The organism is Pseudoduganella umbonata, assembly GCF_014192225.1.
GTDB lineage: Bacteria > Pseudomonadota > Gammaproteobacteria > Burkholderiales > Burkholderiaceae_D > Rugamonas > Rugamonas umbonata.
This window is the reverse complement of the sequence record NZ_JACHXS010000007.1, coordinates 55292-112962: the sequence shown is the minus strand read 5'-3', so window position 1 is coordinate 112962 and position 57671 is coordinate 55292. Positions and strand designations below refer to the sequence as shown.

The window sequence follows — 57671 nt, the reverse complement described above, 5'->3', positions numbered from 1 at the left end:
ATGCTCATGCGTCAGCCATGCGTTCGCGGATCGTGGCATGCAGCTCGGCCAGCAACGCCGTGCGCACGGCAACGGCGGCAGCGGAGGGATCGCGCTGGCGCGCGCCCCACGTGGGGTTCGGGAAGTGCGCATCGTCCGCATACCGGGGAATCACATGCCAGTGCACGTGGGGGGTCATGTTGCCGAAACTGGCCACGTTGACCTTGTGCGGCGCGAGCACGTCGCGCTGCGCCGCTTCCACCGCCCACACGGCGCGCATCACGCGATCGCGGTCCGCGGGAGACAAATCCGTCATCTCCTTCACGTGCGCATTCCACACCACGCGCGTGAAGCCGGGATAGCCCGGCTCGTCGACGGCGACGACGGACAGCGCATCGTCACTCCAGATGACGACGCCCGCAGGGGGCGCCGCCAGCAGGGTGCACAGGTCGCAGGCCGCCGCGCGGTTTACCGCGCTGTTTACCGCACCGTTCACCGTCACACCAGCACGCGTTCGATGCCGCCGTCGTTGGCACGCTTCACGTAATCCGGCATCCAGTTCTCGCCCAGCAGGTGGCGGGCGATTTCCACGACGATGTAGTCGGCGGTGGTGCCCGAATCCTCGTTGAAGCGCGACAGGCCCTGGAAGCATGCCGGGCAGCTCGTGAGGATCTTCACGTCGCCATCGAAGCCGTCGGCACGCAGCTTGTCCGCGCCCTTGACCATTTCCTCTTCCTTGCGGAAGCGCACCTGGGTGGAGATGTCCGGTCGCGCCACGGCCAGCGTGCCCGATTCGCCGCAGCAGCGGTCGTTCTTCTCGATCTTCACCGAGTCGTGGGTCTGCACCAGGGCGTTCACGGTCTTCATCGGGTCCTGCAGCTTCATCGGCGTGTGGCAGGGATCGTGGTACATGTAGCGGGTACCGGTCACGCCTTCCAGCTTGACGCCCTTCTCCAGCAGGTATTCATGGATATCCATGATGCGGCAGCCGGGGAAGATCTTCTCGAATTCATACGTGGCCAGCTGGTCATAGCAGGTACCGCACGACACGAGCACGGTCTTGATGTCCAGGTAGTTCAGCGTATTGGCCATGCGGTGGAAGAGGACGCGGTTATCCGTCATCATCTTCTCGGCCTTGTCGTAGTCGCCCGCGCCGCGCTGCGGATAACCGCAGCACAGGTAGCCCGGCGGCAGCACCGTCTGCACGCCCACTTCCCACAGCATGGCCTGGGTGGCCAGGCCCACCTGCGAGAACAGCCGCTCCGAACCGCAGCCCGGGAAGTAGAACACCGCTTCCGTGTTGGCATTGGTCTTCTTCGGATCGCGGATGATCGGGATCATCTTGTTGTCTTCGATGTCCAGCAGCGCGCGCGCAGTCTTCTTCGGCAGGTTGCCCGGCATCTTCTTGTTGACGAAGTGGATGATCTGCTCGCGGATCGGCGGCTTGCCCGTGGTCGGCGGCGGTGCCTTGGTCTGCTGGCGCGCCACTTTCTTGAACACTTCGTTACCCAGGCGCTGCGCCTTGGCGCCGACGCCGACGATCGCCTGCCGCGCCGCGTTGACGGTACCCGGGTCGGTCGCGTTCAGGAAGAACATCGTCGCCGCCTTGGTCGGGTTGAACGAACGCTTGTCCATCTTGCGCAGCAGGTTGCGCATGTTCATCGACACGTCGCCGAAGTCGATGTTCACCGGGCATGGCGATTCGCACTTGTGGCACACGGTGCAATGGTCGGCCACGTCCTCGAACTCTTCCCAGTGGCGGATCGAGATGCCGCGGCGGGTCTGTTCCTCGTACAGGAACGCCTCGATCAGCGCCGACGTCGCCAGGATCTTGTCGCGTGGCGAGTACAGCAGGTTCGCGCGCGGGATGTGCGTGTTGCACACCGGCTTGCACTTGCCGCAGCGCAGGCAGTCCTTGATGCTGTTGGCGATCTCGCCGATATCGCTTTGCTGCATGATCAGCGATTCGTGGCCCATCAGGCCGAACGACGGCGTGTACGCATTGCGCAGGTCCGCATCCATGCCGGGCAGGTTCAGCAGCTTGCCCTTGTTGAAGCGGCCTTCCGGATCGACACGCAGCTTGTAGTCGCGGAATTCGCCGATTTCATCTTCGGTGAGGAACTCCAGCTTCGTGATGCCGATGCCGTGTTCGCCCGAGATCACGCCGTTCAGCGAACGCGCCAGCGTCATGATGCGGGCCACGGCCTTGTGCGCGTCCTGCAGCATCTCGTAATGATCCGAGTTCACCGGCAGGTTGGTGTGCACGTTGCCGTCGCCGGCATGCATGTGCAGCGCCACGAATACGCGGCCGCGCAGGATCTTCTTGTGAATCGCCTGCGCCTCGTCGAGGATCGGCTTGTACGCGGCGCCATTGAAGATCTGGCGCAGCACGGCGCGGATTTCCTGTTTCCAGCTGATGCGCACGGTGCGGTCCTGCACCACGTCGAACAGCGTGGCCGCCGGCTGGCGCTGGAGCCGCTCTTCAAATGCCGCGGACAGGTCCTGCAGGCCGAGCTGGTACAGCTCGAGCCGCGCTGTGTCGAGCGGCTTGTCCAGGTTCGCCAGGATGAACGTCCAGCGTTCCTGCACCTGGTCGAGCAGCGCCAGGGCCTGCTGCGGGCGGTCGCCCAGCATTTCGGCATCGCCGACGCCGTCCTCGGATGCGTCGTCGCTCTTGCCGATCGCAAGGTTGCCCGCTTCGAAGTACTCGCGCAGCGCGGCGGCCAGCTGCAGCTTGTTCTTGATCGACAGCTCGACGTTGATGCGCTCGATACCGTCCGTGTATTCGCCCATCCGGTTCAGCGGGATGACGACGTCCTCGTTGATCTTGAACGCGTTGGTGTGCTTGGCGATCGCCGCGGTACGGGCGCGGTCGAGCCAGAATTTCTTGCGCGCTTCCGGGCTGACGGCAACGAAGCCTTCGCCGACGCGGGTATTGGCCAGGCGCACCACTTCCGAAGCGGCCAGCGCCACGGCATCTTCATTGTCGCCGACGATGTCGCCGAACAGGGCCATCTTCGGCAGTACGCCGCGCTTGGACTTGGTGGCGTAGCCGACGGCGCGCAGGTAGCGCTCGTCGAGGTGTTCCAGGCCGGCGAGGCGCAGCGTGGCGAACTGTTCGCCCTTGGCGGGCAGGCCGTCCAGGTAATCCTTGATCTCGACGATCGAAGGAATCGCATCGCGCGCCTGGCCGAAGAACTCCAGGCAGACGGTGCGCGTGAACTTCGGCATCTTGTGCAGGATCCAGCGCCCCGACGTGATCAGGCCGTCGCAGCCTTCCTTCTGGATACCCGGCAGGCCGGCCAGGAACTTGTCCGTCACGTCCTTGCCCAGGCCTTCCTTGCGGAACTTGCGGCCGGCGATTTCCAGGATCTCGGTCTTGAACGGCGCGCCTTTCGCTTCGCCCTTCGCGTTCGGATGGGTCCATTCGAGCTTGAAGCGGGCCAGCGGCGTGTCGTGGATCTTCGACAGGTTGTGGTCCAGGCGCGTGACGTCGAGCCAGTCGCCGTTCGGGTCGACCATGCGCCACGATGCCAGGTTGTCCAGCGCGGTACCCCACAGCACGGCCTTCTTGCCGCCCGCGTTCATCGCGATATTGCCGCCGATGCAGGAAGCGTGCGCCGACGTGGGGTCGACCGCGAACACGAAGCCGGCTTTTTCAGCCGCGACCGACACCTGGTTCGTGATCACGCCTGCCTCGGTGTAGATGGTAGCGTAATCGCGATCGAGGCCAGGAAGCACCTTCATCTCCACCGGATCGATGCGCAGCAGTTTTTCCGTGTTGATCACGGCCGACAACGGCGTCAGCGGGATTGCGCCGCCGGTATAACCGGTGCCGCCGCCGCGCGGGATGATCGTCAGGCCAAGTTCGATACAGCCCTTGACGAGGCCGGCCATTTCCTCTTCCGCATCCGGCGTGAGCACGACGAACGGGTATTCGACGCGCCAGTCGGTGGCGTCGGTCACGTGCGAGACGCGCTTCATGCCGTCGAAGCGGATGTTGTGCTTGGCCGTGTAGCGGCCCAGCACCTTGACCGCGCGCTTGCGCAGGTCATACATCAGGCGGAATTCGTCGCCGAAATCGGCCACGGCCTTGTTGGCGGCGGCCAGCAGCTTTTCGACGCTGCCGGCACGTTTCGCGGCGGCTTCGCCCGTTTCGTCGGCATCGATGGCCATGCGGCGCTTGTCCACTTCGGACAGACGGTGATGCAGCGCGTCGATCAGCGCCTGGCGCCGCTTCGGGTTATCCAGCAGGTCGTCCTGCAGGTACGGATTGCGGCGCACGACCCAGATATCGCCCAGCACCTCGTATAGCATGCGCGCGGAACGGCCGGTCTGGCGGGCACTGCGCAGTTCGTCCAGCAGTTGCCACGATTCCTCGCCCAGCAGCCGGATGACGATTTCGCGGTCGGAGAACGATGTGTAGTTGTACGGGATTTCACGGACGCGGGTCGGCGCGTGGCCGTCCGGCGATTCTGCGAGCAGGGCCTGGATGTGTGCTGGTGCGTTCATGTGTGGGGGATACAGAAGACGCTGGAGATGGTCACTAAGGGGTCCATTTTAACTTATTGCGGCGCACCACGCCCCAACACCCCTATTTTTTACCGGGTTCCGCTAACGTCAACTGACAAAATATTATTTGGCCACCACCGAGGATCGACGATTTCCATGCAGAAATGGCAGGTCAAAATGTCAAAAGTGTGCGCCGATCACACTGGCGCAAAATAAAGTGTAGCGTTTCAACCACCCAGCATATTCACCAGCGAGCGCCAGAATCCATCGGGGATGTACAGCAGCGCGACCGTCATGGTCAGGTAGCGGGCGAATTTGCCGATGGCCATGTAGCCGACGGCGGGCCAGAACGGCAGTTTCAGCCAGCCCCCCAGCGTGCACAGCGGGTCGCCGATGCCGGGCAGCCAGGACAGCAGCATCGTCTTCGCACCATAGTGCGACAGCCACGCGAACCAGCGGCTTTCGCGCTCTTTCGCGAAAGCCGCCTTGGCGTAATAGCCCATCCAGTAGTCGACGACGCCGCCCAGGGTGTTGCCGCAGGTAGCCACGAGGATCGCGGGCCAGAACAATTCCGGGTTGGCCTTGCAGACAGCGAAGACGGCAGGTTCGGAGCCGAGGGGAACGAGGGTCGCGGAAACGAATGCGATGATGAAGACCGACGTCAACCCGACTTCCGGCGCCGCCAGGAAGGCCAGCAGCCAGGCGATGGCACTCTCGATCATGCAGTTTCAACCATGGAGATGCGATAACGGGGTTTCGACGACGTTGCTTCGATCATGCAAAGGCGATCATGAAGATTTGGCGGGTAGCGGGAGCTTCCCATTATAATGATCCGACCCATGTCAAGCCCGCACAAATGAACAGGCCCGCACCACCCCGCGCACCCTGTACTCGTTCGGGTACATCCCGGTTATCCACCGCCGCTTCATCGCCCCCGCCATCCGCCTGGATTTACTCCGCTTGAGACCATGACTACCGACTACCTGAAGAAGATCCTTACCGCGCGCGTCTATGACGTTGCCCACGAAACGCCGCTGGAACTGGCGCCGACGCTGTCGCAGCGCTGCCAGAACCGCATTTACTTCAAGCGCGAGGATATTCAGGACGTATTCAGCTTCAAGATTCGCGGTGCCTACAACAAGATGGCGCACCTGTCGGAAACGCAGCTGAAGCGCGGCGTGATCTGCGCTTCAGCGGGCAACCACGCGCAGGGCGTGGCGCTGTCGGCCGCGCGCATGGGCTGCCGCGCCGTGATCGTGATGCCCACCACCACGCCGCTGCTGAAGATCGAAGCGGTCAAGGCGCGTGGCGGCGACAACGTGGAAGTGCTGCTGCACGGCGAGTCCTATACCGATGCCTACCACCATGCGCTGACGCTGGAAAAGGAACAGAAGCTGACGTTCGTGCACCCGTTCGACGATCCGGACGTGATCGCCGGCCAGGGCACGATCGGCATGGAGATCCTGCGCCAGCATTCCGGCCCCATCCATGCGGTCTTCATCGCGATCGGCGGCGGCGGCCTGATCTCGGGCGTGGCCGCGTACATCAAGCAGATCCGGCCGGATATCCGCATCATCGGCGTGGAAACGATGGATGCCGATGCGATGGCGCGCAGCCTGAAGGCGGGCGAACGCGTGACCCTGCCGGACGTGGGCCTGTTCGCGGACGGTACGGCGGTACGCCTGGTCGGCGAGGAAACATTCCGGCTCGCGCAGCAGTACGTGGACGATGTGATCATCGTCGACACGGATGCGATCTGCGCGGCGATCAAGGACGTGTTCACGGACACCCGCTCGATCCTGGAACCTTCCGGCGCATTGGCCGTGGCCGGCGCCAAGGCCTATATCGAACGCGCCGCGCTGACCAGGAACCCGATCGTCAACGAGACGCTGATCACCGTCACCTCCGGTGCCAACATGAACTTCGACCGGTTGCGCTTCGTGGCCGAGCGCGCGGAGCTGGGCGAATTCCGCGAAGCCGTGTTTGCCGTGACGATGGCCGAACAGCGCGGCAGCTTCAAGCGCTTCTGCGGCCTGATCGGGCCGCGCAACGTGACCGAGTTCAACTACCGGATCAGCGACCAGGAACAGGCCCACGTCTTCGTCGGCGTCCAGATCGCCGACCGGGGCGAATCGAGCGCGCTGGCGCGCCGTTTCGAGGAGCACGATTTCCGCACGCTGGACCTGACGCACGACGAACTGGCCAAGTCCCACCTGCGCCACCTGGTGGGCGGCAAGAGCGCGCTGGCGCGGGACGAACTGCTGTACCGCTTCGAATTCCCCGAGCGCCCAGGCGCGCTGATGCGCTTCCTGGACAGCATGGCACCGAACTGGAACATCTCGCTGTGCCATTACCGCTCGCAGGGCGGCGACGTGGGCCGCATCCTGATCGGCCTGCAGGTTCCGCCGGAAGAAATGGACGAATTCGCCAAGTTCCTCGCCACGCTCGGCTACCGGTACTGGGACGAAACGCAGAACCCGGTCTACAAGATGTTCCTGTAACCGCCCACCGGCAGCAAAATAGGGACGGCCCCCAAAATAGGGACGGACCCTGTTTTCTGGGCAACTTTCTGGAATTGGGTGGATCGACGGCCTGTTTCTGGAGTTTCCTGAAAAACAGGGTCCGTCCCTGATTTTTTTCGTGCCTGCCCAGGCGTCTCCCGCTTCGGGATTTTGCGCTACCATGGCAGGCTGTCCCGTTTTGAAGGCCCGCGATGTCGAACTCCCCCGAACATTCTCCACTCGGCAAGAACTCCGCTTACCGCACCGATTACGCGCCGGAGCTGCTGTTCCCGATCCCGCGTATCGGCAAGCGGGACGAGCTCGGCCTGACAGGCACGCTGCCGTTCTTCGGTGTCGACATCTGGAATGCCTATGAGCTGTCGTGGCTGAACATGCGCGGCAAGCCGCAGGTCGCCGTGGCACGGATCACGGTGCCGGCCGATTCGCCGAACATCGTCGAGTCGAAGTCGTTCAAGCTGTACCTGAATTCGTTCAACCAGACGCGGCTGGGCGGCCCGGAAGCCCTGCGCGACCTGCTGCAGCAGGACCTGTCCGCTGCCACCGGCGCGAACGTGCACGTGGTGCTGACGATGCAGGAAGACTTTGCCACGTTGAAGATGGGCGAGCTGGATGGCCTGTTGCTGGACCGCCTGGACATCGAGGTCGATCATTACTCGCCGCAGCCATCGATCCTGAAAGCCAACTTCGATGAGCTGCCGGTCGAGGAAACACTCGTATCGCACCTGCTGAAATCGAATTGCCTGGTCACCGGCCAACCGGACTGGGGCAGCGTTCAGATCAGCTACTCGGGCCCGCAGATCGACCAGGAAAGCCTGTTGAAATACCTGATCGGCTTTCGCGAGCATAACGAGTTCCATGAACAATGCGTCGAGCGGATCTTCGTGGACATCCTGCGCGCTTGCAAACCGGCGCACCTGACGGTATATGCACGCTATACCCGTCGTGGCGGTCTGGACATCAATCCCTGGCGCAGCAATTTCACGAAGGCCGGCCGGCCGTCGAATTTACGCAACGCAAGACAATAATTGAGCCAGCGCAAAGCAAGCATAATGAGAGTATGCTCAGCTTCAGGATCCCCGCGGCACGATCGCTGGAAACGCGCAATAATCGGTCAATGCGGGTCCACGCGATTGAAATGTCGGCACCCGGCATTGTTTTGACGTGGAAATAGCGCACGCACACCTGTTGCCGGTCCGGTCACTTTTCAATGCGTGCATGGCAAGCTGGCCCGGCAACGAGGCGCCGTTGTCGGCGCGAGCAATTTCGGATTACACGGCGGAGAAACAGGCCTATAATTCTGCTCGCCAGCCACCTTTGTGCGCCGCACCAATTACGTCGCGTTATGAACAACCTGAGTAAAATCCTTTCGCCCGAGAACGTTCAACTGGACCTGGAAGTCTCCAGCAAGAAGCGCGCTTTCGAGCAAGCGGGCCTGATTTTCGAAAACAATTGCGGTATCGCCCGCTCAACCGTTTCGGACAACCTGTTTGCCCGCGAACGGCTGGGTTCGACCGGCCTGGGACACGGCGTGGCCGTGCCCCACGGCCGGGTCAAGGGCGCGAAAAGCCTGAAGTCGCCACTGGCGGCCTTCGTGCGGCTGGCCGAACCGATTCCGTTCGAATCGCCCGATGGCAAACCTGTCAATTTGCTGTTCTTTCTGCTGATTCCCGATCACGTGACGCAGCAGCACCTGGAAATTCTTTCCGAGATCGCTGAAATGTTCTCGGACGATAGTTTCCGCCAGGCGCTGTCCACCGATCCCGACGCTACGTCCGTGTATCGCCGCATCGTGGACTGGCAGCCCAGCCTGCAGGCGGCGGGCTGAACCGGGCATCGCCCTATTCCACAATAAAAAAAGTCCATGCTGCAAAACCCCCTGACGATTCAACGCCTCTACGACGACAATCGGGAATCTTTGCAGCTGGGCTGGTTCGCCGGCTTTCCCGGTGGCGAACGCACGATCTCTGGCGACGCCGCCTCGGCCGCCGACCAGGTGGGCCACCTGAACACGATTCACCCGGGCCGCATCCAGGTGTTCGGACACCAGGAAATCAACTATTACCACCGGCTCAAGGCGCTCACGCGCGCCCACGTCATCGGCGAGCTGATCGCAGGCGGGCCGCCGGCGCTGATCGTTGCGCAAGGGCTGGAAACACCGCCCGACATTCTCGCGATCTGCGACGAAAAGAATATTCCGCTGTTTTCCACGCCGCTTCCGGCCGCGCAGGTGATCGACTTCCTGCGCGTGTACCTGTCGAAGAAACTGGCGCAACGCATCATCATGCACGGTGTTTTCATGGACGTGCTCGGTGTTGGCGTGCTGATCACCGGCGATTCCGGCCTGGGCAAGAGCGAACTGGGCCTGGAACTGATTTCCCGCAGCCACGGCCTGGTGGCCGACGATGCCGTCGAGTTTTCGCGCATTGCGCCGAACATGATCGAGGGCCGCTGCCCGCCCCTGCTGCAGAACCTGCTCGAAGTGCGCGGGCTGGGCCTGCTGGACATCAAGGCGATCTTCGGCGAGACCGCGGTACGCCGCAAGATGCGCCTGAAGCTGATCGTCCATCTCGTGCGCCGCTCCGCCCTCGAGGAAGAAGTGGAGCGCCTGCCATTCCAGTTTCCTACCGAGGATGTGCTGGGCCTGCCGATCCGCAAGGTCGTGATCCCCGTTGCTGCCGGCCGCAACATCGCCGTGCTGCTCGAGGCCGCGGTACGGAACACCATTCTGCAACTGCGCGGGATCGACACGCTGCAGGAGTTCATGGAACGGCAACGGCAGGCAATGAGCGGGGACTGAAGTCCCCTTCATTGCAACGTTGCCAAGGAGTGCGCGCTTGCAAGCGCGCACCGTTCCGCAGCACCGAGCATGCTCGGTGAAACACTGCTCCACCAACGGCAGGCAATGAGCGGGGACTGAAGTCCCCTTCATTGCAACGTTGCCAAGGAGTGCGCGCTTGCAAGCGCGCACCGTTCCGCAGCACCGAGCATGCTCGGTGAAATCCTGCTCCACCAACGGCAGGCAATGAGCGGGGACTGAAGTCCCCTTCATTGCAACGTTGCCAAGGAGTGCGCGCTTGCAAGCGCGCACCGTTCCGCAGCACCGAGCATGCTCGGTGAAACACTGCTCCACCAACGGCAGGCAATGAGCGGGGACTGAAGTCCCGTTCTTTCCAACGTAGTCCAGGCGGGCTGTCGCTGGCGCCACGCTGTGCTGCAAACCGGTAAGATCGGGCCTTGCGGTCTTCGGCAACTTCTCCATGGCGACTTTCCAGTGGTTCCTCCTGATCGGCTGCCTGATGCTGGCCCGTGGGCTGTGGGGAACGCCGATCGCCCATCTCCCTTTCACGTCCGCGATGATCTACCTCGCCGTCGGCCTGGTCGTGGGGCCGCACGGCCTGGGTATTTTCTCCTTCGATCCACTCGTGGAAGCGCCGCTGCTCGAAGTGCTGACGGAAGTGGCCGTGCTGATTTCGCTGTTTTCGGCGGGCATCAAGATGCCGGTTCCCGTGACGCTCCCGCGCTGGTCGCAGCCGATCCGCCTGGCATGGCTGGCGATGGCGATATCGGTCGGGCTGATGACGCTGTTTGCATACTACGTGCTGGACTTGCCGATCGGCGCCGGCGTGCTGCTTGGCGCCACGCTCGCGCCGACCGATCCCGTGCTGGCGAGCGACGTGCAGCTGCGCCATGCCGGCGACAAGGATCCGTTGCGCTTTGCGCTGAGCTCCGAAGCCGGCATGAACGATGGCAGCGCCTTCCCGTTCGTGATGCTGGGGCTCGGACTGCTTGGCCTGCACGACCTGGGCCCGAATGGCCTGCACTGGCTCGGCATGGAGCTGCTATGGGGCACCATCGGCGGCATTGCGATCGGCAGCGCCTGCGGTGCCGCCCTGGCACGGGTGAGCCATGCGCTGCGCCGCTACCGGCCGCAGCACGAAGTACTGGACGACCTGATGGGATTGGGCCTGATTGCCGTGGCCTATGGACTGACCGTAGCGGTGGACGCGTGGGGATTCCTCGCCGTATTCGCGGCCGGCGTGGCACTGCGCCAGACCGAACTGACGCTCGCGGCGCGCTGCGGCAAGGCCATCGTTACCGAGAAGGGTGTCGAGCCGGTGCAGGACACCATTTCCGCCAACTCGCTGCTGTTCAAGGAACACCTGGAACGGCTGTCGGAACTGACCCTGGTGTTGCTCCTGGGCGGCGCCGCGGTGTACTGGATCGATGACTGGCGGGGCTGGGCCACGGCGCTGTTCCTGTTCTGCGTGGCGCGTCCCGTTAGCGTATTCATTGCGCTCGGCCGCGGCAGCATGCAGGCACGCGTGATCATTGCGTGGTTCGGAGTGCGCGGGATCGGTTCGCTGTACTACCTGATGTATGCGATCAACCACGGCTTGCCGGAGCCGCTGGCGCGCAGCCTGACCGGCATCACCGTTGCCGTCATCATGCTGTCGATCGTCATCCACGGTACCAGCGTGACGCCTCTGCTCGACCGTTTCTGGCGACGCTGAGCGCTCATCTTCTTGCTGCCGTTTTAAGGTATCATCCGCGCATGCGCATCGTCCTTATTACCGGCATTTCCGGCTCGGGCAAATCGGTGGCCCTGAACGTACTCGAAGACACCGGCTATTACTGTGTAGATAACTTGCCGCCAGCCTTGCTGGCCAATCTCGTTGCCACGCTGGCCGAGGAAGGCACGCCGGCACTGGCCGTGGCGGTCGACGCCCGCAGCGCGGCTTCGCTGGCCAGCTTGCCGGCCGACGTACGCCAGCTGCGCGAACTGGGACATGACGTGAAGATCATGTTCCTCACGGCGAGCACCCACTCGCTGGTGGCGCGTTTCTCGGAAACGCGCCGCAGCCATCCACTGTCGCACGAGCTGCATCCTGGGAAGAATCCGGCGGCACGCCGCACGCTGATCGAATGCATCGGCGAAGAACGCGAGCGCCTGTCCGCGATCGAGCAATTGGGCCACGTGATCGACACCTCGGAGATTTCCGCCAACAAGCTGCGCGCCTGGATCAAGGAACTGGTCGAAAGCGAGAATGCGCCGCTGACGCTGTTCTTCGAGTCGTTCGCGTTCAAGGTGGGCGTACCGCAGGATGCGGACTTCGTATTCGACGTGCGCGCGATCCCGAACCCGTATTACGACCTGGCGCTGCGCCCGCTGAACGGCCGCGATGCGCCCGTGATTGCTTTCCTCGACGCGCAGCCGAGCGCCGAAGAAATGTTCAGCGATATCCGTGCCTTCATCGAAAAGTGGCTGCCGGCATTCAAGACGGACAACCGCAGCTACCTGACGGTCGCCATCGGTTGCACCGGCGGCCAGCACCGCTCGGTGTACATGGCCGAGCGGCTCGCGCGGCATTTCAATCCGAGCGAGCGTGTGGTGTTGCGGCATCGCGAACAACACTAAGTCAGGCGATGCAAGGAGTGTGCGCTTGCAAGCGCACACCGCTGCGCAGGCGCGGAGCAGGCTCCGCGAAACCCCTGCTACGCCATCGCGAACAGCACTAACTGCCGGTGCAAGGAGTGTGCGCTTGCAGGCGCACACCGCTGCGCAGGCGCGGAGCAGGCTCCGCGAAACCCCTGCTACGCCACCGCGAACAGCACTAACTGCCAGTGCAAGGAGTGTGCGCTTGCAAGCGCACACCGCTGCGATTACTTCCAGTACGGCGCGACGTTCTTGGCAATCCGCTTGAATTCGGCCTCCGACAGCGGCAGTTGCCGGAACGCGGCCCAGCTCTCGCGCGGGCGCAGGTTCTTGCCCGCGGCGGCATCCGACCCGAACAGGACGCGGTCGGCGCCGATCTGCCGGATGCGCTGCGCCAGCTTTTCCCGCTGCGGCGGCGTGATATCCGGGTTGGCCATCGTGGCGGCGTCGAACCACAGCCGTTTCGTGCGCGGATCGTGCGCCGCCACCGCTTCGGCCAGCACCCCCAGCGCTTCGTCCGACGGTGGATCGCCGTAGCCTGGGCCCGTGCCTGCCAGGTGCGCGACCTGCACCGTTACGTCCGGTGCGGCGGGCAATAACTGCTCGAGGAAAATCCGCGCCTGCGCCGCGCCATAGGGCCGGTGCTTCGATACGGAGGCCCGCATGTGCACGGCAATGGCCATCTTCTTCGCATTGGCCGCGGCGAACACCTGCCGCAGCCGCGCGGCGTGTTCGGGCAGTTCCAGCTGCACGTCCGAATTCCCGAAATGCAGTTTCAGGCCATGCTTCAGGTCCGGCAGCGCGGCACAGCGTTCCAGTTCTTCCAGTGCGTAGTCCTTCAGCGGGTTGACGCTGCAAAAAGCCAGCAACCGGTCCGGGTACAGCGCGGCCTGCGCGCCGTTGAAGTCGTTCTCGGCGCGCACTTTCAAGTACTCGTCCTCGATCTTGCGTGAAGGGCTGCCCCATACATAGGCAGTGGAGAGCAGCACGGCACGCCGGATGCCGGCGGCATCGAGCAGCGCGATCATGTCTTTCGCCGCGATCACGGAGGGCCCGCCGGCTCCGGTGTCGAGCAGCCGCGCAATCGCCGGGCTGAACAGGTGCTGGTGGTGGTCGACCAGGGGGGCATCGGCAGGCGGCGGCGCCGCCTGCGTGGCGCTGGCCGGCGCATCGTGGGCCCAGGCGGGAAGTGCCACCGATGCGGCGGCGAAGGTCAGGAAATCACGGCGGTTCATGGCAGGAAGCTCACAGGTGGCGCAGCGGGTGGGCCCATGCGGGCCAGGCCGGTTCGAAGAATCGCGCCACCATCTCGTCGCTCACTTCGTCCAGCGATGGGGGATTCCAGCGCGGCGCATTGTCCTTGTCGATCGCCAGCGCGCGCACGCCCTCGATCACCTCGCCATGCTCGAATGTGCGGCGCACCAGGTTGCGCTCCATCCGCAGGCAGTCGGCGATGCCCATCGTGGCGCCGCGCCGCAGCATCTCGGCCGTTACGCGCATCATCAGCGGCGAACGGCGCGCCATGGCGGCCAGTGCGTTTTGCGCGAACGGGTGATCGTCGCGGCGCAGCGATGCCACGATGTCGGCCACCGAACGGTGCGCGAAATGGTCGTCGACCAGTGCCCGGTGCGCCTGCAGTTCCGACGCGCCCGCCTCGCCGCGCAAAGGCCGGGAAAACATGGCGACCGCTTCGCGCAGCCCGGCGCCCGCGGTGGAGCCGACCAGGTCGGCCAGCAGCGGCAGCTCGGGGGCGGGAACGTAATGGTCGGCCAGCCCGCAGTACAGTGCATCGGCGGCGCCGATCGTCGATGCCGTCAGGGCCAGGTAAACACCCAGCCTGCCGGGCGCGCGCGACAGGAAGTAACTGCCGCCGACATCCGGAAACAGTCCGATATTCACCTCGGGCATCGCCAGCCGGGTGCGGTCGGTCACCACGCGCACGCCGAATTGCGGTCCGCCCTGGGCAATGCCCATGCCGCCGCCCATGACCACGCCGTCCATCACGGCGACGTATGGTTTCGGGAAACAATGCACGATGTAATTCAGTGCATATTCCTCGGTAAAGAAATCCTCGATCTGCGCGCTGCCACGCTGCGGCGTGGCGCTGCCCGCCGCGTGGAGGAAACGGATGTCGCCGCCCGCGCACAGCGCCTTGTCGGTGCTGCTGCGGATGACGACGGCAGCGATGTCGTCGTCGTCGCGCCAGGCCAGCAACGCGCCGGTGATCGCCCGGATCATGTCGAGCGACAGCGAGTTCAATGCCTTGGGTCGGTCGAGGGTGATGAAGCCGGTGCCGTTACGCACCTTGGCATGGACGTGGTCGGTCATGGTGTCTCGCATCGTTGTCGTTATTTGCCTCATTCTAGCGATGGATGCGAATCACGTGGCGTAAAAGGTGAGAAGCGCCAGGGCCCAGATGTAACAAAGGGCGCATCATGCGCCCTTGTGTTGCTGCAGTTGAAAAACTGCGACCTGCGACCGTCGTTATGCGGTCGACGCGGGGTTCTCGGCCTCGCTCAGGTATTTGATGGTCTCGTGATTATGGTTCTGCACTTTATCCTTGTGCTTCATGACCTGGCGGTCCAGCTTGTCGATCAGCGTGTCGATGGCCGCATAAAGATCCTGTGCGACGCTTTCGACGAACACGGTCTTGCCCGACATGCGCAGGTTGATTTCCGCTTTCTGCCTTTTCTCTTTCTCGGTGAGATTATCTACACTCAGGATCACACTAACATCGATCAACTGATCGAAGTGACGTCTGACGCGTTCCAGCTTGTTCTGCACATACTCGCGAATGGCAGGGGTAACGTCGATATGGTGTCCACTGATGGTCAGATTCATACACACACTCCTAAAGAAAATATTACAGGTTCGTGCGTTCTCCACCAATCAAGTAAGGCGGCGCAGAGGAACCCAGGTACTACCAGGTTTTGCTGCATGGGCTTACTACTGAGATTACTACAGAGATTTACGGAGGCTGACCGGGGGGATTTTCAATGCTTCGCGATATTTGGCAACAGTGCGTCGCGCAATCACCATGCCTTGTTCACCCAGCATGTCCGCAATCTTACTGTCGGATAAAGGGTTTTTAGGGTCTTCGGCTCCTGTGAATTGCACGATCAGCGCCCGGATCGCAGTCGAGGAAGCTTCCCCACCAGCTTCGGTTGCGACGTGGCTGCCAAAAAAGTACTTCAACTCAAACATGCCATGCGGGGTCAGCATATATTTTTGAGTTGTTACCCGAGAGATAGTACTCTCGTGTAGGCCCAGTGTATCAGCTATTTCACGTAACACAAGGGGTCTCATTGCCACGGCGCCATGCGAGAAAAAGTTCTTCTGCCGCTCGACGATGGCCTGGGCCACGCGCAGGATCGTGTCGAAGCGCTGGCGCATATTCTTGATCAGCCACTTGGCTTCCTGCAGCTGGGCATTCATCTGCGTTTCACCCTTGCCCTGCTTGAGCAGGCTGGCGTAGAGCGCATTGACGCGCAGGCGGGGCATCACATCGTTGTTCAGCGTGACGATCCAGCCATTGCGCCCACGCCTCACCACCACATCCGGTACCACGTAGTCTGACACGTCGGCCGCGAACGCGGCGCCCGGATGCGGGTTGCATTGCCGGATCACTGCCTGCGCTTCGCGCAGATCCTCATCGTCGCAATCGAGCGCTTTCTTCAGCTTGTTGAAATCGCGCTGGGCAAACCACTGCAGGTGGTTTTCAACGATGCACAGCGCCATGCGCCGTGTGACAAGCGGCACCTGCGGCATGCGCCGGATCTGCAGCGCCAGGCATTCGGAAGCATTGCGCGCACCGATCCCCGGCGGATCGAAACTCTGCAGCAGCTTCAGCGCGGTGCGCAGCTCGTCGATCTCGATTTCCAGCTCTTCCGGCAGCCGCTCGTGGATTTCTTCCAGGCTCTCCTCGAGGTAGCCGTTGTCGTCGAGCGCATCGATGATGAGCTCCACCAGTGCCCGGTCGCGCGACTCGAGCACGGTAACGCGCATCTGCTCCATCAGGTGCTCGCGCAGGCTGCGGTGACTCGCCTCGAGCTGTGGCCGGGCATCGTCGTCGTCCGGCCCCTTGCCGCTGCCCGTGCTGCTCCAGTCGGTATCGCCGGGACCGGCATCGAGGCCTTCGCCGTCGCCGCCATCGAACGGCTCGGGCTCCGGCGCCGCCGGCGCATCCTGTGGCGGCCCGCCTTCCGGTGGCGCTTCGCCAGGTGCCTGCGCGGTGTTGATCGCGCCGTCACCCAGCAGCCGTACGGAACGGTCGAGCGGATCGTCGAGCCGTTCAAGCAGCGGGTTATCGGTCAGCAGCTGTTCCAGTTCCTGGTGCAGTTCCAGCGTGGACAGTTGCAGTAGCCGGATCGACTGCTGCAGTTGCGGCGTCAGCGCGAGATGCTGGGAAGTACGCAGTTGCAAAGACTGTTTCATAGCTGACTCATAGCTGGTTCATCGCTGGATTTTTCGCCGAAATGATCGTTGCGTTGATCGGTGCATCATTGCTGCATTATCGCTGCGCTTATCGGGCTGGGTATCGGGCTGGATATCGGCTGGAATTCGGCCCGGATATTGGCCCGGATACCCTCGGATATCGCCTCGGTTATCGCGGGTCATGGCCGTCACATGCGGAAATGCTCACCCAGGTACACGCGGCGTACGGACTCGTCGGCGATGATGTCGTCCGGCCGGCCGGAAGCCAGTACGCTGCCCTGATTGATGATATACGCCCGGTCGCAGATACCCAGCGTTTCGCGCACGTTATGATCCGTGATCAACACGCCGATGCTGCGTTCTTTCAGGAAGCGCACGATACGCTGGATTTCGATCACGGCGATCGGATCGACGCCGGCGAACGGTTCGTCCAGCAGCACGAATCGGGGATTGGTCGCCAGCGCGCGGGCGATTTCCACGCGGCGCCGCTCGCCGCCGGACAGCGACAGCGCCGTGTTCTCGCGCAGCTTCTCGATCTGCAGGTCGGCCAGCAGCGCGTTCAGGCGTTCGTCGATCTCGGCCTTGCCGAGCGGCTTGCCGTCCACCTTCTGGATCTCCAGCACGGCGCGGATGTTTTCTTCCACGGTCAGCCTGCGGAACACGGACGCTTCCTGTGGCAGGTAGGACAGGCCGAGCGTGGCGCGCCTGTGGATCGGCAGGCTCGAGATGTCGGTGCCATCGAGGTCGATGGTGCCGGCGTCCGAGGCGACCAGGCCCACGATCATGTAGAACGACGTGGTCTTGCCGGCACCGTTCGGTCCCAGCAGGCCCACCACTTCGCCGCACGCCACCTGCAACGACACGTCATGCACCACCTGGCGTTTGCCGTAGCTCTTTTGCAGGCCACGCACGATCAGCGTGCTGCTGCAATTTTCCTGCGCCTGCGCCATTTAATCCCCTGCTGCCGGCGCGGCCGGCGATTGCGTGTTGGACGGCCCGGCCGGCGTGGCCGGTGCGGTGCGCTTCGGCTGGATCACCATCGTGCCGCGGCCGGCACCGGGCTTGTCGGCGCCGGTACTGGTGTTGCGCACGCTGAAGAACTCGCGGCGGCTGTCGTACGAAATGAACTCGCCCTCGACTTCATCGCTCGGCTTGCTGCCTTCCAGGCGGCGGATCTTGGCCTTCGAATACATCTTCACCAGCTCGGCCTTCTCGTCGTATTCGATGCGATCGGCTTCGCCCTCCATCCACTGGTTGCCTTCGCCGTCGCGCTTCTGCCGGAACGTGACCTTCTTGCCGCCGCCGGTCAGCGTGGCCAGCTGGTAGCCGTCCGGCGTGTAGGTGACCACCGCCTTGTCCGCCTTCATCCGCAGCGTGCCGCGCGTCAGCGTCACGTCGCCGGTGAAGGTATAGACCTGCTTGACGTCATCCGCATCGAGGCGGCCGTAATTGATCTCGGTAGGCTTGTACGAATCGGCCTTCTCGGCGACGGCATGCCCCGCCGCACCCAGCAGCACCAGCGCCGCCAATATGAGTTTCTTCATCTTCGATTCCTGTCTGCGATTGCGATCCGCGCTGTCGATCCGCGCTGTCGATCCGTTGATTCGACCCGCGTCGTTGACCACGCTGTTAGTCACACCATCCGTCACGCCAGCAGCCACGCTTTTGTTCACGTTTTTCGTCACGTCTTTTGCCACGTCATTCATCACGCCGTCGATCCGCTCGTTACCGCGTCCGGGGCGGGTACACGATGGTGCCCCGTCCCAGCTGCAACTGGCGCGTGGCATTGTTGGCCTGCATGCCGATACCGGTGGCGGTAGCGCCGCCGCTCTCCATGCGCACCGGCAGGTCCGTTTCCATGCGGTCCTCGTCCGGATAGATCGTCAGCTTCTCGGTGGCCAGGTGCAGGTCGCGCGCGGCAGGCGACGCGGCCCGGCGGATGTCCACGTTCTTCGTCAGTGTCACGCGCGTGTTGTCCTGGTCGACCCGTGCATGCTCTGCCCGGATATCCATCGGCGGCTTGTCGCCGGAAAGGCTGCGCACCACCGGCTTGTCGATATCCGACGAATCGTCCGACGGGCGATGTGTCAGCCTGTCGCCCGAAATGATGTAGCTGGGCTGCCCCGTTTCGGTCATGCGCACGAACGAAAAGCGCTCCACGATGTAATCCGGTTCATCGACCTTGATGCCCGCTTCCATTTCCTCGCCGGCCCGGTTCATCAGCTCGAGCAGCCAGAACGAGCCCAGCGCGCCGAGCAGCGCGAGTATCATGCCGATCGACAGCCGGTAGCGGTGTGCGGTTCGCTGGTTGCGCATGCCTTCTCCGTTATTTTCCTGTTTGTCCAGACCTGTTTGTCCGGACCCGCTTCCCAAGTCCGATTTCAAGCCAGATTTTCAAGCCCGATTTTCAAGCCAGATTTCAGGCCAAAAACTGGGCCATGACCCGATCGTATGTGCCCTGCGCCCGCATCACGAATTCGCAGATTTCGCGCACGGCGCCGTGGCCGCCACGGTGTTCGGTGACGTGGTGCGCCCGCGCCAGCACTTCCGGCCGGGCGTTCGGCACCGCTACCGCGAATCCGGCGCGCGACAGGATCGGGATATCGACGACATCGTCGCCGATAAAGGCCACCTGCTCCTCCGACAGGTTCTGCTGTTCCAGCAGTGCCTTGAACGGCGTCAGCTTGTCGTGGCCGCCCTGGTGCACGAATTCGATCGCCAGGTCCCTGGCGCGGGCCGTCACCTGCGGCGAGCGCCGCGCGCTGATGATCCCGGTCAGCACGCCCGATTCCTGCAGCAGCTTGATGCCCAGGCCATCCTGCACGTTGAACGTCTTGAATGCCTCGCCTTCGGCACCGTAGTGCAGGCCGCCATCGGTCAGCACGCCATCCACGTCGAAGATAAACAGTTTTACCTTCGCGGCCCGTTCGAGAATGGCCGCGTCGTAAGCAACACTCATCAGATCACCTTTGCACGGGTCAGGTCATGGATGTGCAGCGCGCCGACCAGCTTGCCGTCGTCGTCGACCACCAGCATCTGGTTGATTCGGTGCTCTTCCATGATCGGTACGGCATCGACCGCCAGTTTCCCGGCGCCGATGGTACGCGGATTCGCATGCATCACGTCGCCAATGACGACCTTGCTGAAATCCTGCACCTTGTCGATCAGGCGGCGCAGGTCGCCGTCCGTGAACACGCCCACCGGCCGGTATTGTGCATCGACCACGGCGGTCATGCCCATGCCTTTTTGCGTGATCTGCATCAGTGCCTCCGGCAGCCGCGTATCGACCGTCACGGCGGGGATCGCTTCGCCCTGGCGCATGATGTCGCGCACGTGCGTCAGCAGGCGGCGGCCCAGGGCGCCGCCCGGGTGCGAGCGGGCAAAATCCTCTTCCTTGAAACCGCGCAGGTCGAGCAGGGCGACGGCGATCGCATCGCCCAGCGCCAGCGTCACCGTGGTCGACGCCGTCGGCGCCAGGTTCATCGGACAGGCTTCCTTGGCGACCGAAACGTCCAGGTGCACGTCCGACAGCCTGGCCAGGCTCGACTCCGGCTTGCCCGTCATCGAAATCACCACGCCGCCCATGCGCTTGACCACCGGGAGGATGGCCATCAGCTCGGTGCTTTCCCCGGAATACGAAATGGCGATGAACGCGTCGTCCGGCGTCACCATGCCGAGGTCCCCATGCGCCGCTTCGGCCGGGTGCACGAACAGCGCCGGGGTGCCGGTGGACGCCAGCGTGGCGGCGATCTTGCGGCCGATATGGCCGGATTTGCCAATGCCGGACACGACAACGCGTCCCTTGCAGGCCAGCAGCAGCGACACGGCTTTCCCTACGCTCTCATCTGTTGCCAGGCGATCATGCAGTGCGATCAGCGCATCGGCCTCGATTTGCAGGGCTTCGCGCGCCAGTTCCAGCGCGCGGCTTGCGGTTGTTGCATCAAAAGCTTTCAGCATTGTTTTTTCATGGGTTACACTCATGGCCGAAAGTATAGCCGAATTGGGAAAGCAAAAAACTTGCCAGATGTTACAAACTTCGTACGCGCGCAGGACAACCCCTTCCCACCGCCGGCCATTCCCGGGACACTCCCGTGTTCTCCCCGCTTGAACTGACCCTCCTCCTGCTGGGCAGCGCCGTGCTCGGCGTGGTGGCCTTCCGCATGCTCCACCTGCCGCCGATGCTCGGCTACCTGGCCGTCGGCATCCTGATCGGCCCGAATGCGCTGGGCCTGGCCGAGGAAAGCCATGCCACCCACGCGCTGGCCGAATTCGGCGTGGTCTTCCTGATGTTCTCGATCGGCCTCGAATTCTCGCTGCCGAAACTGAAGTCGATGCGCAGCGACGTGTTCGGCCTGGGCATGGCCCAGGTCGTGCTGACGATCGTGGCGACCATGGCCTTCGGCTGGCTGATCGCCCGCGTGCTGCCTCCGGCCATCCATATCTCCTGGCAGGCCGCGTTCGCGCTGGGCGGTGCCCTGGCCATGTCGTCGACGGCGATCGTCGTCAAGATGCTCACCGAGCGCCTGGAACTGGAATCGGAACACGGCCGCAAGATCATCGGCATCCTGCTGTTCCAGGATATCGCCGTGGTGCCGCTGCTGATCCTGATCCCGGCGCTGGCGAAAGACCCGGACAACCTGCTCGTCACGCTGGGCTGGGCCGCCCTGAAAGCCGTGCTGGTTCTGGTGCTGCTGCTGTTCCTCGGCCAGAAACTGATGCGCGGCTGGTTCACCGTGGTGGTCAAGCGCCGCTCGCAGGAACTGTTCATGCTGAACCTGCTGCTGGTGACGCTGGGCGCGGCCTGGATCACCGAGCGCGCCGGCCTGTCGCTGGCGCTGGGCGCCTTCGTGGCCGGCATGCTGATCTCCGAGACCGAATACCGGCACCAGGTGGAAGAAGACATCAAGCCCTTCCGCGACGTGCTGCTCGGCCTGTTCTTCATCACCATCGGCATGCTGCTCAACGTGCGCGTGGTGCTGGACAACTGGTGGCTCGTACTGGCGCTGCTGGTATTCCCCGTACTGATGAAATTTGCATTGATCGCCGGCCTGGCGAAACTGTTCGGCGCCTCGGACGGCGTGTCGATGCGCAGCGGCCTGGCGCTGGCCCAGGCCGGCGAATTCGGCTTCGTGCTGCTGAACGTGGCCGGCGGGGTGGAACTGGTCGATCCGTTCGTGATCCAGGTGGTGCTGGCGTCGATGGTGCTGTCGATGCTGGCCGCGCCGTTCCTGATCGAGCAGTCGGACCGGCTGGTGCTGAAATTCTCCAGCAACGAATGGATGATGCAATCGCTGAACCTGACGCAGATCGCGGCGCGCACGATGGCCACGCAGCAGCACGTGATCGTGGCCGGCTTCGGCCGCAGCGGCCAGAGCCTGGCCACGCTGCTGCAGGAAGAAGGCATTGCCTACCACGCGCTGGACCTGGATCCCACCCGCGTGCAGGAAGCGCGGTCGGCCGGTGCCAGCGTGTCGTATGGCGATGCGGCGCGGCGCGAAAGCCTGGTGGCGGCCGGCATCTACCGCGCCAGCGCGCTGGTGATCACGTATGCCAGCACGCCATCGGCACTGAAGGTGCTGCACCTGGTGCACGAACTGGCGCCCACGCTGCCGGTGATCGTGCGCAGCCACGACGATTCCGACCTGGACCGCCTGAAGGCGGCCGGCGCCGCCGAGGTGGTGCCGGAACTGATGGAGGGCAGCCTGATGCTGGCCTCGCACGCGCTGGTGATGCTGGGCGTACCGCTGCGCAAGGTGGTTCATCGCGTGCAGGCCGCGCGCGAGGAGCGCTACGCCTCGCTGCGCGGCTACTTCCACGGCATCAGCGACGTGGGCGACGATGCCGAAGCGGCGCGGCTGCATACGGTGACGCTGACGGAGGCATCGAACTGCGTCGGCCGTACCGTGGGCGAGCTCGATGTCGACGGCGCCGAGGTGATGGCCATCCGGCGCGGCCGGGAGCGGCTCGACGCGGGTACCGACATGGTGCTGGAAGCGGGCGACGTGGTCGTCCTGCGCGGCAATGCGCAAGCGGTCGCGCGCGCCGAACAGATCCTGCTGGGATGAGGAAGCAATAGCGATGGAAATGCTGCGCCTGTCGCTGCTGTTCGCCGTCACGGCACTGGCCGAAATCGTCGGCTGCTACCTGCCATGGCTGGTGCTGAAGAACGGCCGCTCCGCCTGGCTGCTGCTGCCGGCGGCCGCTTCGCTGGCCCTGTTTGCCTAGCTGCTCACGCTGCACCCTGCCGCTGCCGGGCGTACCTACGCCGCGTACGGCGGCATGTACATCGCTGTAGCGCTACTGTGGCTGCGCTTCGTCGACGGCATCGCATTGACCCGCTGGGATGCGCTGGGCGCCGCGCTGGCGCTGGGCGGCATGGCCGTCATCGCACTGCAGCCGCGGGCCTGAGGCCTTCGAGCCCGGTGGCGTCATGGCGCCGCCGCGGCTTTGCGCAACACGCCCTCCTGGCCCACCAGAGGGCCAGCGTGACCGCTCCCTGCTTCGCCTGCTCCCCGAAAGGAACATCAATGTGTGGCGTACCGTATCACCCGGTTGCGCCCGCCCGCCTTGGCCTGGTACAGCGCCTCGTCGGCATGGGAGATCAGTTCCCTGGCCGCGACGTCGGCCGCAACATCGCCGCCTCCCTCGGCGCCGGACAGGCAGGCCACGCCGATCGAGCCGGTGATCGACACCTTCACGCCGCCCTCCAGGTCGATCATCGCCGTGGCGATGCCGGCACGGATGCGCTCGGCCACGAAGGCGGCGCTGTCCAGGTCCGCGTCGATCAGCAGCACCACGAATTCCTCGCCGCCAAAGCGGGCCAGCGCGTCCGACAGCCGCAGCTCGCCCTTGATGCGGCTGGCCACTTCGCGCAGCACCTGGTCGCCACCCTGGTGGCCCAGCGTATCGTTGATGCGCTTGAAGTGGTCGATGTCGATGTACATGAACGACAGGTCGTAGGACTGCCGCCGCGCCCGCGCGATCTCTTCCAGCAGGCGCCGGTCCAGGTAGCGGCGGTTGTACACGCCCGTCAGCGAATCGGTCAGGCCGATATACTTCAGCATCTCGTTGCTGATCACGTTTTCCAGGCAGATCGCGATGATCGACGCCATGTGTTCGACGAAGTCCGTGCCCAGGCTGGGCGTGAAGCGGGTGGGATCGGCACTGCCCAGGTTCAGCGTGCCGATCACGCGCCGGTTGCGCAGCAGCGGCACGATGGCCACGCTTTGCAACGGCGGCTCGGCGCGGGGAAAACGGAGCCCGTCGCGCTGTGCGTCGTACGCGCCGAGCAGTGGCTTCGGCTCGCTGTCCAGGCCGAGCTGGCTGGTGCCGGCAACGAACAGCAGGTCCGGGTACGCGGCGAAGTCGACACCCAGCCTTTCCATCACGGTGCGGATGTCGTCACCTTCGTCGACCAGCGACAGCGTCACGCTGTCCAGTTCCGAGATGACGGGCAGCGTACTGAAGATGCTGCCGATCAGCTCGGGAAAGCTGCCGGCCCCCACGATCTCCAGGTCGAACGCCTGGTGCCGCATCATGATGTCGTGGTTGCGTTCGGCCTGCTCCAGCATCCAGGCCATGCGCTCGCGCAGCGCGCGGTTTTCCGCTGCCAGGTCGTCGACGGAATCGGTCATCGGCGGGCGGCTCAAAAGGCCAGTTCCACGTCCACTTCCTGGCCCACGCGCACGGTTTCCCCATCGCCTTCGAGCAGGATGTTGTTCATGCCGAAGCAGATGGCGCCATCGACCTCCGGCTTGGCGCGGTAGCCTTGCAGGATATCGAGCGGATCGGGGCCGAACTCGCCGGTGGCCTGGTCGATCGACGGCATCGGGCAGCGCGGACACGGCTTGACCGGTTTCAGCACCACGCCGCCGGCACGGAACGTGTCGACGTAGTCTTCTTCATACGCGTCGATGCCGTCGACGACGAGGTTCGGCCGGAAGCGGTTCATCGGCAGCGGCGTGCGCCCTGCCCGCGCCAGGCGGCCGTTCAGGTCGCGCAGCGATCCGGCTCCGATCACGAGGATCGGGTAACCGTCGGAGAACAGCGTGGGTGCTTCGATATCGCCGGTCCATTTCGGATTGGCCAGGCGTAATGCGTTCGGGTGGAAGCGCACCAGCCGGCACGCCACGCCAAGGTAGTTGCTGAACCAGGCGGCCGTCAGCGCATCGCAGTCATACGCTTGCAGCGTGTCGTCCCAGACCTGCACGGTCAGCGTCGGTGCCGTGTCGGGGTCGGGCAGGCCGAGCGGGATTTCCAGGCGCAGCATGCCGGGCGCGCGCAGCTCCAGCGTGTCGAGCTTGAGGCGCGGCGCGATCAACGCCATCTTCGGATGCTCGCGCTGGGTCAGGCAGGCCCCGGCGGCATCCACCACCATCCATTCGCGGTCATAGATCTGCTCGGACATCAGGCCGGCGCGCGTGAGCGTCGCCGCTTGCAGCGCGATGCCGCCGCAGGACTTGATCGGGTACAGGGTGATTTCGGACAGGATCGCCATCGACAGCCGCCATGAGTTCTCGTGACGCGCAGTATGGCAGCAAAGCCGGCGGCAGTAAATTACCGTCGGCCCGGGATGGGGGGCCGGAAAAGCAAACTGCCGGCGGCTGCCGGCAGTTCGGGAGGACGATGAAAGCGCCGGCGGATCTGGCGCTTTCACTCAACGAAATCAGCCTTCGGCATCGCCTTCGGGCTTGCTCTTCGGCTTGCGTGGCAGCCTGCTGCGCGACGGCGTCCGCGGCTTCTTGGCGCGCTGCGGTGCTTCGTCTGGCGCCGGCTCGGCCGGCTCGATCGGTGCAGCGCCTGCCTCGGGTGCCGATACCGGCTCCGGCGCTTCCGGTGCGGCAGGTGCCGCTTCCGGCGCGGGCACCGGCTCCGCCGCAGGTTCCGGTTCCGCCGCAGCTTCCGGTTCGGCGCTGGCGACAGCGGCCTTGGCGGCCTTGCTGGACCGCGCGGGCTTTTTCGTCGCCGCCTGCTTGCGAGCGCTGGTACGGCTGCGCTTGGGCGGTGCGGCTTCGGCAGGCTCTTCGGCCGTCGCTTCGGTTTCGGCTTCGTCTTCGGCGTTGGTTTCGGCTTCCGCTTCAGGTGCAGCGACGCTTTCCGCATGCAGTTCGGCAAACGCCCTGGCTGCCTGTTCGGCCGCCGACAGTTGCCCGGCCGCGCGGGCACGGCGCGTTTCCCTGACTTCGCGGGCCATTTCTTCCAGCGCCTGCTCCGCCGAGGCCAGTTCGTTCGCGTAATCGGCGGCGGCCGATTCAAGCGCTACGGCCAGTTCGTCCTCATCCAGCTCGGCCCCTGCGGAGAGTTCCTCGCCCAGGTCTTCCGCCACCTCGCTGCCCGCCTCGTTGGACACCTCATTGTCCGCCTCATTGGACACATCGTCGGTGATTTCGCCGGCGGCATCGTCCGCCTCCTCGCTGGCCCCATCATCCTGCGCCTCGGCATGCGCGCCCCACGGTCCGGGATGAGCGGCGGCTTCGACGGCCTCCGGCGCACCGCCGCGGCGGTTGCGGCCGCCACGGTTGCCGCGGCCACGCCGGCCTTCGCGCTTGTCCTGCGCCTCGGCCGCTTCCGGCGCCGCCACCACCGCTTCGGTCGCCGATTCGGCATCGGCTGCTTCACCGCCCTGCACCAGTGCCGGCGCCGAGCTGCTGCGATAGACGTAGGCGCCGGATTTCTCGTCGCGGCCGAATTCAAGCAGGCCGCGCGCCTTCATTTCTTCCAGCAGGTTGCCGAAGGTGCGGAAGCCGTAATAGGCCTCGTTGAAATCGGGCTTGCGGCGCTTGATCGCTTCCTTCAGTACCGAAGCCCAGATCTTGCCGCTGTCGCCCCGCTCGGCGATCAGCGCATCGAAGGTCTCGTAGGCGATGTCGAGGGCCTCGACACGGCGCCGTTCCGATTCTTCGCGCTTTTTCTTTTCCTCTTCCGGCGAGCGCTTCGGCTGCTGCTGGTCGCGCACGTCCTTGCGCTGGCGGCGGCTCTCGCGCACCAGGTCGTCGTAGAAGATGAATTCGTCGCAGTTGGCCACCAGCAGGTCGGAGGTGGAGTCCTTGACGCCGACACCGATGACCTTCTTGTTGTTTTCGCGCAGTTTCGACACCAGCGGCGAAAAGTCCGAGTCGCCCGAAATGATGACGAAGGTGTTGACATGGGCTTTCGTGTAGCACAGGTCCAGCGCATCGACGACCATGCGGATGTCGGCCGAGTTCTTGCCGGAGATGCGCACGTGGGGGATTTCGATCAGCTCGAAGTTCGCCTCGTGCATCGGACCCTTGAAGCCCTTGTAGCGGTCCCAGTCGCAGTAAGCCTTCTTGACCACGATGCTACCCTTGAGCAGCAGGCGTTCCAGCACGGGCTTGATGTCGAATTTTTCGTAGTTCGCGTCGCGCACGCCGAGTGCGACGTTCTCGAAGTCGCAAAACAGCGCCATGCTGACATTATCGTTGGATGAAGCCATGAGTCTCTTGGGTAGCGGTGGAGCCGCTGATTATACAGGCAGCCTTGAGGCCGGCCGCACGGCTTTCATGCAACGGAATCCGGGCCGGAGTTCGCCAGCGCCGTGCCGCTGAGGTATCCTCGCCGTTTTGCCCGACAGGAGGATTCGATGAGGTCACTGGCCACCACTTTCGCCGCCGCGGCAGCCACTGCGGTGCTGGCCGCCGCGCCCGCGTATGCGCAGCTTCCTGATGCGGCCGAGTTCACCCGGCAGGTCAATGCCTTCGTCGACGGCTGGCACGACGATGCCGCGCATACCCGGCCGGCGTACTTCGACAAGATCGCGCCGAACGGCGTGTACATCGGTACCGACAAGACCGAGGTATGGACCCGCGACCAGTTCAAGGCCTGGGCCAGGCCCTATTTCGACGCGAAGAAGGCCTGGGCCTTTACCGCGCAGAAGCGCAATGTGTATTTCTCGTCCGACCGGCGCTACGTGTGGTTCGACGAGCAGCTGAACACGCAGATGGGCACATGCCAGGCCAGCGGCGTGCTGCGCAACACCGGCAAAGGCTTCCTGATCGAGCATTACCAGCTGTCGCTGGCGGTGCCGAATGCGCTGGTCGACGGCTTCGCGAAGGCGATCGCCGAGTTCGAAAAAGACCGCACCGGCAAGACCAGCGAGAACGGCAACAGCAGGGGCAACGCCGCGGCCGGCGCCAAGGCCAGGGCCGAGTAAATGGCGCGCATCCTCTTCGTTCACCAGAATTTCCCAGGCCAGTTCCGCCACCTGGCGCCCGCGCTGGCGGCCGAAGGCCACGAGGTGGTGGCGCTGGGCATGGCTGAACAGGCCGACCGCCTGCCCGGCGTGCGCTACGTCGTGCACCAGGCGCGCGTGCCGGCGGACACGCGGCAGCAGGCGCCGCAGCTGAGAGACCTGTACGGCAAGGTGCTGCGCGGCGAATCGGCCGCCGCGGCGCTGCACCGCCTCAAGACGGACGGCTTCACGCCCGATATCGTGTTCGCCCACCCCGGCTGGGGCGAGGCGCTGTATGCGAAGGACGTCTTTCCGCGTGCCCGCCTGCTGATCTACGCCGAATACTATTACGGTGCCGAAGGCGGCGATTCGCATTTCGACCCGGAGTTCTCCGGCCCGCCCGACCTGGCCAGCCTGCAGCGCCTGCGGCTGCGCAACACGCACCTGCTGCACGCCATGTCGGTGGCCGATGCCGGCCTGTCGCCAACGGTGTTCCAGGCCGACCGCCATCCCCGCTGGTTTCGCGACCGCATCAGCGTGATCCACGACGGCATCGACACCGGCCGCTTCCGCCCCGACGCGCAGGCATACGTGACGCTGAGCGGTGCCGGCGTGGTGCTGAAGCCGGGCGACGAGGTCGTCACGTTCGTCTCGCGCCACCTGGAACCGTACCGCGGCTACCACATCTTCATGCGCGCGCTGCCCGAGCTACAGCGGCTGCGGCCCAACGCGCGGGTGATCATCGTCGGCGGCGACGGCGTCAGCTACGGCGCCGCCGCGCCGGACGGCAAGTCGTGGAAAACCATTTTTCGCGACGAAGTGATGCCCCGGCTGGACATGCGCCGCGTGCACTTCGTCGGCCGCCTGCCGCATGCGCTGCTGACGCAGCTGATGCAGGTATCGGCCGTTTACACCTACCTCACCTATCCGTTCGTGCTGTCCTGGTCGCTGATGGAGGCGATGAGCACCGGCTGCCTGGTGGTCGGCTCGCGCACCGCGCCGCTGGAAGAGGTGATCCAGCATGGCCGCAACGGCCTGCTGACGGACTTCTTCGACCACGGGGCACTGGCGGCGACGGTCGCCGACGCGCTGGAGCGGCGCGACAGCCTGGCGCACCTGCGCGCGGCCGCGCGGCAGACGATCGTCGACGGCTACGACCTGCACCGCCATTGCCTGCCGGCGCAGAAGCGTTTCGTGCTGGGTTGAGCGGGCGGTTCGCCACCTACGATGCGCTTCCTGGCGTGGCCGCCCCTTTCGGCCGCCGCACGGCGCGCACCTTGCCGCTCGCCCCACCGCCGCAATAGAACAGGTCCGCCCCATCGGATTCGAGCCCGCTCACGCCCACGCCCGGCGGCATGTCGAGCCGCTCGAGGACGGCGCCGCTATGCGGGTCGATATGGCGGATGTCGCTGGCATCGCCCTCCCAGGTGCCATGCCACAGTTCGCCATCGACCCAGGTCACGCCGGTAACGAAGCGGCTGGATTCGATGGTGCGCAGGATCGCGCCGCTTGCCGGATCGATCCGGTGGATCTTGCGGCCGCTGTACTGGCCTACCCACAGGCTGCCCTCGGCCCAGGCCAGGCCCGAGTCGCCGCCGTTGCCGGGTGCGGGAATCGACGCCACGACCGCGCCGCTGGCGGGGTCGATCTTGTCGATCTTCGCCTCGGCGATCTGGTACAGGTAGGTGCCGTCGAACGCCGTGCCGGCGTCGCCCGGCAGGTCCAGCGTGCGTGTCACCGCACCGCTGCGGGGATCGAAGGCGACCAGCCCGGTGCCGGTGGCGGCCCAAACCTGCGTGCCGTCGTGCGTCACGCCATTGATCGCGGGGGTGCCGGGAAACGGGCCGTATTCACGGACGATCTCGGCGGCCCGGCTGCCGGGTTGCAATCCATCGCTGCTCATGGTTTCGCTCATGGTTTCGGTCATGGTGTCGCTCATTGTCGTTGCCTCCGGTTGAGGGCGCCGCGCAGGGGCGCCGTGGAACCACTCTAGCGAATCGGCAGCGCAGCGGGGAGTAACAAGATCGTCGTGAATCCCGTCAGCGGCGGTGCCAGCCAGCGGCGCGCCCGCCCGCCGCCGACGGCGCGTACCTGTCCGCCCGCTTCGAGCCCGGCAAGGGTGCGCTGGACAGTCCTCTGGCTCGCTCCCAGTGCCAGCGCCAGTGCGGAAGTGGACCACGGCGCGCCGTCGGACAGCAGCGCCACGAGCGACGCCCCGTCGCCGTCGATCGGCGGCTCCAGCAAGGCCACGTCGCATCCATCCCCCGGCTGGAGGGCAAAGCCCTGCGCGGTCGCGGCAATGTCCGCCAGCGGCGCAACCACGGCGCGCAGGCGGCCGATCTCGACCCGCAGGCGGGCCCGGTGCGTCTCGTCCGGCCGCCGGATGCGGAAGGCGCGCGCGATCAGTGCTTCCCGGCTGGCGCCGCCGGGCCAGGCTTCGGCAAGCACCCGCGCCAGTGCGAACAGCACCGGACGGCGCGCCAGCGGCCGCCACGTGCCGCCGGCGCCGAGGCCGCGGCGGCAGGCATCGATCACCAGCGTATCCGATGCCAGCAAGGCAGCCACTTCGCCGAGTCGCAGCACTTGCGCATTGCCGGCAGCGGCACAGCGGGCGGCCGGGCGATCGAGCACCGCGCGGGCCTCCTCGACTTCGGCCAGCAGCACGGGTATGCCGGCTTTGGATGCTGCCACCTGCGCCCCATCGAGGGCGGTACGCGCCGCATCGATGCGCAGCGAACGCAGCGCGAGTTCGGCCGCACTCAGCGCGGCAACGGCCGCCAGTGCCGGCGGCAGGCCATGGGTATCGAGCTGCGCCAGCATCGCTTGCGCTTCGGCGAGACGGCCCAGCAGCAACAGGCGGCGCGCCGCGACCAGCCGCGCCTGCAGCGCGTTGGCGTGATCGGCATGGGCATCGAGGGTAGCTGCGGCCAGCGCCAGCGGCCGCGGCGATCCGCCGATATCGCGCATGGCCAGCACCACTTCCGCTTCCGCCACCATGCACCGGGCGCGCGCCACCGCCTCGTGGGAACCGAAACCACGCGCGGCCGCACGCAGCAGGTCGCGCGCACGCGGATGCTCGCCCAGCTGGGCCATGGCGATGCCGCGCAGCGCCAGCGCGGCCGGGTCGCCACGCAGCGCGATGCGGTTCAAGGCACCGAGCGGGTCGCCGGCGGCGAGTGCGCGCGCCGCGGCCGAAATCAGGGAATCCATGACGAGAGGCTACACCATGCGCGACCGGCGGTGCCGGCCCGGCCGCGCCAGGCGTGGCCGGGCCGGGTGCTCACTACGACGTTGCGAAGGTTCAGCCCGGCGATCCCGTTACACCGAAATCGCCGACGGCTGCCGACGCCACGCCGGTCAGCGTGGCGATCTGGGTCAGCTCCGCCGCGCCGACCAGCGCATCGTTGCCGCTGCTGCTGAACAGGTACAGGGCCGTGGTACTGCCGCTGTGCAGCGCGAACAGCGCCGTGTCGCCGTTCGCGTAGGCTGTGGCGGCGCTGCCGATCGTTTTGGCCGCGGTCGTGACGGTCAGGCTGGTGGCGTTCTGCGTGAAGATCACCAGCTCGGCATCGGCAGAGAAGCCGCCGGGCGCGCCGACCACGATGGCGCCGTCGATCGCGGCGTTGCCGTTGCCGACAGCGCGATCGATCATCAGCTTGTCGATGCCCGTGGCGAAATCGGCGATCGTGTCCTTGCCCGTGCCGATGACGAACGTATCCCTGCCCGCGCCACCGGTCAGCTTGTCGTTGGCCGCGCCACCGGCGATGACGTTGTCCAGCGCATTGCCGATGCCCGTGAAGGCACTCTTGCCGGTATAGCGCAATGCTTCGACATTGGCCGACAGCGCATGTTTCGTGGCCGTCGTTTCCACGATGTCATGGCCGCCGTTCGCCGCTTCCACGACCATGTCGCCAGCCGCGTCGACGCTGTAGTAATCGTTGCCGGCGCCGCCATCGAGCGTGTCGCCACCCTTGCCGCCGACCAGGATATCGTTGCCGTCGCCGCCCGCCAGCACGTTCGCGGCCCCGTTGCCGGTCAGCTTGTTGTTGGCGGCGTTGCCGGTCACGTTCACCGCCGAGGTCGAGGTGATCGTGGCGTCTTCGACGTACGCGCCCAGCGTATAGGTCACCTTGGCCTTGATCGCGATGTCGACGGTATCGAAGCCTTCGCCGGCCAGTTCGACGGTCGTGTCGCCGGCATTGTCGACCCGGTAGGTATCGTTCCCCTTGAGGCCCCGCATCCGGTCCGCGCCGGCCAGGCCGTCCATCGTATCGTTGCCATCGGTGCCGGCCAGCGTGTCGTCGGCAAGCGATGCCTTGTTGAAGAAGATCTCGGACATCGTCCTCAAGCCATCGCTGAACTGTACCTGCTCGATGTTCTTCAACGTGATCCGCTGTTCGCCTTTGACGAGCAGGACATCGTTCGCGTTGGGTCGATCTCGGGTGTAGTCGGCAAAGGCGCCGCTCACCACGAACGTATCGGTGCCGGTGCCGCCATCGATCCTGTTGTTGCCGCTGCCGCCGGCGATCACGTTGTCGAGGCTGTTGCCGGTGGCCGTGAAGGCCGAGGTACCCGCGTAGGCCACGTTCTCGACATGGTCGGCAAGCGTGATGCGCGCCTGCGTCGTGACGATGGAATCGGTGCCCTCGCCCGCCTGCTCCGTCACCGTGTCGCCGGTCGCGTCGACATAATAAAGATCGTTGCCGCTGCCGCCGGCCAGCACATCGCTGCCCTTGCCGCCGTCGAGCGTGTCGTTGCCGGCGCCGCCCGCCAGCACATTGGCGCCGGCGTTCCCGGTCAGCGTGTTGGCCAGTGCATTGCCGTCGATGGAAACGCCGAGCTTGCCCTCCACGGCGCTGCCGTTCTCCACGAAACCGGCCAGCTGCCACGCCTTGCCGGCATAGGCCACCTGCGCGGTGTCGATGCCCCCGCCGTCCAGTTCGACCACCACGGTCCCGGCATTGCGGACCACGTAGGTATCGTTGCCCGCACCGCCTGCAAGCGTATCGGCGCCATCGAAGCCGTCCAGCCAATCGCTGCCGGCGGTGCCCTGGATGGTATCGCTGCCGTCGGGTGGCAGTGCGGCCAGGAACTCGGCCAGCGAATAAAAGCTGCCGGCCATGCCGAAGTACTCGACGTTGTGCACCGTCAGCGTTTGCCCGCTGCCACCGCCGGCGTTCTTGGCGGTGAACACCAGGCCGTCCGTGCCGGCGCGGCGGATCGCGTAGCTGTCCCGTGCCGCCATCGCGTACACCGTATCGATACCCGTGCCGCCGTCGAACATGTCATTGCCGGAAGCGGCGGTGACACCGTCGTTTCCCGCGCCGCCGATCATCGTATCGTGGCCGGCGCCGGCGGACAGGCGATCGTCGCCGGACCCGCCTTCAAGCCGGTCATTGCCATTGCCGCTGACGAGGGAATTTGCCAGCGCATTGCCAATGCCGGTGAACGATCCGGCACCGGCATACTGCAATGCCTCCACGTTGGCCGACAGCGTGAACCGGCTCGCCGTGCAATGTACGGTGTCGATCCCGCCACCGGTCACCTCCTGGACGACATCGCCGGTGGAGTCGGCGTGATACTCGTCGTCGCCCAGCCCGCCCTGCATCGTATCGTTGCCCGCGGCACCATCGAGCGTGTCGCTGCCGTTGGTACCGCCGAGAACGTCGTCGCGGACGGTACCGGCAATACGCAGCACAGCGCCCGGCGCGTCGATGCCGTATAGGACCCCGCCCGTTTCATGCGATGCAGCAGCCGCGGCACCGCCCCATCGAATCGCGTAACTGTCGACATTCTCCAGGCCTGCCGCCATGTCATCCAGTTTCGCCATGTTCAGTTTCGCCACGTTCAGTTTTGCCACGTTCAGTTTTGCCATGTCCACTTTCCTTTCGTTAACGCTGAGTCTGTTTCGGGAAGGGAGAGCGTACTTGCGCGGCTTGCCGGGGACGATGGCCTGGAACAACCAGTCGGACTGAACCAATCTGCACGGCGCGAAAAAAACCGTGCCGGAAGCGGCTGTTGCCACACCCCTTGCTACCGCGCCCTGTGCGGCATGCCAACCTAAGTAGTTTCCGCAGTGCAGCAAAAATTGGAAATTAGACCGATACAATCTCGCCTTTTCCGCAATATCGAAGAGGTTTGAACAATGAAGGCGTTTGCCAACATGAATATCGGGAAGCGCCTGGGCGCCGTCTTCACGCTGGTGCTGGCACTGACCGTGGTGATCGCCGTGGCCGCGATCTGGCGCATGAACACGATCGGCAACGAGACAAGCGAGATGATGGCGATACCGCTGGTCAAGGAGCGCCTGATGAGCGAATGGCATACCCAGACATTCGCCGCGGTGCGCCGCACGGCGGCCATCGTCAAGAGCAACGATCCGAGCCTGGCGGAGTTTTTCAAGGCCGACAATGCCAGGACATCCGGCCGTTCCAGCGAACTGATCAGGCAGATCGAGCCGCTGCTGGAAAGCGACGAAGAGCGCGCCTTGTTCAAGCGTATCGGCGAACTGCGCAAGGCCTACACCCAGGCCAAGGACAAGGCCATCGCGGCGCGTACCGCCGGCGATGCCGACGAATCGGCCCGTATCCTGACCGACGAGTACATGCCGGCCGCCGATACCTATGAGAGCACCCTGGACAAGCTGGTCAGGATGCAGCAGCGCCGCATCGACGCCATCGCCGCGGACATCCAGGCCGACAACCAGGACAGCGCGCGCATGATCGGCATCCTGGCCGCGGCGGCGGTGACGCTGGGTGCACTGTGTTCCTGGGTACTCACCCGGGGCATCGTGCGGCCGATCCGCGAAGCGGTCGAACTGGCCGAGACGGTGGCCAGCGGCGACCTGACGCGCAGGATCGACGTCACCACGAACGACGAAACCGGCGCGCTGCTGCGCGCCCTGCGCCACATGAACGACAGCCTGGTGAACATCGTCACCGAGGTGCGCGGCAGCACGGAAACCATTGCCGGCGCCTCGGGCGAAATCGCCGCCGGCAACATGGACCTGTCGCGCCGCACCGAACAGCAGGCCGCTTCGCTGGAAGAAACGGCTGCATCGATGGAACAGATCACGGGCACCGTGCGCCAGAATGCCGGCAACGCGGGCCAGGCCAACCAGCTGGCGATCGCGGCGTCGAAGGTGGCCACCGAAGGCGGCGCGGTGGTCGGCCAGGTCGTCACGACGATGGGTTCGATCAACGAATCGTCGCGCAAGATCGTCGACATCATCGGCGTCATCGACGGCATCGCGTTCCAGACCAATATCCTGGCGCTGAATGCGGCCGTGGAAGCGGCGCGCGCCGGCGAACAGGGCCGCGGCTTCGCGGTGGTGGCTTCGGAAGTGCGCACGCTGGCCCAGCGCTCGGCCGCGGCGGCCCGCGAGATCAAGGGCCTGATCGGCGATTCGGTCCAGAAGGTCGATGCGGGCACCCGCCTGGTCGATCAGGCCGGCGCCACCATGGAACAGGTGGTCGAGTCGATCCGCCGCGTCACCGAGATCATGGCCGACATCACCCAAGCGACGCAGGAGCAGGCCGCCGGTATCGAGCAGGTGAACGGGTCGATCGGCCTGATGGACGAAGCGACCCAGCAGAATGCGGCACTGGTCGAGCAATCGGCCGCGGCGGCGGGGGCGATGCAGGACCAGGCCGGCAAACTGGCGCAGGTGGTGAGGGTGTTCAAGCTGGAGGGGACTGCAGTGGCTGTTGCAGGCCCGGCAGTTCCGGCACCGTCACGTGGAACGGCGATGCGTCTGGCGCCGGCTGCGCGGATGTAAGGTTGCCCTGTGCGATAACTGCCCTGCCGGCCTGGCAGGTCAGTTACGCTGCCGAAGTGCGTTTTCGATCTTCTGGTCCGTCTTGTACTGGCTGAGCGCATAGACAGCCCAGATCGTTGCGGGGAGCCAGCCGATCAGGGTCACTTGCAGGATCAGGCAGATCACGCCCGCGATCGGACGTCCGATGGTGAAGAAGGTCAGCCAGGGCAGAATGAGAGCAATAATGAGGCGCATGGATCTTCCTTTGGTAAGCCCCCGCGCTGGCGCGGCGCCGGGGCAATTGTGAGTGTTTGGAGCGGCCGGCACATGCGGCCTGCCGAATCCCTGCAACGGCATCGGCGCAGTCGATCGAGCGGCTGCATCGATGGTTGCATCATTCATGCTACCGCAGCCGGCCTCCGGGAAAACTCAACAATTATCACATCGTATTCAATAGCATCGCTTCCGGCAGCCCAGGCAATACCGCTGCGTCAGTCCGGAAGCGCCGCGAGCATCTCGGCCAGCGCCTTCTGCGAATGGTCGTTCAGCCTGCGCGCCATCTTGAGGTGCAGCGTGGCCAGGCGGTCGGCGGCCTGGGCTTCCAGGATCACCGGCTGCACCATCCGCTCGGCGGCCTGGTGGAACTGCTGCGAGGTGGCATCGAGCTGTGCGCCCAATTCCCGGCGCGCTGCCTCCAGCTGCTCGCGAAACGCCTTTTCAAACATCTCGCGCTGGTGGCCCACTTCGTCCAGCTTCCGCTCCGCGGGATTCATCATCCACTTGAACACACCCGCGACGAGCAGCGCGCCGCCGACGATGGGCGCCACCGGCGCGATCACCGGCATCACCGCGGCGGCGCCCAGGAAATAGGCGGCCGCGCCTGTGCCGATGGCGGCCGCGCCGCCAACCTTCAGCGTCATGTTGGTCGCATCCTCGGCGCCGTTCCTGAGGCGCGTTCCCCAGCGCAGCGCCGGCGCGGCGCCGGCCAGTTCGGTGTGATGCAGCCGCTTCAGGATCGTGCTGCGCGACAAGGCCATCTCTTCCTGGAACAGCCGCAGGTCTTCATGGAGCAGTTGAAGCGATCGTTCGCGGCGGGAGATGACCCGGTTCACCCTGCGTTCGAGTTCCTTGCCGAACGTGGATTTGGCGATGCTCTCCCACGTCGCCGCGCGTTTCCACTGATCGGTATTGAGGCGATCCACGACCTCGCGCTCGAACGCATTGCCCGCGTCGTGGATGGACTCCTCCAGGTCTTCGTCGAACGTTTCACGTTCGAGCGCAATGCGTGCATCGGCGACAGCAAGGCGCTGGCCGACCTGCTTTTGCAGCCCGTGGGCCGATGCGAGAAAAGCGGCGGCGGTATCGCTGGAGCTTTCGAAATCCGCGATACGGTCGTTGAATGCCGAAATCTCCTGGCTGACGCGCGCGCACGCCGCGGTCATCCGCCGGGAAAGTTCCGCCTTGTCCAGCGTTCCCTGCTCGCATTCGAGTACCGCACCCGCCAGCGCCACATCGCCGGTGGCGCGAACGCACAGGTCGGCCAGGTCCGCATACTTGCGTCCCTTGAGCATGCGCACCGAGCCCAGGCTCACCTTGCTCCACAGGCTTTGCTCGTTCGCCGGAAATGCTTCGAGCTCGCCGGGGCGGACTTGATAGCGCAGCGCTTCGGCGAAACTGGCCGCCATCTCCCTGCTGCGCGTACCCTGGATCGACAGCAGCGCACGGGCCGCCTCGAACGCCTCGGCGGCGGTCGCCTGGTCGATGCCGGCGGAGGCTGCGTGAAGGTCATCGAAGGCGGTTTTCCAGTTCAGCGGATGTTCGACACATTCCAGCAATACCACCCGCGCCAGCGCCGAATCGTTCATCAGCGCCGCCACATCGTTCAGGGCATTGAAATCGGCAACGTTGAGAATGCCGTCCGAGCTGGCGATGGCCGCCACCGCCCTGAGATACGCCGTGGGAAAGGTCGCGTCATTGGCAACGTAGTGCCCCAGTTCGCGATGCTGGGCAGCGTTTTGCTGGCCGAAGTTGTCGAAACTTGCTGAAGACGGCTTGATGGTCATGGGCTTCCTCGAATGCGTCGCGGGGTGCGCGGAATGAGCTGCATTCTACTTGAGTGCCGGGGGACCAATGCCACGCGCGACAGGGTGCCGAAAAGTGAAAAACCCCGGCTTCACAGGGAATGCCGGGGTTCCTGGAGCGCATCGGAATCCGCAGATTCCAACCGCATCCTTACACGTTGAACAGGAAGTTCAGCACATCGCCATCCTTCACCACGTATTCCTTGCCTTCGGCGCGCATCTTGCCCGCTTCCTTGGCGCCGGCTTCGCCCTTGAATGCGATGAAGTCGTCGAACGCGATGGTCTGCGCGCGGATGAAGCCGCGTTCGAAGTCGGTGTGGATCACGCCGGCGGCCTGCGGGGCGGTGTCGCCCACGTGGATCGTCCAGGCGCGCACTTCCTTCACGCCGGCGGTGAAGTAGGTCTGCAGGCCCAGCAGCTTGAAGCCGGCGCGGATCAGGCGGTCCAGGCCCGGCTCGTCCATGCCCATGTCGGCCAGGAACTCGGTCTTGTCGGCGTCGTCGAGGTCGGCGATTTCCGCTTCGATCGCGGCGCAGATCGCCACGATCGGCGCATTCTGCGATGTCGCGTAGTCGGTCAGCTGGTCGAGCAGCGGGTTGTTCTTGAAGCCCGTGTCGGACACGTTGGCCACGTACATCGCCGGCTTCGCCGTGATCAGGCACAGCGGCTTGATCAGCGCCATTTCCTCATCGGACAGGCCCAGCGCGCGCACCGGCTTGGCGTCGTTCAGCGCCGGCAGCACTTTTTCCAGCAGCGTCACCAGTTTGGCGGCTTCCTTGTCGCCGGAGCGGGCCTTCTTGTTTTCGCGGTGGATGGTTTTCTCGACCGTGCTCATGTCCGCCAGCGCCAGTTCGGTCTGGATCACGGCGATATCGTCCAGCGGGCTGACCTTGCCGGCCACGTGGATCACGTTTTCATCTTCGAAGCAGCGCACCACGTTGACGATGGCGTCGGTCTCGCGGATGTGGGCCAGGAACTGGTTGCCCAGTCCCTCGCCCTGCGACGCGCCGGCCACCAGGCCGGCGATGTCGACGAATTCCACGATCGCATTGACGATGCGTTCGGGCTTGACGATGTCGGCCAGCTGCTTCAGGCGCGGATCCGGCACCTCGACCACGCCCACGTTCGGTTCGATCGTGCAGAACGGGTAGTTTTCGGCGGGGATACCGGCCTTGGTCAGCGCATTGAAGAGGGTGGACTTGCCGACGTTGGGCAAGCCGACGATGCCGCATTTGAGACTCATGGAATTCCTTGTGAAATATGTAATGCCGCCGCCGGCAATGCTGTGCGCGGTGGGGAAGATAGTTGCATTATAGCGCCGCAAGCCAGTGGCGGCGCCCTGTCAGGTGGCCGCCAAGGCCCCGTCGCGGCTGCCGCGTTGGGCCTTGGAGACGCCCCGGGCAGGTCAGGCGCTGTGCAGTTCCATCGTCGCCTGCGCCATCTTGCCGGCGACGGCGAGCGGAATGACGTTCAGGCTTTTCTGGACCGCTTCGTCGATCAGCAGCTGTTCCTCGCGGCGCGGGCGGTGCAGCACGAAATCGGCCACGTTCTGCGCCAGGTTCAGCGTGCGCGGGTGGCCGATCCCAATGCGCAGCCGCCAGTAATCCTGCGTGCCGAGGGCGGCGGTGATGTCCTTCAGGCCGTTGTGGCCGCCGGACGAACCGCCCTTCTTCAGCTTGGCGACGCCGGGCGGCAAGTCGAGCTCGTCGTGGACGACGAGGATCTCGTCAGGATTGATCTTGAAGAAGCGCGCCAGGCCGCCGACCGACTGGCCCGAGCGGTTCATGTACGTTTGCGGCTCCAGCAGCCACACCTCGCTGCCGCCGATCGACGTCTTCGTGGCCAGCGCATTGAAGCGGCTTTCGCGCTGCAGGCGGCCGCCGGCGAGGTTGTCGACCAGCCAGAAGCCGGCATTGTGGCGGGTTTGCTCGTATTCGGGGCCGGGGTTGCCGAGGCCGACGATCAGGCGGATGGTCATGGCGCGCTGGATAGATGGAAAAGGCGGATTATCGCGGAGTTGCGTGGGAAACAGAAGCGCTGCCCAGGAAAGTTGCTCGAAAAATGGGGACGGACCCTGTTTTCTGGGAAACAAATGGCAGCCCATCCCCGGACACGATGGCGGAGAAGCTGTACCCCTGTGCACAACGAGTGGCGGATCCGGGCACCCGCCAGCGCAAAAATTTCCTCAAAAACAGGGTCCGTCCCCATTTTTGGGGAAACATTGGCGAAAAAAAACCCGCCGGAGCGGGTCTTTCCGATGCGGAAGAGGATTACTTCTTCTCTTCGGTCGCAGCAGCGTCGGCGGACACTTGGCCGGCCGGTACCGATGCGGTAGCGATCGTCAGGTCGGAACCGTGGGTGATCAGCGTCACGCCTTCCGGCAGCGTCAGGTTCGATGCGTGCAGCGAGGTGCCGACGTCCATGTTCGTCAGGTCGACGGTGATGAACTCAGGCAGGTTGCCCGGCAGGCAGGAAACTTCGATCTCGTTGGTCACGTGGCTGATGGTCGCGCCGTGCAGTTTGACTGCCGGGGAGACTTCAGCGTTTTCGAAGTGCAGTGCCACTTTGACGTGCACCGGCTGGTTTGCGTCGACGCGCTGGAAGTCAGCGTGCAGGACCAGTTGCTTGTATGCGTGCATCTGGAAGTCGCGCAGCAGCACTTTCTGTACTTTGCCGTCGATTTCCAGGTCCAGCACGGCGCCGTGGAAGGCTTCTTTCTTCAGCGCGTGGTACAGCGCGTTGTGGTCCAGGGCGATCGTCACCGGGGCTTCGGTGCCGCCGTAGATGATGCCAGGGGTCTGGCCGGAAATACGCAGGCGGCGGCTCGCACCCGTGCCCTGCAGTTCGCGTTTGAATGCAACAACTTTCATTTGATACTCCAAGAAGAGCCGGGATGAATATCACCCCGTTGTTATGAAGCCTCCCGCGACCAGGAAGCTCCGAAAACCGGCAGCGATAAATCATCGCTGCCGGATAAAACTTTGGCGGCGCCGCTGACTGTCAGCGACGCCGCCTGGAATTGAATCGCCCGCCGAAATAAATCAGTCGACGAACAGGGAGATCACGGAATCGCCCTTGATGATGCGCTTGAACGTTTCAGCCAGCAGCGGGGCACAGGTCAGCTGGCGGATCTTGCCGCAAGCCTTGCCGGCGTCGGACAGCGGAATCGTGTCCGTCACCACCAGTTCGTCCAGCGACGAATTGGTGATGCGGTCGATCGCCGGGCCGGACAGCACCGGGTGCGTGCAATACGCGATGACTTTCTTGGCGCCGCGTTCCTTCAGCACTTCGGCGGCTTTCACCAGCGTGCCGGCGGTGTCGACCATGTCGTCCATGATCACGCAGTTACGGCCTTCCACGTCGCCGATGATGTTCATCACTTCGGAAACGTTGGCTTTCGGGCGGCGCTTGTCGATGATCGCCAGGTCGCAGCCGAGGCGCTTGGCCAGCGCGCGGGCGCGCACCACGCCGCCGACGTCGGGCGAAACCACCAGCAGGTCCTGGTGATCCTTCTTCTGCAGGTCGCCCAGCAGGATCGGCGATGCGTAGATGTTATCGACGGGAATATCGAAGAAACCCTGGATCTGGTCGGCGTGCAGGTCCATGATCAGGACGCGCTCGACACCGGCTTCTTCCAGCATGTTGGCGACAACCTTGGCCGAGATCGCAACGCGGGCGGAACGCGGGCGGCGATCCTGGCGGGCGTAGCCAAAGTAAGGGATGGCGGCCGTGATGCGGCCAGCGGATGCGCGTTTCAGGGCATCGACCATCAGGATCAGTTCCATCAGGCTGTCGTTGGTGGGAGCGCAGGTCGACTGCAGCACGAACACGTCTTTACCGCGGACGTTTTCGTTAATTTCGACCATTACTTCGCCGTCCGAGAATTTCGAAACGACCGCTTTGCCGAGGGGGATGCCGAGATTTTTCGCGACCCCTTCTGCCAACGCAGGATTAGCGTTGCCGGTAAAAACCATCAGGTTTTCGTAAGCCATGGGAGTCCCAGGAAGGTAAGCTTTGACTTGAAATACCACCGATACAAAAACAAAAAAAAATCGGCGTCTGAATAAAAAAGCCCCGGCTGAGCAGGGGCATTTTTTTGTTTTTCTTGGGTCTGGAGCCTCTCGCGTCGACAGACCCAAGGAATTGGTGGCAGGGGAACAAGGATTCGAACCTTGGTATGCCGGAATCAAAATCCGGTGCCTTAACCAGCTTGGCGATTCCCCTACGCTTGACTGACTGTGTTTCGTCAGATGGCGAGCATTATACTAGCAAAACGACGTAACACCAAATCTTTTTACGCTTCGCAACTTTCACACCGTTTAAAGTGCCAGCGGGTGCCTGCCGAGCGCCTTTGCTTTCCACCCCTTCCAGGTGGCTGGTGCCTGTCGCGAAAATTCCGCAAGCACCGCATCGGCCTGTTCTTCGCTGTGAAACGCGCAGAACACGCATGCACCGGAGCCAGTCATCCTGGCATCGCCGTAAGCCCCCAGCCATTCCACCGCCTGTGCTACCGGCGGGAACAAGCGGGTGGCCACTTGTTGCAAATCGTTTCTTCCAAACTGCCGCAATTCACTGCTCTGAAGTGCGTAGTGCCTGGAAAAGTCCGAGATTATGACGGCGGCTGTGTCCCTTGTCAATTGCTCCGACGTAAAAATGTGCGCAGTCGGCACCTGCACACCCGGTTCGATGACGACATACCAACAGTCGGGGCCGGCAACGGCTTGCAGCGCCTCGCCGACGCCTTCGACAAACGCCGTTTCGCCGAACAGGAAGAACGGGATATCGGCGCCCAGCGGCAGGCCCAGGTCCATCAGCTGCTGTTTCGACAGCCCGGCGTTCCACAGGCGGTTCAGCGCCAGCAGCGTGGTGGCGGCGTCGGACGAGCCGCCGCCCAGGCCGCCGCCCATCGGCAGGGTCTTGTGCAGCGCGATGTCCACGCCCGACGGCAGCGCGCCCGTGCGGCGCAGCACCTCGGCCTGCAGCAGGCGGGCCGCGCGGATGACCAGGTCCTGCTCTTCCGGCACGCCGGGAATGTCGGTTGCACGGCGGATCTGCTTGTCGCCGCGCAGCGTGAAATCAAGCGTGTCGCAGCGGTCGATCAGCTGGAAGACCGACTGCAGCAGGTGGTAGCCGTCCGGCCGGCGGCCTGTCACGTGCAGGAACAGGTTCAGCTTGGCAGGTGCCGGGCAGTTTGCCAGCCCCTTTATCAGGTCATTCATGGCGCGGCCGCCCCGTCGATCACGATGCGGATGTCGACGCGCTCGACGTCGCCGCCGGCACCGCGGCTGGCATCGATGCGGCGCGGCTTCGGCGGCGTCGCGCCTTCCTGCCACGACACGAATTCGAGTTCCCAGCCATCGCGCGTGGTTACCTTCGGCTGCGCCGGGCTGGCGGCGAAGCGCCGGCCATCCGCGGCCACCGCGTAGCCTTGCAGCCAGTCGCGCAGGCCGGACACGGGCAGCGGCCAGCCGAGCACCTGCGCCGTCAGCGTGTCGACGTCGGCGGCGCTGCGCGGCGGCTTGTTGCCCTCTGTCAGGATGGCTTCACCGGGCGTGACAGCGATCGTGGCGATCGTCTGCCCCAGCGGGGAGGCCAGTGTCACGTCGGTGCGCGCGGCGCGCTGGCGCCAGGCGAACTTGCCGGAAATCGATTCCTGCTTGCCGTCGCGCAGGTAGTTGACGGACAGGCGGCCGTCGAGTTCCACCGTATCGGCATAGGGTGCCACGGCGGCGGTGGACAGCGGGGCTTGCGGTCCGGTGGCGCAGCCGGCCAGCAGCACGGCGGCGCAGGTCATGACGGCGAAATGGCGGGTGAGATGGAGGGCGGAACAGGCCTTGGTCATGCGGTCCTTGTCATTGGTGATTGTCGTTGCTTGTTGTCGTTGCTTATTGTCGTTGCTTATTGTCGTTGCTTGTTGTCGTTGCTTATTGTCGTTGACTACAGACTGGTATTCAGCCGCGCCAGCGTATCGCGCAGCACGTCGTTCTTCGGGTCCTTGGCGCGCGCTTCGCGCCACAGCTTCTGTGCCTCTTCGCGCTTGCCGCGCTGCCACAGCACTTCGCCCAGGTGCACGGCGATCTCGGCATCGCTGCGCAGCGCATAGGCGTTGCGCAGCGTGGCTTCGGCTTCTTCCAGCCGGCCCTGGCGGAACTGTACCCAACCCATCGAATCCATGATGTACGGATCGTTCGGCGCCATGGCGAGGGCCTTGGCGACCAGCGCCTGGGCTTCGTCGAGGCGCACGTTGCGCTCGGCCAGCGAGTAGCCGAGCGCGTTGTAGGCGTGGTGATTGTCGGGCACCGCCGCCATCACCTTGCGCAGCGCCGCTTCCATTTCCTCCGGCTTGTCCTGCTTTTCGGCGGCCAGCGCGAAGTCGTACAGCAGATCGGGGCTGTCCGGGAAGCGCTGCACGGCATCGGCCAGCAGCGTGTAGGCTTCGGCGCCGCGGCCGGCGTCGCGCAGCAGCTGGCCTTCGGTCTGCAGCACTTCGGCCTGTTCGGCGGGATCGACGGCGGCAATCTCGTGCAGCATGGTGCGGGCCCGTTCCAGTTCTCCCTTCTTCGCCGTCAGGTGCGCACGCTTCAGGCGCGACGTCATGTACAGCCGCGGGTCCTCGCTGCTGACCTTGTCGAGCCAGCCCAGCGCGCCGTCGAAATCGCCCTGCTCCTCGGCGATCTGCGCCAGCAGCATCAGGCCCTTCGACGGGTCGCGTTCGGGATCGTCGCTCTCGCCCAGCACGGCCACGAAGCGGCGCAGGTATTCCCCGGCGGCCTTCTGGTCGCCGGCCTGGAGAGACATGATGCCCAGCGCGTACAGCGTGCCGGGATTGTCCGGCTCATCCTTCAGCATCTGCCCGAACTGGGCGCGTGCCACGTCGTAGCGCTTCTGCTCCACCAACAGGCGCGCGTATGCGGAGCGCACCTCGCGCGCGCCCGGGTTCTTCTTCAGGAAACCGGCGAACAGCTGGCCGGCCGCATCGGCATTGCCCATCACCTGCGCCAGGGTCAGCACGGACAGTTCCGAATCGGGCTTCAGTTCCAGCGCGCGTTTCGCCTCCGCCATCGCGCGATCGCGATCCTCGGCCGCATACGCGGCCTGGGCCAGCACCAGGTGGCTCTCCATCGTGGCGCCATAGGGAGCGAGCACCCGCTCCATCAGCGCGAACGCCGCGGCCTTGTCTTTGGCGCGCAGCAGGTACTGCTGCATCTGGAACATCGTTAGGCCGCGCGCCTCGGCCGGCGCGGCCGCCAGGCGCTGTGCGAACACCTGCTCGGACTCGGACAGGTCGTCGCCCAGCACGGAAAAGCCCAGGAAATACTGCACCGCCTCATCCGAATCGGGCGCCAGTTCGCGCCACAGGCGGATCGCGGCCAGTGCCTCGTTGCCCTGCTTGGCCGCCAGCGCCATTTCGGCCGAACGGCGCGCCAGGCGCGGGTCGCGGGTCTGCTGCGCCAGCACCATCATCGACACGTAGGCGCTTTGCCACTGGCCCCGCTTGAAATCCAGTTCGGCCTTGGTGAGCTTGTAGAACAGGTCGCTGGTGAGTTCGACGGCGGGCAGCTTTTCCTCGTGCTGCAGGGTGGCGGCAATGGCATCGGCACCGGGTTCGCCGTCCCCTGCCGCGGTGGCGGCCGGCAGCGCCGGCGTGGCCGCGGTGGGGTCGGTGGCGTCGCCACCGGCCTGTTTTTGTGGCGCAACAGCGCACGCGGACAGCAGGGCCGAGAGGGTTACAATGGCGAGTGCGTATTTCAAGGCTTGCATCCAGGTCGGGTCAAAGCCTGATTCTACGCCCAACCCATCGCCCGCGCGGCTTTGCACGTGTAACGCGCAGGCTTACCAGCAGTACAGCCAAACTATCGCCCGATTCTCCACCCGCTCCTATGCCAGAACTACCGGAAGTCGAAGTTACCCGGCGCGGTGTCGCGCCCCATATCGAAGGCCGCGCCGTGCGCGAGGTGGTGCTGCGCCGCGCCGGCCTGCGCTGGCCCTTCCCTGCCCTGCTGCCGGAGATCCTGGCCGACCGCACGGTGGCCGCGACGGGCCGCCGCGGCAAGTACCTGCTGGTGGAATTCGAACACGGCACGCTGATCATCCACCTGGGCATGAGCGGCCACCTGCGCGTGCTGCCGCCGGACGTGCCGGCGCAGAAGCACGATCACTTCGACCTGGTGGTGGACGGCCCGCAGGGGCCGCAGGTGCTGCGCATGACGGATCCGCGCCGCTTCGGTGCCGTGCTGTGGCACCCGAAGGAGGAAGGCGAGCTGGATTCGCACATGCTGCTGCGCGGGCTGGGCGTGGAACCGCTGGCGCCCGGCTTCACGGGCGAGCTGCTGTACCGGAAAACCCGCGGGCGCAGCGTGGCGGTGAAGTCCGCCCTGCTGGCCGGCGACATCGTGGTCGGCGTCGGCAACATCTACTGCTCGGAAAGCCTGTTTCGCGCGGGGATCAACCCGAAGACGCCGGCCGGCCGCATCGGCCGCGCGCGCTACGACAAGCTGGCGCAGGCGATCCGCGACGTGCTGGCCGAGGCGATCGTGCAGGGCGGCAGCACGCTGCGCGACTTCATCGCGGTCAACGGGCAGTCGGGCTACTTCCAGCAGTCCTACTTCGTGTACGACCGCACCGGCCTGCCGTGCCGCGTGTGCGGCGCGCCGATCCGGCAGATCAAGCAGGGGCAGCGTTCCACGTTCTATTGCGTGAACTGCCAGAAATGAGCCGTCAACGATGCGTTGCCTGGAGTGAGCCGACCATGAGGGTGGAACGACAGCCATGATGCGCGATCTCGAACAATACAGTGCCTGGCGCCAGGGCGTGGCGGCGGCGCTGCGTGCCTACCGCGACGGCGCGCAGGCGGCCGAGCTGCTCGATGCCGCCACCGCCCAGCGCATCGACCGCACGCTGGCGCGGCTGGCCGACGACAAGCTGTCGGTTGCCTTCGTGGCCGAATTCTCGCGCGGTAAATCAGAGCTGATCAACGCGATCTTCTTTGCCGATTACGGCCAGCGCATCCTGCCGTCCGCGGCCGGCCGCACGACGATGTGCCCCACCGAGCTGCTGTACGACCCGGCGCAGCCGGCCTCGATCCGGCTGCTGCCGATCGAGACGCGCGCCGCCAACCTGTCCACCAGCGACTACCGCGACGACCCGCGCGCCTGGACCGTGCTGCCGCTGAACGTGGACGCGGCGGCCGACATGCACGAGGCATTCCGCCAGGTCAGCCAGACCCGCGCGGTGCCGGTGGACGAAGCGCGCCGCTACGGCCTGTACGACCCGGACGACCCCGACCTGGCTGCCACCGTGGACGACGCGGGCATGGTGGAAATCTCGCGCTGGCGCCACGCGATCATCAACTTCCCGCACCCGCTCCTGAAGCAGGGCCTGGTGATCCTCGACACGCCGGGCCTGAACGCGATCGGCACCGAGCCGGAACTGACGCTGAACCTGATCCCGCATGCCCACGCGGTGCTGTTCATCCTGGCCGCCGATACCGGCGTCACGAAGAGCGACATCGAAGTCTGGCGCGAGCACATCGGCGCGGGCGCCGGCCGCATGGTGGTACTGAACAAGATCGACGGCATGTGGGACCCGCTGCGCTCGGAAGCGGAGGTGGATGGCGAGATCGCCCGCCAGCGTGCCCACGCGGCGCAACTGCTGGCCGTCGACGAGCGCCAGGTGTTCCCCGTTTCCGCGCACAAGGCGCTGGTGGCGAAGATCACCGGCGATGCCGCGCTGCTGGAGCGCAGCCGCGTCGGCCGGCTGGAACAGGCGCTGTTCGGCGAACTGATTCCGGCAAAGCGGGACATCGTGCGGCGGCGCCTGGCGGAAGACCTGGGCGCGCTGAACGGCGCGCAGGGCGCCATGCTGGCCGCGAAGCAGCGCGGCATCGCCGAACAGCTGCATGAACTGAACAGCCTGCGCGGCAAGAACCAGAACGTGATCGCCCACATGGTGCGCCGTGTCGAGGCCGAGAAAAAGGAATTCGAGGCGGGCCTGTTCCGCATGCAGGCGGCGCGCACCACGTTCACGCGCCTGTCGACGGAGCTGTACGGAACGCTGGGCATGGACGTGCTGCGCGACCACGTATTGCAGGTGCGCGAAGCGATGGCGCGCAGCCACTGGTCGGCCGGCCTGCGCGAGGCGGTGCGCATGTTCTTCGACAGCGTGCAGGCCGAACTGGAAGAATCGGACCGCAAGGCCGTCGAAATCCGCACCACGATGGAAGCCGTATACCGGCAGTTCTCCGCCGAGCATGGCGTGGCGCTGCCGCCGCCGCCCCAGTTCGCGCTGGCCAAGTACCGCGCCCAGGTATCGGATATCGAGCTGCTCTACCAGAAGCAGTTCGGCACCGCGGCGATGCTGACCACCAGCCGCGCCGTGCTGATGGAACGCTTCTTCGATACGATCGCCTCGCAGGTCAAGCGCTGCTTCAAGGCGGCCAACGCGGAGTGCGAAAGCTGGCTGAAGGTGATCATGGCGCCGCTGGAGGCGCAGGTCCGGCAGCACCGCGAACAGTTGAAGGGCCGGCAGGCGTCGATCGGCCGCATCCACGATGCGGCCGACACGCTGGAACAGAAAATCGACGCCTTCGAGCGCACGCAGCAGGCGCTCGAACGGCAGAAGGAACGGCTGGCCGCGCTGGCCGGCGCGATCGCGGCTGCCATCGAGGCGGAACCCGCGGCATTGGATTGATTCGGAAAGAGAATTTTGCAGTACGACGACCCTACTTTTTCGGCCGCGCTGATCGCGTGGCAGCAGCAGCACGGACGGCACACGCTGCCGTGGCAAAACACCCGCGATGCCTACCGCATCTGGCTCTCCGAGATCATGCTGCAGCAGACGCAGGTGGCAGCGGTACTCGGCTATTACTCGCGCTTCCTGGAACGCTTCCCCACCGTGCACGACCTGGCGGCCGCGCCGGTCGAGGACGTGATGGCGCAATGGAGCGGCCTGGGTTACTACACGCGTGCCCGCAACCTGCACAAGTGCGCGCAGCGCGTGGTGGCGGAATATGGCGGCGTGTTCCCGGCCGATCCGGCGCTGCTGGCCGAACTGCCCGGCATCGGCCGTTCGACGGCCGCTGCGATCGCCGCGTTCTCCGGCGGCGCGCGCGCCGCGATCATGGACGGCAACGTCAAGCGGGTGTTTGCCCGAGTGTTCGGCATCGACACCTTCCCCGGCGAACGCAGGACGGAAGAAGCCATGTGGCGCCGCGCCGAGGCGCTGCTGCCCGAGCAGGGCATCGAATCGTACACGCAGGGCCTGATGGACATGGGCGCCACGCTGTGCACGCGCAGCAGCCCGGATTGCGCGCGTTGCCCGATGCAGCCGCGCTGCGTGGCCTTCGCCACCGGGCGCACCAGGGAGCTGCCGGTGCGCAAGCCGAAGAAGGCGACGCCGGAAAAACACACGGTCATGCTGCTTGCCGTGCACGATGGCCACGTGCTGCTGGAACAGCGGCCCGGCGCCGGCATCTGGGGCGGCCTGCTGTCGCTGCCCGAGGTCGACGGCCATGTCGCGGCGGACGATGACGCCCATCCGCAGGTCGACGATGACGCGGTGGCGCAGGCGCTGCTGCCGTTCGGCACGGTCGAATCGCGGGAGCGCCTGAACACGGTCACGCACGTGTTTACGCATTACCGGTTGCAGATCGTGCCGATGCTGGTCACGCTGGCGCAGCGTGCGCCGCTGGCGGCGGATGGCCGCTACGTGTGGCTCGACACGGCAAGAGTGGCGGACGCGGCGCTGCCGGCGCCGGTCAAGAAACTGCTGGTCGAGCTGCTGGGCGCGAACGCGCAGGCACGGATGTTCTGACGGGGCGCTGCCGGGTCAGAGTTCCTCCAGCGAATACAGCTTCCGGTGCACATGGATCGCATAGCGGTCCGTCATGCCGGCGATGTAGTCGGCGATGCGCCGCGCCTGTTTCGTGGCGTCGCCGGACGGTTCCCGGTAATCCGGCGGCAGCAACTGCGGATCGGCCGTAAACGCATCGTACAGTTCGCGCACCATGCGGCTGGCCTTCAGCCGCATCCGGTTCACCTTGTAGTGGCGGTACAAGTTCTCGCGCAGGAAGCGTTTCAGCTCCGTCGCATCCTGGCGCATCGGGTCGGAAAAACGGATCAGCGGCGGCGCAGCGCGCACGTCGTCGATGCTCTGCGGGTTCGCCTCGGCGATGCGCTGCTGCGACGTGGCGATCAGGTCGTCCGCCAGCGCCGTGATCAGCCGGCGCAGCGTTTCGTAGATGGCCCGGCGGCCCGTCAGGCCCGGGTACTTGTCCTGCACCTCGCGCCACAGCCGGGCAAAGAAATCCACCTGCTCCAGTTGCGCGATCGTGATCAGGCCGGAGCGCAGGCCGTCGTCGATGTCGTGGCTGTTGTAGGCGATCTCGTCGGCCAGGTTCGTCAGCTGCGCTTCCAGCGACGGTTGTGTCCTGTCGAGGAAGCGCTGCGCCACGTCGCCGAGCTGCCGCGCGTTGTTGACGGAGCAGTGCTTGAGGATGCCCTCGCGCGTCTCGAACATCAGGTTCAGCCCGTCGAAGGCGCCGTACTGCTCCTCGAGGTGGTCGACCACGCGCAGGCTCTGCAGGTTGTGCTCAAAGCCGCCGTGCTCCTTCATGCAGTCGTTCAGCACATCCTGCCCGACGTGGCCGAACGGCGTGTGGCCCAGGTCGTGCGCCAGCGCGATCGCTTCCACCAGGTCTTCGTTCAGCCGCAGGTTGCGCGCCAGCGAACGGCCGACCTGCGCCACTTCCAGGCTGTGCGTGAGCCGCGTGCGGAACAGGTCGCCCTCGTGGTTCAGGAACACCTGCGTCTTGTATTCGAGGCGGCGGAACGCCGTGCAGTGGATGATGCGGTCGCGGTCGCGCTGGAACTGGCTGCGCGAGGCGTGCGCGGTTTCGGCATAGCGGCGCCCGCGCCCCTTGTCCGAATGTGCGGCGTAGGGAGCGAGCGCTTCTTCCATGGCTTACTCCACGCAGGCCGCGAGGGTGGCCAGCAGCGCCTCGTGCGGCGCCGTCGTCACGATGGCCGTGCCCAGCGGTTTGATGAGGATGAACTTGATGTCGCCGCCCTCGTTCTTCTTGTCGACTTCCATCAGCTCCAGCCAGCGGCCGATGCCCAGGTCCGGCGCCTTGACCGGCAGGCCGGCCGCGGCGACGACGCTGCGGATGCGCTCCAGCGTGGCGGCATCGATGTAGCCCAGCCGGTGCGACAGGTCGGCCGCCATCACCATGCCGCAGCCGACGGCTTCGCCGTGCAGCCAGGCGCCGTAGCCCATGCCGGCCTCGATTGCGTGGCCGAAGGTGTGGCCGAAATTGAGGATCGCGCGCAGGCCGCCTTCGCGCTCGTCCTGCCGCACCACGTCGGCCTTGATTTCGCACGAGCGGGCAATCGCGTACGCCAGGGCGGTGCGGTCGCGGGCCACCAGCTTCTCGATATTGGCCTCGATCCAGTCGAAGAACGGCTCGTCGATGATCGGGCCGTACTTGATCACTTCGGCCAGGCCGGCGGCCAGCTCGCGCTGCGGCAGCGTTTCCAGCGTGGAGGTGTCGGCCAGCACCACCTTCGGCTGGTAGAACGCGCCGATCATGTTCTTGCCGAGCGGGTGGTTGATGCCGGTCTTGCCGCCGACCGAGGAATCGACCTGCGACAGCAGCGTGGTGGGCACCTGGATGAAGTCGACGCCGCGCATGTACGAGGCGGCCGCATAGCCCGTCAGGTCGCCGATGACGCCGCCGCCCAGCGCGACCAGCGTGGTCTTGCGGTCGCACTTGTGGGCCAGCAGCGTATCGAAGATCTGCATCAGGCTGGACCAGTTCTTGTATTCCTCGCCGTCTTCCAGCACCACGGGAATCACGTCCTTGCCGGCCGCCGCCAGCGGCGCGGCCAGGCGCTCCAGGTACAGCGGCGCAACGGTCGTGTTGGTGACGATTGCCACCTTCCGGCCGCTCACGTGGCGCGCCAGCAGGGCCGCATCGTCGAGCACGGCCGGGCCGATCGAGATCGGGTAGCTGCGCTCGCCGAGGTCGACGTTCAGGAGGATATTGGTCTGTTCGTTCATGGAAGACTGTGCCCGCGTAATACAGTTCGGAGCGTCCTGGCACGCCAGGGCGTCGAGCTGGTTGATGATGATCTGCACCATCGATTGTACGTTAGGCCGGCCCGTATCGACGACGAGGCGCGCCATCGCGGTGTACAGCGGGTCGCGCTGGGCCAGCAATTCCTCGAGTTTCCGGCGTGGATCGGCGGTCTGCAGCAGCGGCCTGTTCTTGTCGTGGCCGGTGCGGGCGAGGATGCTGCTGATGCTGGCGCGCAGGTAGATCACGGTGCCGTGTTCCTGCAGCAGTGCGCGCGATTCGGGATTCAGGATGGCGCCGCCGCCGGTGGCCAGCACGATGCCCTGCTGGCCGCACAGGTCGCGGATCACTTCCGCCTCGCGGCGGCGGAAGCTGGCTTCCCCCTCGATCTCGAAGATCCACGGGATCGTGGCGCCGGTGCGCTCCTCGATCTCGTGATCGGAATCGACGAAGCGCATCCCCAGTTTGCGGGCGAGCAGGCGGCCGATCGTCGTCTTGCCGGCCCCCATCAGTCCTACCAAAAATACATTTTGCATCGCGGATCAGATTAGTGCGTATCGCACCATTGTAATCCGAGTGGCAAGCATGGCGGCCGCGGCATGGCCCCCGAAAACCGGTGACAGGCTCCTATTGATCTGCAATATTTCCCGAAAACCGGTGACAGACACCGGTTTTCCAGGAATATTTCCGGATAACTGGAGCCTGTCACCGGTTTTGACTGGAGCCTGTCACCGGTTCATGCCACCGGTTATGCTTTAGCGCGACGACAGCTTGTCGGCCACGATCTTCGGCGTGATGAACACCAGCAGCTCGGTTTTTTCGCTGGTGCGGCTGGTGGTTTTGAACAGGTGGCCGAGCACGGGCACGTCGCCCAGCAGCGGCACTTTCGACACGTTGTTGCGCTCGGTCTGCTGGTAGATGCCGCCCAGCACGACCGTACCGCCGTTTTCCACCATCACCTGGGTCTTCACGTGCTTCGTGTCGATCGCGAAGCCGGCGCGGGTTTCGGCGCCGACGCTGTCCTTGTTGACGTCCACGTCGATCACCACGTTGCCGTCCGGCGTGATCTGCGGGATCACTTCCAGGCGCAGGTTGGCCTTGCGGAACACGATCGACGTGGCGCCGCTGCTGGTGGCCACCTGGTACGGCAGCTCCAAGCCCTGCTCGATCGTGGCCACCGACTTGTCGGCCGTGACCACCCGCGGGCTGGAAATGATCTTGCCGGTGCCGTCCGCCTCCAGGGCCGACAGTTCCAGGTTCAGGAAGCGGTTCGCGGCCGAGTTGAACAGGCTCACGGCCAGGCTGCCCGCCGCCACCCCGTTGATGGGCGCCGCCGGCAGGTTGATGAACTGGCTGTTGACGAAATCGTTGGACGTTTCCGACGACACCACCTGCCCCGTCAGCCGGCCGGCGCCCGTCATGTTGCCGGACACCAGTGCATGGTTGCCGCCGGCGGTGCCCTTGAAGTCCGAGAAGCCCAGCTTGGCGCCCAGGTTGCGCGTAAAGCCATCGTTGGCTTCGACGATACGCGCCTCGATCAGCACTTGTCTGGTGGCGATGTCGGTCTTGGAAATCAGCTTGCGCACTTCCTCCAGCCGCGACGGGATGTCCGTCACGAACAGCTGGTTGGTGCGCGGCTCGATGATCGCGCTGCCGCGGCGCGACAGGATGCGGTTCTTCGCATCGCTGGCGCCATCGAGCCCGAACACCATCTTGAACGCCTCGGCCTTCTGGTAATTGAGCTGGAAGATTTCGGATTTCAGCGGTTCCAGGTCGGCGATCTGGGCACGCTGCTCCAGTTCCAGCTTTTCCTTGGTCAGCAGCTCTTCCTTCGGCGCGATCCAGATCACGTTGCCGTTCTTGCGCATGTCCAGGCCCTTGGCCTGCAGGATCACGTCCAGCGCCTGGTCCCACGGTACTTCCTTTAGGTGCAGCGTCAGGCCGCCCGTCACGCTGTCGGACGAAACGATGTTCAGGCCCGAGATGTCGGCCACCGCCTGCAGCGCGGCGCGCACTTCGATGTTCTGGAAGTTGAACGACACCTTCTCGCCGCGGTAGCCCTGGGTACCCTGCACCAGCTTGTTCGGGTCTTCCTTGATCGGCTTCACTTCCACCACCAGCTGCGTATCGCTCTGGTACACGTTCTGCTCCCACAGGCCGGCGGCTTCCACCTGCAGGCGCACGTTGTCGCCCTGCGGCGCCGTGGTCACGCGGGTGACCGGCGTGCCGAAATCGGTCACGTCCAGCCGGCGGCGCAGCGCTTCGGGCAGGCCCGTCTTCAGGAAATCGATGGTGACGCCCTTTGGGTTCTGCTTCACGTCGACCGCCACGGCGTTGCTCGGCAGGTCGACGACGATGCGCCCCTCGCCGCCCGTACCACGGCGGAAATCGACGGCCCGCAGCACGGGCTTGCCGGCTGCCTTGGCGGCCGCCGGGGCGGCGGCGGGCACGCCGCGCGCGTCGAGCGCCGCGGCCACGCCGCCCGATCCTTCGATCGTCAGGATCACGTTCTTGCCATCCACCACCGTCGCATAATTCAGCGCGCGCTTCAGGTTGAACACGAGCCGTGAGCGGTCGCCCGCCTGCACCGCGTTCACGCTGCGCAGGTCGCCGATTTCGATCTCCTGCGCCGTCTTCCCGGTGCCATTGCTGGTCTTGCCGAAATCGAGTGCGATGCGGGGCGGGTTCGCGGTGGCGAAACCCACCGGTGCCGCGGCGGGTGCATGGTCGAGCGCGATCTTCACGATCACGTTCGCGCCCTGCCGGCTGGCGCTCACGGATTCGATCGCATTGCCGGCCTGCGCGCGGGCCGGGATGCTGGCGAATGCGCAGGTCGATGCGATTGCCAGCACGGCGCCGAAGCGGCGCGCGGTGTCCATTGCGATCATTGGGGGTTCTCCTTGCTTTCCTGCAGTTCCAACGTGGCGATGCGCTCGACCCATTCGCCGCTCGCATCCTGTACCGTTTCCTTCACGTTCACGGCGGTTTCCGATACCGACGTGACGATGCCGTAGTTCTGGCCCAGCCGCTGGCCGGCCTGCACCTGGTAGACCGAACGGTCGATCTGCAGCAGTGCAAGCACGGTGCGGCCCTTCTTCAGCATGCCGACCATGTGCATCGTGTCGAGCGGGAAGCCTTCGAGCAGTTCCTTGCGCCGGTTCGTGTCCGGCGCCACCCCGGTGCCGGGGCGCGCGGCGGCGCGCTCGGTCACCAGCTTGTTCGGGTCGAATGGATCCGGCGCCTCGGCCGACGCATAGGCAAACGGCACGAACGTTTTCGGCTCGGACAGCGGCTTGACGGCGACGCGGGTCGTCGCGTCCACTTCCTTCATCCACTGGCGCACTTCCTGTTCGTCGCGGTCGCCGCAACCAGTCAACTGCGTCGCCATGAACGCGAACAGCAGCAGCGCGGCGGGATGCCTCGCCTGTTTCATCGTCGGCTTCATTTCTTCGCGCCCTTCTTCTTCTTCTCGGCCGCGGCCTTCTTCTGCGCCGCCACTTCATCCTGGTCGAGGTAGCGGAAGGTCTTGGCCACCGCGTTCAGCGTCAGCGCGCCATCCTTGTTCGTGACCAGTTCCATGTTGTTCAGCGTGACGATGCGGGGCAGGTTCGCCATGTCGCCGGCGAACGCGCCGATGTCGTGGTAGCTGCCGGTCACCTTGATGTCGATCGGCAGCTCGGCGTAGTAGTCGCGCGCGACCACCTGGCCGGGCTTGAACAGCTCGAACTGCAGGCCGCGGCCGACGCCGGCCTGGTTGATGTCCGACAGCAGGGCCGCCATCTCGGCCTTGCTGGGCAGCTGCTTCTCGAGGCGGACCACGTACTGGTCCACCTGGGCCTTCTGGGCCGTCAGCGCATCGAGGTTGATCGCCTGCGCCGTCTTCAGGCGGTACTGGTCGCGCAACTGCTGTTCCTGGGCGGCGCCCGCCTCCTGTTCCTCGAACTGGCTGCTCCAGTAGCCGAAGTAGCCCAGCACCATTACAACGATCGCAACGCCGATGCCGCACAGGATGCGCGGCGCCAGCGGCCACTGGCCGGGATGCACGCCGTTCAGGCCCTGGAATTGCGCGCCCAGCGAGTCCGCCAGGCGCCTCGGGTCGATCGTCTTGTCGACCGCCTTGTCACTGTGCTTTGCAGAAGCCATGTCAGCCCGCCTTCGCGGCACCGTTGCCGCTGCCGTTTGCGCCGTTGTTCGCGCCGTTGTTCGTACTGCCGCCGCTATCGCCGCCATCCTCGCCATCCTTGTCGCGCGGCCGCTTGATGCCGACGACGAGCGAGAATTCCACCACCTTGCGCGGGTTCTTCGCCTGGCCGATCACGCCCGCCTTCACTTCGATCAGGTCAGGCCGTTCCAGCCAGGGCGATGCGCTGGACAGGTTGCGCAGCAGTTCGGACACGCGCTCCTGCGATTGCGCGTAGCCGTCGACCGCCACGCGCTGCCCGTCCTGCCGGAAGCCTTTCAGGTAAATGCCTTCCGGGGTCTGCCGCACCAGTTCGTCGAGCAGGTAGACCGGCTGGTTGCGGTCGCCCTGCAAGTCTTCGACCGCCTGCTGGCGTGCCTTCAGCGCTTCGATTTCCTGCTTCAGCGTGGCGATGCGGGCAATCTTGCCGTCCAGCGCCGCGATCGCCGTCTGCAATACGGCATTGCGCTGCTCCTGCACCGCGATGGCGCGCGCGTTGTAGCCGCCCACCAGCAGCACGATGCCGATGCCGACCAGCGCCGACAGCACCATTAGCGCCATGAATGCGGCCTTGCGCTGCTTGCGCTTTTCCTCGCGATGCGGCAGCAGGTTGATGCGGACCATCAGTCGAATCTCCTTAAGGCGAGGCCGCAGGCGACCAGGTAGGCCGGCCCGTCGGCGCGCAGTTGCTGCTCCCGCACGCCCGGCGCCAGCACCATGCCATGGAACGGCGACGCCACCGCACTGGCGATGCGCGTGCGGCTGGCCACGATGTCCAGCAGGCCGGGCAGCATCGCGCAGCCGCCGGCCAGGAAGATCCGGTCGATCTTCGTGTAGGGCGTGGAAGTGAAGAAGAACTGGATGGCGCGCGTGACTTCCAGCGCGGCCGATTCCAGGAATGGCTGCAGCACGTCGGCCGCGTAGCCGGCCGGCAGGTCGGCGGCCGCCTGCTGGGTCGATCCCTGGCCGGCTGCCTGCAAACTCCACGCCTTCTTGCGCGCCTCCGCTTCCTCGAACGCCAGGCCATAGGCCCGCACGATGTCCTGCGTCAGCGAATTGCCGCCGAAAGGCTGCTCGCGTTCCCACACGGTCACGCCATCGATCAGCACCGAAACGTGGGTGGCCGAAGCGCCAATCTGGAACAGCGCGATCACCTGCCCCGCATCGGCGCCAGGGGTTTGCGCCGCAACGCGGGTGACCGCCGCGCGCGCGGCATACGATTCGATGTCCATCACCGATGCCTTCAGGCCCGATGCCTCGGCGACGGCGACGCGATCCTCGATCTTTTCGCGGCGGGCGGCGGCCAGCATCACTTCGATGTCGTCCTGCGAGCTGGCCATGGGCCCGATGACGTCGAAGTCCAGGCTCACGTCGTCCAGCGCGAACGGGATGTACTGGCTGGCCTCGGATTCGACCTGTACCTCGAGCTGTTCCTCGGAAAGGCCCGCGGGCAGCACGATCTTCTTCGTGATGACGGCGGCCGGCGGCATGCCCAACGCCACGTGGCGCGCCCG

The 57671-nt window shown here is 65.2% G+C and carries 47 protein-coding genes, 1 tRNA gene and 1 pseudogene (1 of these 49 cut by a window edge); 14 read left to right on the top strand and 35 right to left on the bottom strand.

What is annotated here, in order from left to right; genetic code table 11:
• Positions 1-4 precede the first annotated feature (4 nt).
• The 3 genes from FHS02_RS18410 to FHS02_RS18400 form a co-directional block, all read right to left on the bottom strand.
• Positions 5-475, bottom strand: coding sequence for an HIT family protein (locus tag FHS02_RS18410; protein WP_371861431.1), 471 nt, complete (start codon positions 473-475; stop codon positions 5-7).
• Positions 476-477: 2 nt separating this feature from the next.
• Entirely contained in the window at positions 478-4491 is a 4014-nt protein-coding gene (locus FHS02_RS18405) for a DUF3683 domain-containing protein (protein ID WP_137315805.1), read from the bottom strand.
• Between the two features lie 227 nt (positions 4492-4718).
• Positions 4719-5213, bottom strand: a complete 495-nt coding sequence (locus FHS02_RS18400) for a YqaA family protein (RefSeq protein WP_137315804.1) — start codon at positions 5211-5213, stop codon at positions 4719-4721.
• 246 nt (positions 5214-5459) lie between these two features.
• On the opposite strand from FHS02_RS18400, the gene ilvA reads away from it, so the two are divergent.
• The 6 genes from ilvA to rapZ all read left to right on the top strand — a co-directional run bounded on the left by ilvA (position 5460) and on the right by rapZ (position 12429).
• Positions 5460-6992, top strand: coding sequence for a threonine ammonia-lyase, biosynthetic (gene ilvA / locus FHS02_RS18395; RefSeq protein ID WP_137315803.1), 1533 nt, complete (start codon positions 5460-5462; stop codon positions 6990-6992).
• Positions 6993-7204: 212 nt separating this feature from the next.
• Positions 7205-8038, top strand: coding sequence for an NADPH-dependent 7-cyano-7-deazaguanine reductase QueF (queF, locus tag FHS02_RS18390; RefSeq protein ID WP_137315802.1), 834 nt, complete (start codon positions 7205-7207; stop codon positions 8036-8038).
• Between the two features lie 317 nt (positions 8039-8355).
• Complete coding sequence (locus FHS02_RS18385; RefSeq protein ID WP_137315801.1) at positions 8356-8838, top strand: PTS sugar transporter subunit IIA; 483 nt, start codon at positions 8356-8358, stop codon at positions 8836-8838.
• A 36-nt stretch (positions 8839-8874) separates the two neighbouring features.
• Entirely contained in the window at positions 8875-9810 is a 936-nt protein-coding gene (gene hprK, locus FHS02_RS18380; RefSeq protein WP_130186459.1) for an HPr(Ser) kinase/phosphatase, read from the top strand.
• Positions 9811-10270: 460 nt separating this feature from the next.
• Entirely contained in the window at positions 10271-11524 is a 1254-nt protein-coding gene (locus FHS02_RS18375) for a cation:proton antiporter (RefSeq protein ID WP_137315800.1), read from the top strand.
• A 41-nt stretch (positions 11525-11565) separates the two neighbouring features.
• Positions 11566-12429, top strand: a complete 864-nt coding sequence (rapZ, locus tag FHS02_RS18370) for an RNase adapter RapZ (protein WP_137315799.1) — start codon at positions 11566-11568, stop codon at positions 12427-12429.
• A 245-nt stretch (positions 12430-12674) separates the two neighbouring features.
• On the opposite strand, the gene FHS02_RS18365 is transcribed toward rapZ, so the two are convergent.
• The 9 genes from FHS02_RS18365 to FHS02_RS18325 all read right to left on the bottom strand — a co-directional run bounded on the left by FHS02_RS18365 (position 12675) and on the right by FHS02_RS18325 (position 20862).
• Complete coding sequence (locus FHS02_RS18365; protein ID WP_137315798.1) at positions 12675-13682, bottom strand: amidohydrolase family protein; 1008 nt, start codon at positions 13680-13682, stop codon at positions 12675-12677.
• A 10-nt stretch (positions 13683-13692) separates the two neighbouring features.
• On the bottom strand, positions 13693-14775 hold the full coding sequence (locus FHS02_RS18360) for an enoyl-CoA hydratase/isomerase family protein (RefSeq protein ID WP_137315797.1): 1083 nt from the start codon (positions 14773-14775) through the stop codon (positions 13693-13695).
• 156 nt (positions 14776-14931) lie between these two features.
• A complete protein-coding gene (hpf, locus tag FHS02_RS18355; RefSeq protein WP_137315796.1) occupies positions 14932-15288 on the bottom strand; it encodes a ribosome hibernation-promoting factor, HPF/YfiA family in 357 nt (118 codons plus the stop codon).
• Between the two features lie 117 nt (positions 15289-15405).
• A complete protein-coding gene (locus FHS02_RS18350) occupies positions 15406-16881 on the bottom strand; it encodes an RNA polymerase factor sigma-54 (protein WP_137315795.1) in 1476 nt (491 codons plus the stop codon).
• A 188-nt stretch (positions 16882-17069) separates the two neighbouring features.
• Positions 17070-17831, bottom strand: coding sequence for an LPS export ABC transporter ATP-binding protein (gene lptB / locus FHS02_RS18345; protein ID WP_137315794.1), 762 nt, complete (start codon positions 17829-17831; stop codon positions 17070-17072).
• The gene (lptA, locus tag FHS02_RS18340; protein ID WP_137315793.1) at positions 17832-18425 is read right to left on the bottom strand and encodes a lipopolysaccharide transport periplasmic protein LptA; all 594 of its coding nucleotides are present in this window, start codon (positions 18423-18425) and stop codon (positions 17832-17834) included.
• Between the two features lie 181 nt (positions 18426-18606).
• Positions 18607-19197, bottom strand: a complete 591-nt coding sequence (lptC, locus tag FHS02_RS18335) for an LPS export ABC transporter periplasmic protein LptC (RefSeq protein WP_229422317.1) — start codon at positions 19195-19197, stop codon at positions 18607-18609.
• A 103-nt stretch (positions 19198-19300) separates the two neighbouring features.
• Entirely contained in the window at positions 19301-19840 is a 540-nt protein-coding gene (locus FHS02_RS18330; RefSeq protein ID WP_137315792.1) for a KdsC family phosphatase, read from the bottom strand.
• Positions 19840-20862 carry a KpsF/GutQ family sugar-phosphate isomerase gene (locus tag FHS02_RS18325; RefSeq protein ID WP_137315791.1) on the bottom strand — a complete coding sequence of 341 codons (1023 nt, stop codon included), beginning with the start codon at positions 20860-20862 and terminating at the stop codon, positions 19840-19842. The genes FHS02_RS18330 and FHS02_RS18325 overlap by 1 nt, the downstream gene beginning before the upstream one ends.
• A gap of 110 nt (positions 20863-20972) precedes the next feature.
• Here FHS02_RS18325 and FHS02_RS18320 point away from each other — a divergent pair, with 110 nt between their 5' ends.
• Both FHS02_RS18320 and FHS02_RS18315 read left to right on the top strand, forming a co-directional pair.
• Positions 20973-22946 (top strand): monovalent cation:proton antiporter family protein, encoded by a 1974-nt coding sequence (locus FHS02_RS18320; protein ID WP_137315790.1) that lies wholly within the window; start codon positions 20973-20975, stop codon positions 22944-22946.
• Between the two features lie 13 nt (positions 22947-22959).
• Positions 22960-23289 (top strand): annotated as a pseudogene (locus FHS02_RS18315) (YnfA family protein).
• A gap of 116 nt (positions 23290-23405) precedes the next feature.
• On the opposite strand, the gene FHS02_RS18310 reads toward FHS02_RS18315, so the two are convergent.
• From FHS02_RS18310 to FHS02_RS18300, 3 genes are all read right to left on the bottom strand, one after another.
• Positions 23406-24515, bottom strand: a complete 1110-nt coding sequence (locus FHS02_RS18310; protein ID WP_137315789.1) for a GGDEF domain-containing protein — start codon at positions 24513-24515, stop codon at positions 23406-23408.
• A gap of 11 nt (positions 24516-24526) precedes the next feature.
• Positions 24527-25378 (bottom strand): MOSC domain-containing protein, encoded by an 852-nt coding sequence (locus FHS02_RS18305; protein WP_137315788.1) that lies wholly within the window; start codon positions 25376-25378, stop codon positions 24527-24529.
• A gap of 168 nt (positions 25379-25546) precedes the next feature.
• Positions 25547-27334 (bottom strand): NYN domain-containing protein, encoded by a 1788-nt coding sequence (locus FHS02_RS18300; RefSeq protein WP_137315787.1) that lies wholly within the window; start codon positions 27332-27334, stop codon positions 25547-25549.
• 147 nt (positions 27335-27481) lie between these two features.
• Between FHS02_RS18300 and FHS02_RS18295 the strand changes: the two genes are divergently transcribed.
• Complete coding sequence (locus tag FHS02_RS18295) at positions 27482-28051, top strand: nuclear transport factor 2 family protein (protein WP_137315786.1); 570 nt, start codon at positions 27482-27484, stop codon at positions 28049-28051.
• Positions 28052-29275, top strand: coding sequence for a glycosyltransferase (locus FHS02_RS18290; protein ID WP_137315785.1), 1224 nt, complete (start codon positions 28052-28054; stop codon positions 29273-29275).
• 16 nt (positions 29276-29291) lie between these two features.
• Here the strand turns inward: FHS02_RS18290 and FHS02_RS18285 are convergent, their stop codons facing one another.
• The 3 genes from FHS02_RS18285 to FHS02_RS18275 form a co-directional block, all read right to left on the bottom strand.
• A complete protein-coding gene (locus tag FHS02_RS18285; RefSeq protein ID WP_137317624.1) occupies positions 29292-29984 on the bottom strand; it encodes a Vgb family protein in 693 nt (230 codons plus the stop codon).
• Positions 29985-30058: 74 nt separating this feature from the next.
• A complete protein-coding gene (locus FHS02_RS18280; protein WP_137315784.1) occupies positions 30059-31279 on the bottom strand; it encodes a helix-turn-helix domain-containing protein in 1221 nt (406 codons plus the stop codon).
• A gap of 91 nt (positions 31280-31370) precedes the next feature.
• Entirely contained in the window at positions 31371-33944 is a 2574-nt protein-coding gene (locus FHS02_RS18275; protein ID WP_137315783.1) for a beta strand repeat-containing protein, read from the bottom strand.
• 288 nt (positions 33945-34232) lie between these two features.
• Between FHS02_RS18275 and FHS02_RS18270 the strand changes: the two genes are divergently transcribed.
• A complete protein-coding gene (locus FHS02_RS18270) occupies positions 34233-35846 on the top strand; it encodes a methyl-accepting chemotaxis protein (protein WP_229422315.1) in 1614 nt (537 codons plus the stop codon).
• Positions 35847-35885: 39 nt separating this feature from the next.
• Here FHS02_RS18270 and FHS02_RS18265 read toward each other — a convergent pair whose 3' ends face one another.
• The 10 genes from FHS02_RS18265 to FHS02_RS18220 form a co-directional block, all read right to left on the bottom strand.
• Positions 35886-36080 (bottom strand): YqaE/Pmp3 family membrane protein, encoded by a 195-nt coding sequence (locus tag FHS02_RS18265; protein ID WP_137315781.1) that lies wholly within the window; start codon positions 36078-36080, stop codon positions 35886-35888.
• Between the two features lie 236 nt (positions 36081-36316).
• Complete coding sequence (locus FHS02_RS18260) at positions 36317-37888, bottom strand: hypothetical protein (RefSeq protein WP_137315780.1); 1572 nt, start codon at positions 37886-37888, stop codon at positions 36317-36319.
• A gap of 169 nt (positions 37889-38057) precedes the next feature.
• Positions 38058-39149, bottom strand: coding sequence for a redox-regulated ATPase YchF (gene ychF / locus FHS02_RS18255; protein ID WP_137315779.1), 1092 nt, complete (start codon positions 39147-39149; stop codon positions 38058-38060).
• A 162-nt stretch (positions 39150-39311) separates the two neighbouring features.
• Complete coding sequence (pth, locus tag FHS02_RS18250; protein WP_137315778.1) at positions 39312-39884, bottom strand: aminoacyl-tRNA hydrolase; 573 nt, start codon at positions 39882-39884, stop codon at positions 39312-39314.
• 292 nt (positions 39885-40176) lie between these two features.
• Positions 40177-40776 (bottom strand): 50S ribosomal protein L25/general stress protein Ctc, encoded by a 600-nt coding sequence (locus FHS02_RS18245; RefSeq protein WP_137315777.1) that lies wholly within the window; start codon positions 40774-40776, stop codon positions 40177-40179.
• A gap of 171 nt (positions 40777-40947) precedes the next feature.
• Positions 40948-41898, bottom strand: a complete 951-nt coding sequence (locus FHS02_RS18240) for a ribose-phosphate pyrophosphokinase (protein WP_137315776.1) — start codon at positions 41896-41898, stop codon at positions 40948-40950.
• A gap of 155 nt (positions 41899-42053) precedes the next feature.
• Positions 42054-42130, bottom strand: a tRNA-Gln gene (locus FHS02_RS18235).
• A gap of 95 nt (positions 42131-42225) precedes the next feature.
• On the bottom strand, positions 42226-43125 hold the full coding sequence (gene ispE / locus FHS02_RS18230) for a 4-(cytidine 5'-diphospho)-2-C-methyl-D-erythritol kinase (protein WP_221403894.1): 900 nt from the start codon (positions 43123-43125) through the stop codon (positions 42226-42228).
• Complete coding sequence (locus FHS02_RS18225) at positions 43122-43748, bottom strand: outer membrane lipoprotein LolB (RefSeq protein WP_175424896.1); 627 nt, start codon at positions 43746-43748, stop codon at positions 43122-43124. Before FHS02_RS18225 ends, ispE begins: the two co-directional genes overlap by 4 nt.
• A gap of 95 nt (positions 43749-43843) precedes the next feature.
• The gene (locus FHS02_RS18220; protein ID WP_137315775.1) at positions 43844-45667 is read right to left on the bottom strand and encodes a tetratricopeptide repeat protein; all 1824 of its coding nucleotides are present in this window, start codon (positions 45665-45667) and stop codon (positions 43844-43846) included.
• 119 nt (positions 45668-45786) lie between these two features.
• Here FHS02_RS18220 and mutM point away from each other — a divergent pair, with 119 nt between their 5' ends.
• The 3 genes from mutM to mutY are packed head-to-tail and all read left to right on the top strand — an operon-like array spanning position 45787 to position 49717.
• Positions 45787-46620 carry a bifunctional DNA-formamidopyrimidine glycosylase/DNA-(apurinic or apyrimidinic site) lyase gene (gene mutM / locus FHS02_RS18215; RefSeq protein ID WP_137315774.1) on the top strand — a complete coding sequence of 278 codons (834 nt, stop codon included), beginning with the start codon at positions 45787-45789 and terminating at the stop codon, positions 46618-46620.
• Between the two features lie 55 nt (positions 46621-46675).
• On the top strand, positions 46676-48595 hold the full coding sequence (locus FHS02_RS18210; protein ID WP_137315773.1) for a dynamin family protein: 1920 nt from the start codon (positions 46676-46678) through the stop codon (positions 48593-48595).
• Between the two features lie 15 nt (positions 48596-48610).
• Entirely contained in the window at positions 48611-49717 is a 1107-nt protein-coding gene (gene mutY, locus FHS02_RS18205) for an A/G-specific adenine glycosylase (RefSeq protein WP_221403893.1), read from the top strand.
• A gap of 15 nt (positions 49718-49732) precedes the next feature.
• On the opposite strand, the gene FHS02_RS18200 is transcribed toward mutY, so the two are convergent.
• The 7 genes from FHS02_RS18200 to FHS02_RS18170 all read right to left on the bottom strand — a co-directional run.
• On the bottom strand, positions 49733-50863 hold the full coding sequence (locus FHS02_RS18200) for a deoxyguanosinetriphosphate triphosphohydrolase (RefSeq protein WP_137315771.1): 1131 nt from the start codon (positions 50861-50863) through the stop codon (positions 49733-49735).
• A gap of 3 nt (positions 50864-50866) precedes the next feature.
• Positions 50867-52486, bottom strand: a complete 1620-nt coding sequence (gene aroKB, locus FHS02_RS18195) for a bifunctional shikimate kinase/3-dehydroquinate synthase AroKB (RefSeq protein WP_307722210.1) — start codon at positions 52484-52486, stop codon at positions 50867-50869.
• Positions 52487-52732: 246 nt separating this feature from the next.
• Positions 52733-54865 (bottom strand): type IV pilus secretin PilQ, encoded by a 2133-nt coding sequence (locus tag FHS02_RS18190; protein ID WP_229422314.1) that lies wholly within the window; start codon positions 54863-54865, stop codon positions 52733-52735.
• On the bottom strand, positions 54862-55410 hold the full coding sequence (locus FHS02_RS18185) for a pilus assembly protein PilP (protein ID WP_137315769.1): 549 nt from the start codon (positions 55408-55410) through the stop codon (positions 54862-54864). The genes FHS02_RS18190 and FHS02_RS18185 overlap by 4 nt, the downstream gene beginning before the upstream one ends.
• A gap of 8 nt (positions 55411-55418) precedes the next feature.
• Positions 55419-56120, bottom strand: coding sequence for a type IV pilus inner membrane component PilO (locus FHS02_RS18180; protein ID WP_137315768.1), 702 nt, complete (start codon positions 56118-56120; stop codon positions 55419-55421).
• Between the two features lies 1 nt (position 56121).
• A complete protein-coding gene (locus FHS02_RS18175; RefSeq protein ID WP_137315767.1) occupies positions 56122-56781 on the bottom strand; it encodes a PilN domain-containing protein in 660 nt (219 codons plus the stop codon).
• Positions 56781-57671: the 3' portion of a pilus assembly protein PilM gene (locus tag FHS02_RS18170; protein ID WP_137317620.1), read on the bottom strand. Its footprint extends 231 nt past the window's final position; 891 of the gene's 1122 nt are visible here — the last part of the coding sequence; the start codon falls outside the window, past its right edge; it ends in the stop codon at positions 56781-56783. Before FHS02_RS18170 ends, FHS02_RS18175 begins: the two co-directional genes overlap by 1 nt.

Excerpts from the sequence above, each read along its gene's own strand:
- FHS02_RS18405 (WP_137315805.1), bottom strand. The coding sequence starts at position 4,491 with ATGAACGCACCAGCACACATCCAGGCCCTGCTCGCAGAATCGCCGGAC.
- FHS02_RS18400 (WP_137315804.1), bottom strand. The coding sequence starts at position 5,213 with ATGATCGAGAGTGCCATCGCCTGGCTGCTGGCCTTCCTGGCGGCGCCG.
- ilvA (WP_137315803.1), top strand. The coding sequence starts at position 5,460 with ATGACTACCGACTACCTGAAGAAGATCCTTACCGCGCGCGTCTATGAC.
- queF (WP_137315802.1), top strand. The coding sequence starts at position 7,205 with ATGTCGAACTCCCCCGAACATTCTCCACTCGGCAAGAACTCCGCTTAC.
- FHS02_RS18385 (WP_137315801.1), top strand. The coding sequence starts at position 8,356 with ATGAACAACCTGAGTAAAATCCTTTCGCCCGAGAACGTTCAACTGGAC.
- hprK (WP_130186459.1), top strand. The coding sequence starts at position 8,875 with ATGCTGCAAAACCCCCTGACGATTCAACGCCTCTACGACGACAATCGG.
- FHS02_RS18375 (WP_137315800.1), top strand. The coding sequence starts at position 10,271 with ATGGCGACTTTCCAGTGGTTCCTCCTGATCGGCTGCCTGATGCTGGCC.
- rapZ (WP_137315799.1), top strand. The coding sequence starts at position 11,566 with ATGCGCATCGTCCTTATTACCGGCATTTCCGGCTCGGGCAAATCGGTG.
- FHS02_RS18365 (WP_137315798.1), bottom strand. The coding sequence starts at position 13,682 with ATGAACCGCCGTGATTTCCTGACCTTCGCCGCCGCATCGGTGGCACTT.
- FHS02_RS18360 (WP_137315797.1), bottom strand. The coding sequence starts at position 14,775 with ATGACCGACCACGTCCATGCCAAGGTGCGTAACGGCACCGGCTTCATC.
- hpf (WP_137315796.1), bottom strand. The coding sequence starts at position 15,288 with ATGAATCTGACCATCAGTGGACACCATATCGACGTTACCCCTGCCATT.
- FHS02_RS18350 (WP_137315795.1), bottom strand. The coding sequence starts at position 16,881 with ATGAAACAGTCTTTGCAACTGCGTACTTCCCAGCATCTCGCGCTGACG.
- lptB (WP_137315794.1), bottom strand. The coding sequence starts at position 17,831 with ATGGCGCAGGCGCAGGAAAATTGCAGCAGCACGCTGATCGTGCGTGGC.
- lptA (WP_137315793.1), bottom strand. The coding sequence starts at position 18,425 with ATGAAGAAACTCATATTGGCGGCGCTGGTGCTGCTGGGTGCGGCGGGG.
- lptC (WP_229422317.1), bottom strand. The coding sequence starts at position 19,197 with ATGCGCAACCAGCGAACCGCACACCGCTACCGGCTGTCGATCGGCATG.
- FHS02_RS18330 (WP_137315792.1), bottom strand. The coding sequence starts at position 19,840 with ATGAGTGTTGCTTACGACGCGGCCATTCTCGAACGGGCCGCGAAGGTA.
- FHS02_RS18325 (WP_137315791.1), bottom strand. The coding sequence starts at position 20,862 with ATGAGTGTAACCCATGAAAAAACAATGCTGAAAGCTTTTGATGCAACA.
- FHS02_RS18310 (WP_137315789.1), bottom strand. The coding sequence starts at position 24,515 with ATGACCGATTCCGTCGACGACCTGGCAGCGGAAAACCGCGCGCTGCGC.
- FHS02_RS18305 (WP_137315788.1), bottom strand. The coding sequence starts at position 25,378 with ATGGCGATCCTGTCCGAAATCACCCTGTACCCGATCAAGTCCTGCGGC.
- FHS02_RS18300 (WP_137315787.1), bottom strand. The coding sequence starts at position 27,334 with ATGGCTTCATCCAACGATAATGTCAGCATGGCGCTGTTTTGCGACTTC.
- FHS02_RS18295 (WP_137315786.1), top strand. The coding sequence starts at position 27,482 with ATGAGGTCACTGGCCACCACTTTCGCCGCCGCGGCAGCCACTGCGGTG.
- FHS02_RS18290 (WP_137315785.1), top strand. The coding sequence starts at position 28,052 with ATGGCGCGCATCCTCTTCGTTCACCAGAATTTCCCAGGCCAGTTCCGC.
- FHS02_RS18285 (WP_137317624.1), bottom strand. The coding sequence starts at position 29,984 with ATGAGCGAAACCATGAGCAGCGATGGATTGCAACCCGGCAGCCGGGCC.
- FHS02_RS18280 (WP_137315784.1), bottom strand. The coding sequence starts at position 31,279 with ATGGATTCCCTGATTTCGGCCGCGGCGCGCGCACTCGCCGCCGGCGAC.
- FHS02_RS18275 (WP_137315783.1), bottom strand. The coding sequence starts at position 33,944 with ATGGCAAAACTGAACGTGGCAAAACTGAACGTGGCGAAACTGAACATG.
- FHS02_RS18270 (WP_229422315.1), top strand. The coding sequence starts at position 34,233 with ATGAATATCGGGAAGCGCCTGGGCGCCGTCTTCACGCTGGTGCTGGCA.
- FHS02_RS18265 (WP_137315781.1), bottom strand. The coding sequence starts at position 36,080 with ATGCGCCTCATTATTGCTCTCATTCTGCCCTGGCTGACCTTCTTCACC.
- FHS02_RS18260 (WP_137315780.1), bottom strand. The coding sequence starts at position 37,888 with ATGACCATCAAGCCGTCTTCAGCAAGTTTCGACAACTTCGGCCAGCAA.
- ychF (WP_137315779.1), bottom strand. The coding sequence starts at position 39,149 with ATGAGTCTCAAATGCGGCATCGTCGGCTTGCCCAACGTCGGCAAGTCC.
- pth (WP_137315778.1), bottom strand. The coding sequence starts at position 39,884 with ATGACCATCCGCCTGATCGTCGGCCTCGGCAACCCCGGCCCCGAATAC.
- FHS02_RS18245 (WP_137315777.1), bottom strand. The coding sequence starts at position 40,776 with ATGAAAGTTGTTGCATTCAAACGCGAACTGCAGGGCACGGGTGCGAGC.
- FHS02_RS18240 (WP_137315776.1), bottom strand. The coding sequence starts at position 41,898 with ATGGCTTACGAAAACCTGATGGTTTTTACCGGCAACGCTAATCCTGCG.
- ispE (WP_221403894.1), bottom strand. The coding sequence starts at position 43,125 with ATGAATGACCTGATAAAGGGGCTGGCAAACTGCCCGGCACCTGCCAAG.
- FHS02_RS18225 (WP_175424896.1), bottom strand. The coding sequence starts at position 43,748 with ATGACCAAGGCCTGTTCCGCCCTCCATCTCACCCGCCATTTCGCCGTC.
- FHS02_RS18220 (WP_137315775.1), bottom strand. The coding sequence starts at position 45,667 with ATGCAAGCCTTGAAATACGCACTCGCCATTGTAACCCTCTCGGCCCTG.
- mutM (WP_137315774.1), top strand. The coding sequence starts at position 45,787 with ATGCCAGAACTACCGGAAGTCGAAGTTACCCGGCGCGGTGTCGCGCCC.
- FHS02_RS18210 (WP_137315773.1), top strand. The coding sequence starts at position 46,676 with ATGATGCGCGATCTCGAACAATACAGTGCCTGGCGCCAGGGCGTGGCG.
- FHS02_RS18200 (WP_137315771.1), bottom strand. The coding sequence starts at position 50,863 with ATGGAAGAAGCGCTCGCTCCCTACGCCGCACATTCGGACAAGGGGCGC.
- aroKB (WP_307722210.1), bottom strand. The coding sequence starts at position 52,486 with ATGGGGGCCGGCAAGACGACGATCGGCCGCCTGCTCGCCCGCAAACTG.
- FHS02_RS18190 (WP_229422314.1), bottom strand. The coding sequence starts at position 54,865 with ATGATCGCAATGGACACCGCGCGCCGCTTCGGCGCCGTGCTGGCAATC.
- FHS02_RS18185 (WP_137315769.1), bottom strand. The coding sequence starts at position 55,410 with ATGAAACAGGCGAGGCATCCCGCCGCGCTGCTGCTGTTCGCGTTCATG.
- FHS02_RS18180 (WP_137315768.1), bottom strand. The coding sequence starts at position 56,120 with ATGGCTTCTGCAAAGCACAGTGACAAGGCGGTCGACAAGACGATCGAC.
- FHS02_RS18175 (WP_137315767.1), bottom strand. The coding sequence starts at position 56,781 with ATGGTCCGCATCAACCTGCTGCCGCATCGCGAGGAAAAGCGCAAGCAG.